The sequence below is a fragment of the Acinetobacter sp. A1 genome (genome assembly GCF_012371315.1).
In the GTDB taxonomy this organism is placed as follows: Bacteria; Pseudomonadota; Gammaproteobacteria; order Pseudomonadales; family Moraxellaceae; genus Acinetobacter.
Window position 1 is genome coordinate 1 of record NZ_JAAZQY010000020.1, and the last position, 46,343, is coordinate 46,343.

Consider the following 46,343-nt stretch of genomic DNA (forward strand, 5'->3'; position numbering starts at 1 on the left):
TGTCCGCGAGTAGTGAAAATTAAAGCACAAAAATATCCAAGAAAATGCCAGTCAATTTCTTAACTGACTGGCATTACCCCGAAGGATGGTTTTTAGATTTGGGAATAATTAATTAGAAGCGGTAACCCATTTTTAAACCGTAGCCGATTGCGTGGTTATCTTCAAATTCACCAACATTTGGGTTAGCAACTGTTAAAGCGGTTGCATCGCCTAACCAGAAGTATTTAACACCACCCGCAATGAAATAGTTTGGCGCAGGTGAATATTGAACACCTAGACCTACGTTCCAATAGCCTTCAGTTGGACCAAGAGTAGTTACAGGGTTGTCGACACCAGAGTCCCAACCTACAGAGACATTACCTGCCCATTTATCGTTCAGTTTACGGCCAACACCAACAGTAGCTGACCATTGCTCTTCGTTATATTCAACAAGGTTGCCACCTTTTAAGCTTGCTAGCGTAGGTTTTAATTGAGCAGGTACGAGTGGTAAAGCAGATGCTTCTGCTAAACCATCTAAAGTTTCGCCAAAAGCAGGTGGGCGAATACTAAAGTCAGACCAATCAACCCAACGTACGTTAGCAAAAGCAACGGTATCTGCCATAATACCTGTTTGAAAATCTAAATTAACAGACTGTGGAGTTGTTACTTTGGTATTTCCTGTTGGTGTAAGAGGCATTGCTGGAGCAAGCACCGTTGTACCAAGGCCAATTTGAGGTGTTGCTTCTGTAGTTGCTAACTCGTGCTTAACTTCAGAGCGATAGGTCAAAGAAGCTTTAAGTGCAATTTCTGGAATTTGGAAAGCTAGACCTGCTAACCAACCAATTTCGCTGTCTTTTTTCATGGTTACATCGTAACCATGTAATAGACTATATGCTGCACCACGTAATGCAGCATTACCTTTAGCTGTTTGATAAACTGGACCCGCATAAATATTCCAGTTTTCAGTTGGTTGGAAACCAAATAAGAAGCTTAGATTTTCAGTTGTTACTTCAGCACGGGTACCGTCACTTCCTGTCGGATTAAATGCTGCTGATTGAGCGGTATATTCAGCTTCTGCACCGAATGGTTGATCGTAAATTACACCGAAAGAAAATTGATCGGTGACTTGTAGTTTTAAGGCAGCGTGAGGGAAGTAATAATCACTTGCCATATCACCTGTTGCGTGTGATGGAATTTGCTGCCCCATAAGAGTGGTCATAGCTGTAGTTTTACCAGATACATCTGGGTCTAATACAGAAATACCTGCTTCAAAGTAGTTACCCGGTTGTAAGAACGCAGCGATGGATTGACCAGAACGATCCATACCTGCAGCAAAAGCACCTGTCATTGGTACAGTTGCTAAAATGATTGCTGTGCTTAGTGCTTTTAATTTCATTATATATTTCCCTTGGGCTATAAAGTCTTTTATGACAGTTTTTGTTGATGCTTTAAGCTTTCATCTAGGATGATTTCGGCTTGTATTCACCGAGACCATTTGTTACTCCATGTGACAAAAATATCACAATTAAAATAAGAGTAAATGCTCTAGGAAAAACTAATTAGTTTAAAAATTAAGCCGAATAGAGTATTTGTTCTAATGTTTATGTTTTTTTAAAGCTTTAGTCTTTGAAATTAAAGCAATAAAATCAAAAAATGACCAACAATTCCAGTATTTTTGATTGGTTAAAAAAAATACTTTTTATTGTGAAAAAACATTGTTGCAATCAGTGTATTGCAACAAAAGACGGGGTTAACGTGTGGTTTTTCCAAGCTTTGCCAATAAAATAACAGGAATAAGACCAACCAATACAATCAACAAGGCGGCCACAGCACCATCTTCATAAGTTCCTCTAGAGGCCTCTGCATACAATTGGGTAGCGAGTGTTTCCATATTTAGAGGACGGAGCAATAAAGTTGCTGGCAGCTCTTTCATGCAGTCTACAAAAATTAATAAAGCTGCAGAAATAATGGCAGGACGCAATAATGGCAAGTGCACACGCCATAAAATCGCAAAGCTGTTTTGTCCTAAATTACGTGCAGCATCATCAAAAACACCATGAATACGGTTATAGCCTGACTCAATTCCACCTACTGAAATAGCTAAAAAACGCACAGCATAAGCATAAATAAGGGTAAAACTGGTGCCGAGGAATAATAAACCTGTGTGTATCCCTAATTTAAATTCTAAAAAGTCGGCAATGGTATGATCAATTTTACCCAAAGCCAACATGAGACCAATCGCTAAAACGGTTCCTGGAATGGCATAACCTAAGCTAGAAATGCGGCTAAACCAGTTGTGTTTGCTAAAACGTGCAGCACTGACGATAAAGAAGCCAATCAAAATGGTGACGATGGTGGCAATACTGGCAAGCGTCAGTGTGTTGATGGATGCTTGGATCAGATAATCTGAGAACCCTGCATATTGAATACGTTTATAGGATTGAACCAATAAATGACTGGTTGGAATTAAAAAGCCAATACAGACAGGAATTAAACCTAAACCCAATAATACAAGTGCTTTAGTACCTTTGACCGATTGTGCAGGCATTAAACGGCTGCGTTGAGCAGAGTTCATATAGCGCTGTTTACGTCGACCTAAACGCTCCACCAAAACCAATAAGGTGATGATCATCAACATGAAAATGGCAATTTGCGCTGCGCCAGCCAAGTCCGATTGATTGGTCCAGGTTGAATAAATCGACAAAGTTAAGGTTTTAATGCCTAAAAATTCTGTTGCACCAATATCATTAATGGTTTCCATTAAAACTAGACTAGTACCCACAGCAATCGCAGGACGTGCTAATGGAATCGCAACACGTAAAAACACTTGATCGGATTTTAATCCTAATGTACGTGCGACCTCAATTAGACTGGCTGATTGCATCAGAAACATTGCACGGGTGCTTAAATACACATACGGATACAGCACAAAGCTAAGCAAGAAGATGCCGCCCCAAACGCTACGAATATTAGGAAACCAAAACTGTTGTAATTCTAAATTAAACCAATCACGCAGAATGCTTTGCACAGGACCAATAGGATGCAAAATGTCGATATAACTATACGCAATAATATAAGTTGGTACAGCTAAAGGTAGCAGTAAGGCCCAATCTAAAAATGCACGACCTCGGAATTGATATGCTGTTACAATCCATGCGCTGCCTGTACCAATCAGGATGGTGAGAATTCCCACACCCAACAATAAAATCCCAGTTTCTGCCAACGTGTGTGGAATTACATAACGCAGCAGATGCCCCCAAATTTCACTATCACCTTGTAATGCTGTCCAAATTAAAGCGACCACAGGTAAACAGGCGAGTAGTGTCAATAACCCACTGAGCGAAAATAAAAAATTAAATTTATTTTTAAGCATTGCAATAGAGGCACTAAATAAGGGGGGAGGGAACAGTTGCGCATCTTACAATGCAAATCACTGCACTGTAAGATAAAAGCAGAAAATTTTAGCGGTTAAACTGGACTTTATCGACCAATAAGTTGGCGGCTTTACGGTGACGTGCAATATCGCTTAAACGAATTGAATCAATATTGAGTTTGCCAAAACTAGCGATAATTGGGTCAATTTTTACACCAGGTTTAACAGGGTATTCAAAGCCGTTTTGTGCGTAAATGGCTTGCGCATGATCTGAAGCTAAAAATTCAAGCAGTTGTACAGCTTCTTTACGGTTTGGCGCATGTTTAGAGACCACTGCACCCGATACGTTTACATGTGTTCCACCATTTTTAAAACGCGGTAACACGACATTAATCGCATTGCCCCAACGTTGTTGTTCGGCATCACCTGTACGCATTGTGCCTACATAATAAGTGTTGGCAACGCCAATATCACAAATTTTTCCTAAAATATCACGTGCCACATCACGGTCACCACCACTGGCTGGGCGAGCTAAATTAGCTTTTACACCACGCAACCAAGTTTCAGCTTGTTTTTCACCATGATGAGCGATATAAGCCGCAATCAAAGCAGTGTTATATGGATGGCTGCCTGAGCGAATACAGATTTTATTTTTCCATGTTGGATTAGCCAAATCTTCATAAGTGATGGCTTTTAAAGATGTACGGTCTTTAGAGGCATAGACTGCACGTGCACGCATCGACAAGGCATACCAATGTCCATTGGCTGCACGTAAGTTAGCAGGAATCGCACTATTTAATGTTTTAGAGCTAACTCGCTGGGTTAAGCCACCTTCTACCAAGTCCACTAAATTACCAAAATCTACGGTTAGCATGACATCGGCAGGTGAGCGACGACCTTCTGCTTTTACACGTTCCAATAAACCATCTTTAATAAAAACAGTATTTACTTTTACACCTGTTTTTTGCGTGAATTCAGTCAATAATGTTTGAATTAAAACAGGTTCACGTGTGGTGTATAAGTTTACTTCTGCTGCTTGCGCCACACTTGCACCAAACGCAAGTAGACCTGTAACAACCAGCGATAATTTAGACATTGGTTTCATACGGTATTCCTAATCGAAAATTTAAATGTGAATAGCAGCTAAAGCAGAATCTGGTGTGGTTGATGATTGCTCATCAGATGCCAAGAAAAAACAGCTGTTTAAATCTACAGAAACATAGACTTGTTCGGTATGCTGGAAATCTTGAAGATGATTAACTTGTGCCAAAAGTGTGAGCGCATGATCTTGTAGTTTTAGACGTAGTTGCTGCGCGTGTCCCATAAAGCTTGAAGACAGCACGCTTGCTGGTAATGCACCTTCACTAGGGGTTTTGCTGACACGAACTTGATGAGGGCGGAAGCAGCATTGCACTTGTTTTTGCGTAGATAAGTCTTGTGCTAAATCCTGCTGACCACGATCAACTTGACCAAAAATGGTGGAGATTGTTTGATTATTGACTTGTGCAGGAATTTCATTCAACGCAGAAAAATAGCGCGCTGCAAATAACGTTTTAGGTTGTAGGTAGAGTTGCTTAGGCGAGCCAATTTGAATGATTTGCCCTTGATGCATTAAGATAATTTGATCAGCAATTTGCAGCGCTTCTTCAGGGTCATGCGTGACAATGACCGTAGTGGTTGCCGTTTGTTTTAAAATTTGAATGGTACTTTGACGGATTTGATCACGCAGGCGATGATCCAAATTGGAAAAAGGTTCATCCATAAGTAAAACTGGCGGTTTAGGGGCTAATGCACGTGCCAAAGCTACTCGTTGTTGTTCACCGCCTGAAAGCGTGTAGGGATAGCTGTCTTGATGATGCAGCATCGACACGTGTTCTAAGGCTTGTTTGGCAATATCAGCACGTTGCGATTTAGGGAATTTCTTTAAGCCAAACATGACGTTTTCTAGCACGCTTAAATGTGGAAAAAGGGCGTAATCCTGAAAGACTAAACCAATGTTGCGGGATTCTGCAGGTATTTGTTGTTGTGCATCCCATAAAATATGCTGTTCGAGTTGAATAGAACCACTGCTTGGATTTTCCAAACCTGCAATTAAGCGCAGCATGGTGGTTTTGCCGCATCCTGAGTGTCCCAGCAAACAGACAATCTGCCCACTCATGGCAGACCATGTTGCATTTTGCACGGCAAAACGTGAACCAAACTTTTTACTCAGCTGTTGGATGGTCAATACATTGGCAGGTTGTGCAGCAAACGCATTCATGGATATTTCACACGACAAATTTTGTGCTCAAATAATAACTAAGAATTCTTCTCAAGTAGAGTCTTTTTATCATTTAGAATGTAAATGACCTTGGGGAGAGTATAAATTGGTTGAAATATCAAGAAAAACAGCAGTGTTTCATTGGTTTATATTCTGAACGAGAATCCTACAGCAGGATTAAAAATTTGAAGGTTTTATAACTACACTTTACTGAGAGTTGAACTTACATGCGGAAAGACAAAACCGAGCTATAAAAAAAGTTACTGCCGAAGCAGTAACTTTTTAAATGGGGCGATATAAATGCAATCCAAATTAAGGTTTTTTGGAATTAAGCACCTTAAACAGAATGAACATTAAAACAATCCAGACTGGAATCATAATGACTGATTCTTTGAAGCCTTGAGTCCACATAATGTATAGCACCACAGCAATGAAGGCCAACACCAGATAGTTACTGAATGGCGACCAAAGCGCAGGGAACTTGGTTGGAACAGCCAATTTTTTCAAAGTACTGCTGAATTTTAAGTGGGTTAAACTGATCATTGCCCAGTTTAGAACCAAAGCACCAACCACAATGTACATGAGGTGGCTTAGGGCTTCTTCTGGTACAAAGTAGTTCAATAATACACAGCCAAAAATCAACACTGCAGAGAATAGGACGGCTGGGATTGGCACACCTTGTTTATTCACTTTTAGGAAAATTTTTGGTGCGTTGCCTTGTTTGGCTAAACCGAACAACATACGGCTGTTGGCATACATCCCACTGTTATACACAGAAAGTGCAGCAGTCAGAATCACAAAATTCAGTAAGTGCGCAGCCCATTCAATCCCCATCTGACTAAAAATCATCACGAATGGGCTTTTATCTAAACCACCTAAATCGAGCTGATTCCAAGGCACTAAAGACAACAGAATAGTGAGCGAACCGACATAGAAAATCAGGATACGGAACACCACTTGGTTAATGGCTTTAGGAATTGTTTTTTCTGGGTCTTGCGCTTCGGCTGCTGCCATACCAATCAATTCAATGCCGCCAAAGGCAAACATCAGGAAAGCCAACATAAAGAATAACCCTTCAAAGCCATGCGGGAAGAAGCCGCCATGTGCCCAAAGGTTGCTGAAAGAAGCAGTGGAGGTCGCATCTGCAGAAAGTAATAGGTATAAACCAAATACAATCATCGAGACTACAGCCGCGACTTTAATAATCGCCAACCAGAATTCTGACTCACCGTAGAACTTCACATTGCCCAAGTTAATAATGGTAATCACAATGAAAAAGAACAGTGTTGATGTCCATGCAGGAATATGCGGCCACCAGTAGTTAATATATTTCGCGACTGCGGTGAGTTCTGCCATGGCCACCAAAATATACAGAATCCAGTAATTCCAGCCAGCTAAAAAGCCAGGGAACTTACCTGCATATTTATAGGCAAAGTGACTGAATGATCCTGCAACGGGCTCATGAACAATCATTTCCCCCAATTGGCGCATAATTAAAAATGCAATAAGACCACCAATGGCATAACCCAAAATAATAGATGGGCCAGCAGATTGGATGACCTGCGCGGAACCTAAGAATAAACCAGTACCAATTGCGCCACCCATGGCAATCAATTGAATATGGCGGTTCTTTAAGCCACGCTGAAGTTGTGAAGACTCGTTGTTCAAAGTATTCAGCCCGACAATGAAAAAGTGACAAGATTGTAATAGATCAAATTTCATTAGCCTAGTAGCTATACATTTATGAATTAAATTTATGCAAATTATAAAAATAAGTTTAGCTGGCTTTTATTTTAAAAATTAGCGTAATCAATATATTAATTTTATTTTTGTCTTATAAATCAAGATGACTGGCTAGGGTAAATTTTACCAAATGTTGTTTTTTTATACTTAAGTCAAGACCACGATACCTTTTGAATAAAAACCGTTATCATGCAAAAGGGTCTTTTTATATTGACCATAACAATCAAAAACAAGGGAATAAAATTCATGCGTTTTGCACCACAAGTTAAAATTCCAGCGACTTATATGCGCGGCGGTACCAGTAAAGGCGTATTTTTTAAACTTGATGATTTACCTGTAGCAGCACAGCAGCCAGGTAAAATTAGAGATCAAATTTTATTGCGCGTCATTGGCAGTCCAGACCCTTATGCCAAGCAAATTGATGGAATGGGCGGTGCAACTTCAAGCACCAGCAAAACGGTAATTCTGGCTAAAAGTACGCAGCCTGATCATGATGTCGATTATCTGTTTGGACAGGTTTCAATTGATCAGCCTTTTGTGGATTGGAGTGGTAACTGTGGCAACCTGACGGCTGCGGTAGGTGCATTCGCCATTAGTAATGGTTTGGTCGATGCCAGTAAAATTCCAGAAAATGGTGTGTGCACAGTACGTATTTGGCAAAAAAATATTGAAAAAACCATTATTGCACATGTACCGATAACCAACGGTCAGGTGCAGGAAACAGGTGATTTTGAGCTGGATGGCGTGACATTCCCAGCAGCAGAAGTACAAATTGAGTTTTTAGACCCTGCCGATGATGGTGACGAGGGTGGGGCAATGTTCCCGACAGGCAATGTCGTGGATACTTTAGATGTGCCAAATATTGGAACATTTCAAGCTACATTTATTAATGCGGGTATTCCAACAATTTTCCTGAATGCAGAAGATATTGGTTATACCGGCACAGAATTGCAAGATGCGATCAATGGTGATGCACAGGCATTGGCACGTTTTGAAACCATTCGTGCTTATGGCGCCAAACAAATGGGACTAATTCAGGAAATTGCCGAAGCTGAAAAGCGTCAGCATACCCCAAAAATTGCGTTTGTTTCTGCACCAAAAAGTTATGTTTCTTCAAGCGGAAAGCAAATTCAGGTAGCAGATACCGATCTATTGGTGCGTGCATTATCGATGGGTAAATTACACCATGCCATGATGGGCACGGCAGCTGTTGCAATTGGTACTGCTGCAGCCATTCCAGGAACTTTGGTGAACTTGGCAGCAGGCGGCGGAGAGCGTGAAGCGGTACGTTTTGGACATCCATCGGGTACGCTTCGTGTTGGTGCGCAAGCCGTGCAGGAAAATGGACAGTGGCAAGTGAAAAAAGCGGTAATGAGCCGTAGTGCACGTGTCTTGATGGAAGGTTGGGTGCGCGTACCTGCTGAAACTCTCGAATAAATTGGTCATGAACCTGACATTTTAAATTTAAGCAAAACTAGCCTCTATAATAATAGGGGCTTTTTTGTAGCTGAAATACTATATCGGTACAGTTAAGGCTTAAAAAAAATTGAATTATGGGTACAATGCTGCAACAGACAAGGCAGCTTACTGCTTATCAGACATGAACCAACAATTCGAGGCGAATGTGTCATCACTTCACGATTTACAGGCGCATGCATTAACCGCAGCCCAACAACGTATTCAGCAAGACTTGCTTACCGCTTTAGAGGCCTTTGCATTGCCAGAACCGTTAAAGTCCGCTGTGCATCATGCCGTCATGTTGGGTGGTAAGCGAGTGCGTCCTGCTTTGTGTTATGCCACAGCTGCGTTAAGACCTAATCAGAACTATGCAGCAGTACGCCGTGCTGCAGTTGCAATCGAGTTGATTCATTGTTATTCACTGGCGCATGACGATTTACCGTGTATGGATAATGACTTGTTGCGTCGTGGGCAGCCCACTTGTCATGCAGCTTATGGTGAAGATACTGCGTTGCTGGCAGGTGATATTTTACAATCGATGGCATTTGAAATTTTAGGCAGCCGTTTGTTTGATCAGTCTGCTGCGGTAGATCAAGGGATTGTACTCAAGCAGATGCAAATTTTAGCTACAGCATCATCAAAAATGGTGTGTGGTCAGGTTATGGATTTACAATCTGAAGGCAAACAAGTCGATCAGGCGACTTTGGAAAGTATCCATCGTAATAAAACAGGTGCCTTGATTTCTGCTGCAGTGATGATGGCTGCTGTGACCGTGTTTGATGGACGAGATAAAGCCATTCCACACCTGCGTGAATATGCACAAGCGATTGGTCTAGCCTTTCAGGTACAAGATGATATTTTGGATATTATTTCAGAGACTGAAGTGCTCGGTAAAACCGCAGGCAAAGATGAGCAGGTGGAAAAATCCACTTATCCTGCATTGATGGGGCTAGAGCAGGCACAAACTTACGCTCAACAGTTACATGATCAGGCTTTTGCTGCGTTGGCTTTTTTTGATACTGCTGCAGCAACAGAGCTACAGAAAATTTCAGAATTTTTACTGTCACGTAAAAGCTAATTGATGCTTTAGGTTTTACTGATACCTTTAAATATAGTGATTTTTAATTGAAGTAAATTGGCGGTGTGCCAAAAAAAATAAAAGCGAGCATTTGCTCGCTTTTTTATGTTGTTGCTTTGGAGTAAGTCTATTTTAAAATATTTACCGGTTTAAAATTTCACTCCTTTTTTTGCTTTTTATTCCTGAAGTGTTGCATCCGGAGCAAGAATTGTTTTGCCTTGCTTTAAGCTATCTAAAGCCTCTCGGTTAAAATCGACCAAAAGAGAGTTGTTTTGTGGATCAATCGCATAGCGACTAATCAATTTTTGATCACCCTGTAAAGTTTCTATTCGGTATTCATCTGCAATATTCATAATGCCGTCTAAATTAATGGTGGCAGAAGCCTTGTCTTGACGAAATAACTCATAAACATCGCGTAGGTCAAAAATTGCATTTTGTGCATCGGGATGCTTTTCAAAATAATTTTGTAAATGACGAATAAATAATTGCGCAAACATAAAGTAATTCGGTTTGTGGGTATAGTCTAAGCTCATGTGTTTACTCCTTATTATTCAAATTTTTAATGCTTCATAGGAATAACACACTCTAGGCTAAAAATTAAAGAAACTCTGGGCTGAAGTTGCAAAAACTACACAAAGAATTTGATGCTGTGCACTAAGCTGAAACCTAAATTTGCCATGATCTGTTTAGAAATTAAAAAACTTTGTAACGAACAGCGCAGTTGGTGTTTTGGAAAAAATAATCATAAATGGTTTATCTATTCATTAAAGCGATTAATAGCCCTACAGAGTAGTGGAATTCTAAAATATCAAGTATTTGAATAAAAAATCATCCGAAAGACTAAGACTTATGAACTAGCAAGTGAAATCATAAATCAGGTACAATTGGCGTGATTAATTTTGTGTTTGGTGTATTTGAAGGCCAATACATACATTCTTTGTTAATAAATAGGCCTGCCAGGAGTTATCCCCGCATGAGTGCCATTACTCCATACGAATGGGCAATTATTGCCTTCGTGATCGGCGTTACATTTTTATGCGTCTTTATGCTAACCGTTCCTTTACTCCTTGGGGGTAAATCATGGGGACGTGCGAAGCAAGAGCAGTTTGAGTCGGGTGTTGTTGGTGCTGGTGGAGCACGTATCCGCTTATCTGCCAAGTTCTATTTGGTTGCAATTTTCTTCGTTGTTTTCGACTTAGAAGCACTTTATCTATATGCATGGGCAGCATCTGTTCGTGAAGTAGGTTGGGTGGGCTTTGCAACTGCTGCTGTATTTATTTTAGTTTTACTCGTTGGCTTAATTTATGAATTATCAACCGGCGCACTGAACTGGGCACCATCTGATAAGCGTAAAGCAGCAGGGATTAAACCTAAAATTGGTTCGCCAAATATGGATCTTGCAGAAATCACACGCTTTAACTCAATTGAAGAATTGGTAACGGACCCTACCGGTCAAATTCCAGCTCAATCCTCTGGTCGTGTAAAAAAATCTGCGACTACCTCATCTGACAAGGAGTAACTCGGGATGAAATATACCTTAACCCGTGCGAATCCCGATGCTGATCAATATCCACTTCAAGAGCGCCAAATCGTAACTGATCCGCTTGAAGAAGAAGTGAATAAAAATGTGTTTATGACTCGTTTAGAGGACTTGGCACATACAGCAGTAAACTGGGGACGTAAGAACTCAGTTTGGCCGTTCAACTTTGGTACATCGTGCTGCTACGTAGAGTATGCAACGACCTTAACAGGCGTGCATGACTTGTCACGTTTTGGTGCTGAGGTTATTCGTGCTTCACCGCGTCAGGCAGACTTGATGATTGTTGCAGGTACGTGTTTCGTAAAAATGGCACCTGTAATTCAGCGTTTGTATGAGCAAATGCTTGAGCCTAAATGGGTTATCTCAATGGGCGCATGCGCAAACTCAGGTGGTATGTACGACATTTATTCAGTTGTACAAGGTGTGGATAAAATCATTCCTGTGGATGTGTACATTCCAGGTTGCCCACCACGTCCTGAAGCATTAATTCAAGCATTAATGTTATTACAAGACCAAATTCAATTAGAGCGTCGTCCGTTGTCTGCGGTGATTGGTGATGATCTTAAGCCAGTGTATAAGCCAAAGATGATGCCAGAACGTGACCGTAAGAATGCACAGCGTATTGCGGTGAAAAACTTACGCTCTATGGATGAAATTAAATAATTTAAACGTACAAATATTGATGCACCCGAGGGGTGTAGTTGTCGTTTAGGTTGACTGAATTTGTATTAAATAGGAAGCCAAGCCAATGGCTGAAACTGACATTGCTATGCCAGAATCAACAGCAGTTGATTCACGCCCAGCATTTGCAATTGTAGAAGAGCTCAAAACCAAATTTGGTGAGAACTTCTACGTGCAAACGACTTTTGAAGATTTTCCAACAGTCTGGGTTGAGCGCGCACGTGTACAAGAAGTTTTAATGTTCTTGCGTACAGTGTCACGTCCATACGTGATGTTGTTCGACTTGTCTGCGGTAGATGAGCGTTTACGTACTCACCGCGACGGTCTACCTGCGTCTGACTTTACAGTGTTCTATCACTTGTTATCGCTTGAGCGTAACACGGACATTCGTATTAAAGTTGCCTTGAATGAGAGTGATCTCAATATTCCTACAGCAACCAACATTTGGCCAAATGCCAACTGGTACGAACGTGAAGCTTACGATATGTTTGGTATCAACTTCGAAGGGCATCCAATGCTCCGTCGTATTTTGTTGCCAACATACTGGGAAGGTCACCCGTTACGTAAAGAGTATTCTGCACGTGCTACGGAATATACCCCGTACATGCAAAACCAAGCTAAACAAGACTTCGAGCAGGAACACCTACGCTTTGTGCCTGAAGATTGGGGCTTAAAGCGCGGTAATAAAGACGAAGACTTCATGTTCTTGAACTTGGGTCCTAACCACCCATCTGCACACGGTGCATTCCGTGTAATTTTGCAGTTGGATGGTGAAGAAGTGAAAGACTGTGTGCCAGATATCGGCTATCACCACCGTGGTGTGGAAAAAATGGCTGAACGTCAAACTTGGCATTCATTCATTCCTTACACCGACCGTGTGGACTACTTAGGTGGTTGTGCTCAAAACATGCCGTATGTGATGGGTGTGGAGCAACTGGCAGGTATTACTGTGCCAGACCGCGCACAATGTATTCGTGTCATGATGTCGGAATTATTCCGTATCAATAACCACTTATTGTTCATTGGTACTGCAATTCAGGATGCGGGCGGTATGACCCCTGTATTCTATATGTTCGCAGACCGTCAAAAAATCTACGATGCGATTGAAGCCATTACTGGTTACCGTATGCACCCAGCATGGTTCCGTATTGGTGGTACCGCACACGACCTACCAAACAACTGGCAGCACCTGATTCGTGAAATCTTGGAGTGGATGCCAAAACGTATGAATGAATACTACACTGCGGCATTACGCAACTCTGTATTCATGGGTCGTACGCAAGGCGTTGCACAGTATGATGCGAAATCTGCTTTGGCGTGGGGTGTAACAGGTACTGGTCTACGTGCAACAGGTATCGACTTTGACGTGCGTAAATACCGTCCATACAGTGGTTATGAAAACTATGACTTTGACGTGCCAGTAGAGTACGAAGGCGATGCTTACGCACGTGTATTGGTACACTTCCGTGAAATCGAAGAGTCATTGAAAATCATCAAACAATGTCTAGATAACATGCCTTCTGGTCCATATAAAGCGGATCATCCATTGGCTGTTCCACCACCAAAAGACAAGACATTACAAGATATTGAAACCTTGATTACGCACTTCTTAAGCGTGTCTTGGGGTCCTGTAATGCCTGCTGGTGAAGCATCTGTAATGGCAGAAGTGGTGAAAGGTGCATCTAACTATTACTTGACTTCAGATAAGTCGACGATGAGTTACCGTACCCGTATTCGTACACCAACTTTCACGCATTTACAGCAAATGCCTTCTGTGATTAACGGCAGTCTGGTATCTGACTTAATCATTTATTTAGCGACCATTGACGTCGTAATGGCAGACGTGGATCGCTAAGGGGTAAACGCATTATGATGATTTTGACTGATAAAAAGCCACGTGTGAATGTTGAAGGGATTTTAACTGCGGAAGAAATCCATGAAATTGAACATCACATTGGTCATTATCCGTACCCACGTGCAGCATCTTTAGATGCCTTGAAGTGTGTACAGCGCCGTAATGGCTGGGTAGATGACGCGCAGTTAAATGCAATTGCACAACTTCTCACCATCAGCGTTGCTGATTTAGAAGGTGTTGCAACATTCTATAACCGTATTTATCGCCAGCCTGTAGGTCGTCACGTGATTTTATTGTGTGACTCAATTGCATGCTTCTTGATGGGTGCAGAAACACTGGCAGAAGCATTCCAGCGTGAATTAGGCATTCAGTTTGGTCAAACGACTGCAGATGGTCGTTTCACGTTATTGCCAATTTGCTGTTTAGGAAATTGCGACAAGGGACCAACCTTGATGATTGATGAAGATACTCACGGTTTAGTTGAGGTGACATCGGTGCAACAGTTATTGGAGAAGTATGTATGAATACCGAACCAAGACCAATTTATGGTGACGGTAACCCAGAAACGCATCCATTAACTTGGCGTTTAAGCAAGCAAGAGCACGTGCGTAATGCAGATGATTACGAAGCGCTAGAAGGTTATGCGGGCTTTAAGAAAGCGATTTCTATGCCGCCTAAAGATGTGCTTGAAGTCATTAAAGCTGCGACAGTAAAAGGTCGTGGTGGTGCAGGCTTCCCAGCAGGGATCAAATGGTCACTGATGGCGCCAAACGACAATTCAGGTCCACGTTACCTGATTTGTAATGCCGATGAGATGGAGCCGGGTACTTTCAAAGACCGTTTGTTGATGGAAAAACTTCCTCACCAACTGATTGAAGGTATGTTGATTGCAGCTTATACGCTTGAAGCTACACACGGTTATATCTTTATTCGTGGCGAATACATCGAAGCTGCACAGCACTTAAATGAAGCAATTGAGCAAATTCGTGCCAAAGGTTATTTGGGCGAAAACATTTTAGGTACAGGTTGGGGCTTTGAGTTATACGTGCACACAGGCGCAGGTCGTTATATATGTGGTGAAGAAACTGCATTGATTAACTCGCTTGAAGGTCGTCGTGCAAACCCTCGTACTAAACCACCATTCCCGCAAGTTGCAGGGGCATGGGGTCGTCCAACGATTGTCAACAACGTAGAAACCTATAACAACTTACCTGCAATCATGTTACGTGGTGCAGAGTGGTATATCGGTTTATCTGCAGGCAAATCGAAAGATCCTGGCACAAAAATTTACGGTGCGTCAGGTAAGGTGAGATTCCCAGGTCTATGGGAACTGCCATTTGGTACGACTGCACGTGAAGTGATTGAAGACTATGCGGGTGGCATGCGTGATGGCTTGAAGCTAAAAGCATGGTTACCGGGTGGTGCATCTACTGACTTCTTGGCAGCAGAACACATTGACTTGCCAATGGATGCAGAGAGCATCATGAAAGCAGGTTCACGTTTAGGTACGTGTTTGCTCATGGTAGTCGATGAAACTCAATGTATGGTTTCTGCAACCCGTAACTTAGAAGAATTCTTTGCGCGCGAATCATGTGGTTTCTGTACGCCATGTCGTGATGGCTTACCGTGGGCTGTAAAAGCACTCAAAGCAATTGAAAATGGCGAAGGGAAAGAAGAAGACATTCAACATCTTCAAGAACTCACCAAAAAATTGTGGATTGGTAAGACCTTCTGTGCTCACGCACCAGGTGCGATGGAGCCATTAATGGGCGCACTCAAATATTTCCGTAGCGAGTTTGAAGCAAAAGTGGCAAATAGCCGTCCTGCTGCTCAAGCTAGCAACGTAGAACAAGCTTAAGGAATTCGACTATGGCTACAATTCATGTCGATGGAAAATCGTACGAAGTCAATGGCTCGGAAAACTTGCTGCAAGCATGTTTGAGCCTTGGGATCGACATTCCGTACTTTTGTTGGCATCCATCCTTAGGTTCTGTCGGTTCTTGCCGTCAATGTGCCGTGACCCAATATGCGAACCCTGAAGATACTCGTGGTCGCTTGGTTATGTCATGTATGACACCTGCTGCTGACAATACCTATATCTCAATTGAAGACAAGGAAGCGACTGAGTTCCGTGCTTCAATTGTAGAGTTCTTGATGACGAACCACCCGCACGACTGCCCAGTCTGTGAAGAAGGTGGTCACTGTCATTTACAAGATATGACTGTAATGACACAGCATGACCGTCGTCGTTACCGCTTCACCAAACGTACTCACTATAACCAAGAGCTAGGTTCGTTCATTGCACATGAAATGAACCGTTGTATCGCATGTTATCGCTGTGTGCGTTACTACAAAGACTATGCAGGCGGTACAGACTTTGGCGTTTATGCCAACGCATCACGTGTGTACTTTGGTCGTCCTGAGTCGGGTACTTTAGAATCTGAATTCTCTGGTAACTTGACTGAAGTATGTCCAACAGGTGTATTTACCGACAAAACTCACTCTGCACGTTATAACCGTAAGTGGGATATGCAGTATGCGCCAAGCGTATGCCAAGGCTGTTCTTCTGGCTGTAACATCTCTCCGGGTGAGCGTTATGGCGAATTACGTCGTGTAGAAAACCGCTTTAACGGTGAAGTAAACCAATACTTCCTGTGCGACAAAGGTCGTTTCGGTACAGGTTATGTGAACCGTGAAGATCGTCCGCGTCAGCCACAGTTCCGTAACGGTGCGAGTGTAGAAACCGTTTCTGTAGATACTGCACTTGATACGATTATTGCCAAAGTTCAAGGCAAAAAAGTTTTAGGTATTGGTTCGCCACGTGCATCGCTTGAATCAAACTTTGCTTTGCGTGAGTTGGTGGGTCAAGACAACTACTCAACAGGCTTATCGCAAAAAGAGCAAAACTTGGTAGAGCTGGCAGCTTCAATTATGCAAACCGAAGGTATTTACAACCCAGGTATGCGTGAAATTGAAGATTACGATGCTGTGTTAATTTTGGGTGAAGATTTAACCCAAACTGCACCACGTATGGCCTTGTCTGTTCGTCAAGCGGCGAAAAACAAAGCCAAAGAAATGGCCGCAGAGCGTCGTACTCCAGACTGGTTGGCTGAACCTGTGCAACGTATTGCACAAGATGCAAAATCACCAATTTACATTTTGGCTGCAACGCAAACGCGTTTAGCCGATGTAGCAACCGGTGAAGTGGTTGCATCTCCAAACGACATTGCACGTTTAGGTTTTGCGATTGCAGCTGCAGTAGCAGGTGATGTAATCACTGGTTTAGATGACGATGCGAAAGCATTTGCACAAACGATTGCCGACACGTTAAAAGCTGCGAAAAAACCATTGGTAATTTCAGGTACAAGCTTACAAGACGCTGCCATTATGGAAGCGGCTGCACAAGTGGCGCAAAACTTGGGTGCGAACGCAGGTTTAAGCTTAACTGTGCCAGAAGTGAACTCAATGGGCTTGGCAATTTTAGGTGGTCAAAGCTTAGAGCAAGCATTTGCACAAGATTATGATGCTGTGATTGTGGTTGAAAACGACTTATACCGTCGTTTACCTGCAGCACAAGTTGATGCCGCTTTGGCAAAAGTACAAGATGTAATTGTGCTTGATCATGCTGAAACAGCAACTGTGCAAAAAGCCAACATCGTACTTTCTGCAGCTAGCTTTGCGGAAGGTGATGGTACTGTCGTGAGCCAAGAAGGCCGTGCACAACGTTTCTTCCAAGTGTATGACCCAAGCTATTACAAACCAGAACTAGCAATCAAAGAATCTTGGCGCTGGTTACACGCACTTGAAACAGGCTTAAAAGGTAAAGCAATTTCCTGGACTGTTTTAGATGACGTGATTGAATCTGTTGCGAAAAATATTCCAGCACTTGAAGCAATTCAGCATGTTGCACCAGATGCAGGTTTCCGTGTACATGGCTTGAAAGTTGCGCGTGAACCACGTCGTTACTCAGGTCGTACTGCAATGCGTGCGCCGTTATCTATTCACGAGCCAAAACAACCGACCGATGTCGATTCTGCATTAACTTTCTCTATGGAAGGTTATGTTGGTAACCAAACACCATCGGCACTTGTACCATTTGCATGGTCTGCAGGTTGGAACTCACCACAAGCTTGGAACAAATTCCAAGACAATGTGGGCGGTCACTTAAAAGGTGGTGATTCAGGCATTCGTTTATTCGATCGCTTAGCAAAACGTCCTGCACGTAGCTATGTGGCACCAGCACCTGTGCTAGCTAATCCTGAAAGCTTCCGTTTAATTCCAATGCATCACATTTTTGCATCGGGTGAATTTACGGTGAAAACGCCTGCAATGGAAACGCGTATTCCTGAAGCTGTATTTGCTGTAGGCACTCAAGATGCGCAGCGTTTGAATGTACAAGATGGTCAAACAATTACCGTACAAGCAGGTGAAACGTCTATCGTACTGCCAGTACAAGTGATTGAATATTTACCTACAGGTTATATTGGCTACCCAATTGGTCTTGCACCAACGGTATCTCTTGCAGAGCCTGTTTCAGTCGCGGTAGGAGTGTAATTCATGCAACAAGAATTAATCCGTCAGACGCCGCTGTGGGCTGAGAACTGGCCAATTGCCTATTCAGTCATTCAAGCGATTGTCATCTTACTGGTTGTAGTATTGATTGCTGCGCTCATGTCTTTTATTGAGCGTCGTTTACTGGGCTTATGGCAAGACCGTTATGGTCCGAACCGTGTAGGTCCAGGTGGTATGTTCCAGATTGTAGCCGACATGCTTAAAATCATGTTCAAAGAAGACTGGACACCTAAATTTGCCGACAAACTAACCTTCCGTATGGCACCAGCAGTTGCAATGGCAACTGCGGTACTGTCGTTCATGGTTATTCCTGTATCACCTTATTTAGGTGTTGCAGACATGAGCATTGGCCTGTTGTTCTTTATGGCAATGGCTGGTATTGCAGTCTATGCGGTGTTATTTGGTGGTTGGTCATCAAACAACAAATACGCATTGCTTGGTGGTCTACGTTCAGCAGCTCAAACCATTTCGTATGAAGTGTTCTTGGGTATTTCACTTATGGGTGTGGTTGCAATTGCAGGCTCATTCAACATGCGTGAAATTGTTGAAGCGCAACGTGATGTTTGGTTTGTGATTCCACAATTCTTAGGTTTCTTGATTTTCGTGGTTGCTGGTGTTGCGGTAACACACCGTCACCCATTTGACCAACCAGAAGCAGAACAAGAATTGGCAGAAGGTTATCACGTAGAATATGGCGGTATGAAATGGGGTATGTTCTTCGTTGCAGAATATGTCAACGTGGTACTGATCTCTGCGCTTATCGTGACTTTATTCTTCGGTGGATGGCTTGCGCCGTTTAACCTTGAAATTCCATTCATTCCAGCAGCTTTCTGGTTCATTATCAAAACAGCATTCTTTGTAATGATGTTTGTCTTGGCACGTGGTTCTTTAATGCGTCCACGTTATGACCAAGTGATGAACTTTGGTTGGAAAATTTGCTTGCCATTGGCGCTTGTTAACCTTTTGGTAACTGGTGCTGTGATTCTTATGAATCATTCGGCCTAAGACAGCAGGGAGAACAATATGTTTAAGTTTCTAGCTGGGTTTGGGTCAATTGTACGTTCACTGTGGATGGTTTTCTCACACGTGACACGTAAACGTGACACCATTTTGTATCCGGAAGTACCAGCCGAAGAAATTGTACCTCCACGCTTCCGTGGTCGTATTGTGTTAACACGCGATCCAGATGGCGAAGAGCGTTGTGTTGCATGTAACCTCTGTGCAGTTGCTTGCCCAGTGGGTTGTATTTCACTACAAAAAGCAGAACAGGAAGATGGCCGTTGGTATCCGGAGTTTTTCCGTATCAACTTCTCACGCTGTATTTTCTGCGGTATGTGTGAAGAAGCATGTCCAACGACTGCAATTCAATTAACGCCTGACTTCGAGTTAGGTGAATATGTGCGTCAAGACTTGGTTTATGAGAAAGAGAACTTACTCATTTCAGGTCCTGGTAAATATCCTGACTACAACTTCTACCGTGTAACGGGTATGTCTGTTACAGGTAAAGACAAAGGTCAAGCGCAACGTGAAAGCGCACCTGTTGATGTACGGAGTCTATTACCATGATGTGGCCGTTTTATTTGATGGCACTAGTGGCCATTGTCTCTACGGTTCGTGTAGTCACTAACGCGAACCCAGTACATGCTTTATTAAGCTTGATCGTGTCATTGCTTGCAGTTGCAGGCATGTTCATGATCGTGGGTGCTCCATTTGCTGGCGCATTGGAAATCATTGTTTATGCGGGTGCGATCATGGTCTTGTTCGTATTCGTAGTAATGATGCTGAACCTTGGTCAGCAAACCGTTGAACAAGAGCGTAAATGGTTGACATCATCGGCTTGGGCATATCCAGCTTTGATGAGCTTCTTAATTGGTTTGGTTTTAGTGTGGTCATTAAGCTCAGACTACACCACACCAAGCGCTTTAATGGGCACTGAAATGGTTGGTCCAAAAGCGGTTGGTCAAGCACTCTTTACTCAGTACTTATTATTGGTTGAAGTTGCCGCAATGTTATTACTTGCAGCTTTAGTTGCAGGCTTCCACATCGGTAAACGTGAACCAAGTGCAGAAGAGGAAAAAGAATAATGGGCAACATCCCTTTAGAACATGGTTTGATTGTCGCGACCATTCTTTTTGCACTCGGTTTTTACGGTGTGATGGTGCGACGCAACCTACTATTTATTTTAATGGGCCTTGAAATCATGATGAACGCTGCGGCACTGGCGTTTGTTTTGGCTGGTAGTGCATGGGTACAACCAGATGGTCAGATCATGTTTATCTTGATCTTGACACTTGCTGCGGCAGAGGCGTGTATCGGTCTTGCGATCGTCCTTCAGTTCTATCATCGCTTCCATCATTTGGATGTGGATGCTGCTAGTGAGATGCGCGGATGAGTTATTTATATCTAACAGTATTGTTTCCGCTCATTGGTTTTATCCTTTTAGCGGCAGGGCGTAACAACTTACCTGAAAAAGTTGCTGCGATTATTGGCGTTGGCTCAGTGGGGCTGTCTGCATTATTCGCTTTAATTGCAGGCATGGACTTTGTGAACAATGGTTCGGTTGCAACAACTCAACACTTATGGACTTGGTTCAATGTAGGTGGTTTTGCGCCAGCAATTAGTTTGCACCTAGATGGTTTATCTTTACTCATGCTTGGCATGATTACGGGTGTGGGTTTCTTAATTCACATCTTTGCCTCATGGTACATGCGTGGTGAAGAAGACTTTGCACGTTTCTTCTCTTACTTCAACCTGTTCGTTGCGAGCATGTTGCTGTTGGTTTTAGGCGATAACTTAGCGTTATTGTTCTTAGGTTGGGAAGGTGTAGGTCTGTGCTCTTACTTGCTGATTGGTTATTACTACCAAAACCCTGCAAATGGTTTTGCGGCAATCAAAGCATTTACCGTAACACGTGTGGGTGACGTTTTCTTACTGATTGCATTGTTCTTGCTGTATCAACAATTCGGCACCTTGAATACGCAATACATCGTAGAAAATGCAGCCAATGTAATGACTCAAAGCTCATCCATCACCATTTGGACAGCGTTAATGTTGTTCTTAGGTGCTGCGGGTAAATCTGCACAAATTCCATTGCAAACTTGGTTAGCTGACGCGATGGCAGGTCCAACACCTGTATCTGCATTGATCCACGCTGCAACAATGGTAACTGCAGGTGTTTACTTATGCTGTCGTATGTTCAGCGTATTTGAACTAGCACCAGAAGTGATGTTGTTCATTTCTATTACAGGTGCGGTGACCTTACTAGTTGCTGGTTTTGCTGCATTGGTTCAAACCGACATCAAACGTATTTTGGCTTACTCAACTATGAGTCAGCTCGGTTATATGTTTATGGCGGTAGGTGCTGAAGCGTATCAGGCTGGTCTATTCCACATGCTAACTCACGCATTCTTCAAGGCATTATTATTCTTGTCTTCTGGTGCGGTGATTTTGGCTTACCATCACGAACAAAACATTTTCAAAATGGGCGGCTTGTTCTACAAGAACAAATTCCTATTTGCATGTTTCGCAATTGGTGGCGGTGCATTGGCAGCGATTCCATTCTTGACCATTGGTTTCTTCTCAAAAGACGCTATTTTGGCAGCAGTTTGGACGCAAAGTCATATTGCAGGTATTCCGTTATATAACACCTTATATTGGGTGGGTGTAGCTGGTGCATTCTTAACTTCAATTTATACATTCCGTTTAATTTGGGTTGTATTCTTTGGTAAAGAAAACACGCCATATCACGAAATCAAAGGCGCAACTTACTGGTTCCCATTGGCAGTGCTTGCAGTACTTTCAACTGGTTTAGCGATTGTATTAAAAGCACCAGTGATGAGCATTCTTGATGCTGCAAAAATCCCAGCATTTGTGATTCCTGAAGCATTAGAAGCAGGCGCACATGGTGCAGAGTATGTTGCAATTGGTGTGGCTTTGGCTGGTTTAGCCGTAGGCGTGGTGTTATTTGCCTTCGCTTATAATGCTGTAAAAGGTTTTGCGCAAACTTCATTGGGTGCGGGCCTTGCCAACATTTGCCGTAATGCACTTGGTTTCGATGCGTTGTATGACATCGTATTTGTAAAACCATTCTTGCTGATTGCCAAACTATTAGGTCGTGATCCAGTTGATGGCATGTGGTTAGTACTGCCTGCACTGGTGAAAGGTGGTCATAGCTTCACAAGTTCACGTCAAACAGGTTCATTACGTGAGTACGCATCGAGTATGGCACTTGGTGTTGTGGTCTTACTAATGATCTTGATCGTGATTCAGGTCGTGGGGAAATAAGATGGACGCTCCAAACAATTTAATTCTACCCGCGCTGATCCTTGTTCCGTTCATTGCAGGTTTTATTTGCTGGTTGGTCGATAAACTCGACGATAAATTACCGCGTTACATTGCTTTAGTGGGTATGCTCGTAACTTTGGGCTTAACTATCGCATTGTGGCAAGGTGCCAGCTATAACTACGAATTAGGCGCTCAAGTTCCAACTTGGTCGGCTGAATTTATGTTGCCTTGGATTCAAACCCTAGGCATCAACATTCACTTAGCGGTGGATGGCTTATCTTTACTTATGGTCGGCTTAACTGCATTACTGGGTGTTTTGGCAGTAGGCTGTTCATTTGGTGAGATTCAAAAGAACGTTGGTTTCTTCCACCTTAACCTTTTATGGTCTTTGGGTGGTGTAATTGGTGTATTCCTTGCAATTGACTTGTTCCTATTCTTCTTCTTCTGGGAGATGATGCTTGTACCAATCTACTTCCTGATTGCGTTATGGGGTCATAAAGGTTCAAATGGTCGTTCACGTGTTTATGCTGCAACCAAATTCTTTATCTACACGCAAGTTGCTGGTTTAATCATGTTGGTGGGTATCTTAGGTCTAGTGATCTATGGATACATGATGTCAGGTACGATTTCGTTCAACTACAACTATTTATTGGCTGTAGCGAATACGCTTGATGCACAGTTACCAGCAGTTGCTTATGCCTTCATGATCTGCTTATTCATCGGTTTTGCGGTAAAACTTCCTGTTTTCCCATTACACGGTTGGTTACCAGATGCGCATGCACAAGCGCCTACAGCGGGTTCTGTCGACCTTGCAGGTATTTTGATTAAAACTGCAGCGTACGGTTTACTACGTTTCGTAATTCCATTCTTCCCAGCGGCATCTGCTCAATTTGCAGACATTGCCATTATTTTGGGTTTAATTGGTGTGTTCTACGGTGCGTGGTGTGCTTTCCAGCAAACTGACATGAAGCGTTTACTAGCTTATACCTCTATTTCGCACATGGGCTTCGTATTACTTGCAATTTATGCAGGTAATATCCTGACTTACCAAGGCTTAATGATCATGATGTTAGCACATGGCTTGTCATCTGCAGCATTGTTCATTATGTGTGGCCAAATTTATGAGCGCGTACACACACGTGACATGCGTTTAATGGGCGGTATCCGTGGTCAATTCCAATACCTTTCATTCTTCCTTATGTTCTTTGTGGCAGCGTTAGTTGGTATTCCTGGTTTAGGTAACTTTATTGGTGAATTCCTGATTCTCATGGGTTCATTCGAGCAGTTCCCAGCCTTCACAATTATTGCGGCAGTGAGCTTGGTCTTTGCAGGTGTATACGGTTTAATCCTGATTCACAAAGCTTTGTTTGGTGTGCCAAATGAAGAGCAAAAACAGCACTATGCAAATCCGTTAAAAGATTTAAATGCACGTGAAGTTGTGATTCTTTTAATCTGTGCACTGGGTCTAGTATGGCTTGGTCTGTATCCACAAACCTTCCTTGATATTTCAAACTCAAGTATGGCGTGGTTAGCGAATAGCTACATCCCAGTTCAAGAAGTAGTTGAAGTTACTCATGAAGTAACAACTCAACTCGAAAATGTGGAGATCCAATAAGCCATGAACTTCACAATGTCATTTTCTGAGCTTATGCCTTTAGCTCCTGTGATGATCGTGGCCTTAACTGCGATTGTCGTGATGATTCTTACTGCAATTAAGCGTAATCATAACTTAATTGCAACGGCATCAGTTGTGGGCTTGAACCTTGCTGCTGCTTATCTTTTACTCATGATGTTTGGTGGGAATTTTGCGCCTGCCAGCGTGATGGGTATGTTTATGATTGATCCGTTCACCTTGTTGTATCAACTGGTGATTCTGATTGCAGCGTTGGCGTGTTCGACTTTATCTCATGCTTATATTGAGACCTATAAAGACAACCGTGAAGAACTTTACATCTTAATGTTGTGTTCGGTTACGGGTGCCATGTTAATGGTGTCAAGCTCGCACTATGCGTCGTTCTTCATTAGCCTTGAGTTAATGTCAATTCCTGTTTATGGCTTATTGGCATACACTCACCAACGTTCTAAATCTTTAGAAGCAGGCGTGAAGTACTTAGTCTTGTCTGCAACTGCATCTGCAATGTTGCTCATGGGTATGGCGTACATTTATGCATACACTGGTTCATTGTCTTTCTATGACTCTGTACAAGCATTAATGCAAAATATCCAACAGCCATTGGTAGTTTTAGGTCTAGGCTTAATTGTCTTTGCTGTTGCATTTAAATTGTCGTTGGCACCATTCCACAAATGGACGCCAGACGTTTATGACGGTGCGCCTGCACCAATCGCAACCTTTCTTGCGACTGCAGCAAAAGTAGCAACCATTGGTTTGTTTGTACGTTACATTTTGGGTTCAGGTGCAATCCTGATCGACTCAATTGTAACCATCATGACCATTATTGCTGTGCTTTCAATTTTGGTGGGTAACTTCCTAGCTGTACGTCAAGTTAACTTGAAGCGTATTTTGGCTTACTCATCTATTGCGCACTTTGGTTATTTGTTGATTGGTTTAATCAGCATGACCTATGCAAGTTTGGGCAATGTTAGCGTATATGTGATCACTTATGTATTGACCACCATTGGTGCGTTCGGTGCAGTGGCATTAATGTCTAGCCCGTATAACAACGTAGCTGAAGCAGAAAGCTTAGCAGACTACCGTGGTTTGTTCTGGCGTCGTCCTGTATTGACTGCTGTATTAACTGTCATGATGCTTTCTCTAGCAGGTATTCCACTCACTGCAGGCTTCATTGGTAAGTTCTTGGTGGTGATGGCTGCTGTTACGACTCAGCACTGGTTCTTGGCTGCTATGATCATTGTGGGTTCAGGTATTGGTTTGTACTATTACTTACGTGTAATGGTGGTGATGTACATGACGCCACCAGACGAACCAAAAATGGATGCGGTCGATCACTGGGGTCAAAAAGTGGGTGGTATTATGGTTTTAGCTGCTGCATTGGCGGTATTGGTGATTGGTGTATATCCAGATCCAATTATCAAAATTGCGCTTGAAGCTGAAATTCTATCTCCAATTCATTTCATGCTGACTCAGCAATAATTTAAAAGAAGTTTAATCTTCAGTCAAAAAGCCTCCATAAATTGGGGGCTTTTTGGTTTAAATACCGTATAAAAACAGCATATAATAAAAAGCTATTTGCTTTTATTTCCTTTTAGGTGTTCTCCCGTGGCTATTCATGAAATTCGTCATCCACTTATTCGTCATAAATTAGGGCTGTTACGTCGTGCCGACATCAGCACCAAGAACTTCCGTGAATTGGCGCAGGAAGTCACCATGTTACTGACTTATGAAGCAACCAAAGATTTACCAATGGTTGAGCATGAAATTTCAGGTTGGAATGGGGCAGTCACTGTAGACCGTATTGCAGGTAAAAAGATCACAGTTGTGCCAATTTTACGTGCGGGTATTGGTATGTTGGATGGTTTCTTAAACCTGATTCCAAGTGCCAAAGTGTCGGTTCTAGGTTTAGAGCGTGATGAAGAAACTTTAGAAGCACGTACTTACTACAAAAAATTAGTACCCGATGTGCAAAACCGTATTGCGATGATTATTGACCCAATGCTGGCAACGGGTTCATCATTAGTGGCAGCTATTGATTTATTGAAAGCCAGTGGTTGTAAAGACATTCGTGTGATGGTGTTGGTTGCTGCGCCTGAGGGGATTCAGCGTGTTGAAGCTGCCCATCCAGATGTCATTATTTTCACTGCCTCTGTAGATCAGGGCTTAAACCAAGATGGCTATATTGTGCCGGGTTTGGGCGATGCGGGCGATAAGATTTTTGGTTCAGTACAAAAAGATTAACCTAAAATACAGCTTAGATTCTCAAATAAAAAAGAGGTATGGATAGCCATTGCTGTCCCACAATTTTTCACAAGAGGAAGCTCATTTGAGCTTCCTCTTGTTTTATGGGTATTTTATCGGGTGAAAATAAAGCTTTTAAAGTTCTTCTTTCAAACAAATTCACTTGAATTATTCTGAGTAAACGTTGAACTGTCCAACCTGTTTTTCCTAAATGTCGAGCGAAACTCACCAATAAATAGGCGATCATCGCAATCCAGATTTGTGTCTGAATTGCGTTCCTGCTGCGGCCTAGAAACGCTTTTAATTTGAGATTCTGCTTAATCGCCTTAAAGAACAGCTCAACTTTCCAACGATCTTTATAAATCGCCGCAATGGTGGAGGCGGCTAAATGAAAGTTATTGCTGAGAAAGCTAAAGTGCTTGCCACTTTGCTGATCTCTATATTCAATTCTTCTTAACACTGGGGCTTTTCTTTTTAGGGCATGTGCGCTATTCAGCTGAATGGTTTCATCTTTTAGAATACCTTTGGATTCAAGCACTGGATGTTGCTGGATCACCTGATACACAGATTTAGGCCTAAAACGTGTGACAAATCCAATGTTTTGAGCAGTCAGATTTGCATACCATTGGTAATCGACATAGCCTTTATCAAAAACTACAATGCTGCCAGCAGGAAACTGGAATTTGCGGCCTTGTACCATGTCATTTTCTTTGCCATTTTCAACTGCAACAAACTCAGGAATATCATTGCTGTGATTCAATCCTATACTGAGTTTCATGCTGGCTTTTGAGTCGTGAACTTTGGCCCATTCACATAAGGAAAGCGACAGGTCAATATGACTGGCATCCAAGGAATACAAGGGATTCTTAAAGCGAAATTTATGAGCTACTTTTGAGTGTTCATAGTATTTAAGCAACTTATAAAATAGCTGTTGATACAAGGCAGCAGGCTGCTGCTCATTGATTCGTGCCAGCGTGCTTCGGGGAATAGACTTTGCTCCGAGATGACTCAGCTTGTCCTGTTGGCACTCCAAATTGGATTGAATATCTCTCAGACTTTGCCTACAAGAGAATTGAGACATCAATATGGCAATAAACTGATCCCACCGGGAAGCCGCTCTAAATTTCTGTCCAACATGGTGTACTTTAGCAAGTTGTTCAAAATCCTGTCGCACAACAGGTTTAATTAGCTCATGAAATACGGTATTCTGATGTGACAAAACCTGAATCCTGGTCGTTAAAGTGTTTGTTTGCACTCATATTTTAACTGTTAGGACTCAGGTTTTTTTATTTAAAGCAAACTATGGGACAGCAGTGTATGGATAGCCTCTTTTTTTTATGTGCACTGTTCTAGCTTAAGCATACTAATGATTCGTTAAACAGCACATTCGAGTGATATACCTGAATCAAAAAGAGATAATAGTTTGGTTGATAAAACTACAATGCACAAGCAGATAAAATGACATCATTGATAAGGCATGGGCAGATCAACAACCCATGCCATAAGCGATTTAATTAATTGAATCATCTAAGTTTGGTGCTAACCAACGCTTGGCTTCATCTAAACTCCAACCTTTACGCTGTGCATAATCTTCAAGCTGATCTAGAGATATTTTACCTGCGTTAAAGTATTCTGAAGCAGGGTTGGCATAGTAGAAGCCACTGACAGAAGAAGGTGGCCACATTGCAAAGCTACTGGTGAGCTGTGTGCCAATCTTTTCAGTTGAACCTAACCAGTTAAACAAGGTAGCTTTTTCTGAGTGCTCAGGGCAAGCAGGGTAGCCTGGTGCAGGACGAATCCCTACATATTTCTCTTTAATTAACTCTTCATTGCTAAGTTGTTCGGTCGGTTGATAGCCCCAGAACTCTTTGCGGATACGCTCATGCAAATGTTCTGCAAACGCTTCTGCAAAACGGTCACCCAACGACTGTACCAAAATGGCAGAATAATCATCACCTTTGGCTTTAAACTCATTGGCCATTTCTTCCGCACCAAAAATGGATACGGTAAAGCCGCCCAAATAATCTTGTGCTTGGTCAGCAGAGGCTACAAAGTCTGCCAAAGACAAGTTTGGTTTACCTGTTACTTTGTCTGACTGTTGGCGAATATGGTGGAACGTATGCGTCACTTGATCACGTGCTGCATCATAAACCTGTACCGAATCTGCCGCAGAACGGTTAGCTGGGTAAAGACCAAATACCGCACGTGCATCAAAACGATTGTTGGCAATAATATCTTTGAGCATGGCTTGCGCTTGATTATACAAATCAGTCGCAGCTTCACCCACTACTTCATCTTCCAGAATTTTCGGGAATTTGCCCGCTAAGCTCCAAGAAATAAAGAATGGTGTCCAGTCAAAATATGGCAACAAGGTTTCAAGCGGGTAGTTGGTAAGCACTTGCGTACCAATGAAATTTGGCACCGCAGGTGTATAGTTGGCCCAGTCAATTTTTAAACCATTGTCGATGGCTTCAGCATAAGACAATTTTGCGGCTTTCGGTTGCTTGTTGGCGATACGTTCACGAATTTTAGCGTATTCTGCACGATGCTCTGCAACAAAGGCAGGCTTCATTTCTGGAGAGAGCAAGGTTGTTGCAACGCCTACTGCACGTGAAGCATCTGCAACGTAAATCACCGCATCATTAGAGAACTGCGGATCAATTTTAACTGCCGTATGCGCTTTAGATGTAGTTGCACCACCAATCAACAATGGAATATTAAAGCCTTTACGCTGCATTTCTTTGGCAACAAAAACCATTTCATCTAAAGATGGGGTAATCAGACCAGACAAGCCAATGATATCGACTTTTTCGTCAATGGCAGTTTGCAAGATTTTTTCTGCAGGTACCATCACGCCTAAATCGACAATATCGTAACCATTACAGCCCAAGACTACACCAACAATATTTTTACCAATGTCGTGAACGTCGCCTTTTACCGTTGCCATCAAGACTTTACCTTTGGACTGACCTTCGGTTTTTTCAGCTTCGATGTACGGGTTGAGCCATGCAACGGCTTGTTTCATCACGCGGGCAGATTTCACGACTTGAGGCAGGAACATTTTACCTGCACCAAACAAGTCACCCACCACGTTCATACCGTCCATTAATGGACCTTCAATTACATCTAAAGGACGTTTGGCTTTCAGGCGCGCTTCTTCGGTATCTTCATTGATGAAGGTGGTGATCCCTTTGACTAAGGCATATTCAAGACGTTTTTCGACAGATTCATTACGCCATTCCAAGTTTTCTTCGGCTTTTTGTGCACCTGCCTGACCACGATATTTTTCGGCCACTTCCAGTAGTTTTTCTGTGGCGTCCTGACCAGTTTCACCTTGGTTTTGGTTCAAAATAACCGCTTCAACCGCTTCTTTAAGTTCTTTTGGAATGTCATCGTAAATGGCCAACTGACCTGCGTTGACAATCCCCATGGTCATGCCTTGCTGAATGGCGTGGTACAGGAATACAGCGTGAATGGCTTCACGTACAGGTTCGTTACCACGGAAAGAGAAGGATACGTTCGACACACCGCCCGAAATCATAGCGTGTGGCAAGTTTTGTTTAATCCAGCCTGTAGCTTCAATGAAATCGACCGCGTAGTTGTTGTGTTCTTCAATACCAGTAGCAACTGCAAACACGTTCGGGTCAAAAATAATGTCTTCGGCAGGGAAGCCAACATCATTGACCAACACATCATAAGAGCGTTTACAAATTTCACGTTTACGTGCTGCTGTGTCGGCTTGTCCTACTTCGTCAAAAGCCATCACAATAACGGCTGCACCATATTGGCGACAGAGGCGGGCTTTTTCGACAAACTCATCATATCCTTCTTTTAAGGAAATGGAGTTAACAACGGCTTTACCTTGTACGCATTTTAAGCCTGCTTCAATGATTTCCCATTTAGATGAGTCAATCATGATGGGTACACGGGAAATATCAGGCTCAGATGCCACCAAATTCAGGAAGTGCACCATCGCACCTTCTGAATCGAGCATGCCTTCATCCATGTTGATATCGATGATCTGTGCACCACTTTCAACTTGTTGACGTGCAACATCCAAAGCTTCGGCAAAATTTTCTTCACGAATTAAACGTAGGAATTTTTTAGAGCCTGTGACGTTGGTACGCTCACCCACGTTCACAAATAATGAATCGTCATAAATGTTAAATGGTTCTAAACCACTTAAACGACAGGCAGGTTTAATTTCTGGAATTTTACGTGGTGGAATGTCTTTTACTGCATTGTAAATCGCACGAATGTGGTCAGGCGTTGTACCACAACAACCACCTGTAATATTGATGAGACCACTTTCTGCAAATTCTTTTAAGAAGGCTGCAGTTTGTTCAGGGGTTTCATCATAACCACCAAATGCATTTGGCAAGCCTGCGTTCGGGTGGGCTGAAACAAATACATCGGCCACGTCTGAAACAGTTTTGACGTGTGGACGCATGGCATCTGCACCTAAGGCACAGTTAAAACCAATTGAAAGTAAATCGCCATGACGTACTGAGTTCCAGAACGCTTCCGCAGTTTGACCAGTTAAGGTACGGCCTGAGGCATCGGTGATGGTACCAGAAATCATTAATGGCAACTCACGACCGAGTTGTTTGAATACTTCTTTGACCGCAAAAATGGCAGCTTTACAGTTTAAGGTATCAAACACAGTTTCAATGAGCAGAATATCTGCACCACCTTCAATTAAGGCGTGCGCAGCCTCAATATAATTTTCTTTGAGTGCATCAAACGTAATGTTACGGAATGCAGGGTCATTTACATTGGGTGAAATTGAACAAGTACGAGATGTCGGGCCGAGTACACCTGCCACAAAACGTGGTTTGTCTGGGGTTGAATATTTTTCGCAGGCCGCTTTGGCCAAACGTGCTGCTTCACGGTTAATTTCAGGAACTAAATCTTCCATGTGGTAGTCAGACATAGAAACCCGAGTGCCGTTAAAGCTGTTGGTTTCAATAATGTCTGCGCCTGCATCTAAATAGGCTTCGTGAATGCCCTGAATAATTTGCGGTTGGGTCAGTACCAATAAGTCATTGTTACCTTTAAGGTCATGTGCCCAATCTGCAAAGCGTTCACCACGATAATCGGCTTCTTCCAATTGATGGCGTTGAATCATAGTACCCATGGCACCATCGATAATTAAAATTCTTTGGGCAAGAAGCGCTTTCAGGGTGGTAAGCGTGGACATAAAAAACCCTTTATGACTGAATCCGAAATGAGCGCTATTTTAGCAGAGTTCGCTACGCTTTCGTGCACTTGAAACAGATACAGAGACAGGAAGTCTGAAAAATTGTGTATAAAGCAGCGATTTTGCAATTTTGATCGGCTTTGAATTTGAAATACTTGAATAAAAGTGTTGATGAATCGCATTCCAATTTAGATTTCGTATTGAATCGTCATGGATTTGTCATATTGCTCAGGCAAAATTGGCTCACCATGAAATTTGTCTGAATTTTTAGACAAATATGACAACCGTGTAACAATCTAAATTAGAGAGAATGTCATAAGAAAAGTAGGTTTATTTAGTCTAAGTGTTTAAATTTAAATATTTATTTTATATTTATACACAAAAAACACAGTTTAAAATGTGAAAATAAAGTATGAAAGTTGCTTTATATAGCAGCTCTTTGTCATATAATTGTCACAATTTAATTGAACAATAAGGGGATTTTAAATCCTCTTTTCTGCTTGCATGAATTCTAATCCAACTCCTGTAGATTCAGCACACAAGTCGACCACTAAATCGACCAATGTTCATGTGCCTACACCGAAATTTTTTATGCCGGTGTTTTTAACGATCATCGTTTCTACCCTTATTTATATTGGTTTCCAATTGTCTGCGGACTTATCCCATGTACCTGCGTTAAGCATGTACTCGGTGATTTTATTGGCAACCGCTTTATTCATTGCTTTAGGCTTTGAATTTGTGAATGGTTTCCATGACACAGCCAACGCTGTAGCAACAGTTATTTATACCAATGCCTTATCTGCACCTGTGGCAGTAATGTGGGCAGGTTTCTGTAACTTCCTTGGGGTTATGGTGGCCAGTGGGGCAGTTGCCTACGGTATTATTGCTTTACTTCCAGTCGAGCTGATTATGAATGTCGGTTCGGGTGCAGGTTTTGCCATGGTGTTCGCCATGTTGATTGCTGCAATTGTTTGGAACTTGGGTACGTGGTTCTTTGGTATTCCTGCGTCAAGTTCACACACTTTAATCGGTTCGATTTTAGGTGTGGGTATTATGAACTACTTGCTCAATTCAGGAGCGGGTGCCAGTGGTGTAGACATGGAACAAGTGATGAAAGTCGGTAAGGCTTTATTGTTCTCGCCATTAATTGGTTTTGCCTTTGCTGCGATTTTGTTCTTCTTGGTGAAAAAAATCTTCAAGAAACAAATGGAATTGTTCCAGCCGCCTGAAGGCAATAAACCACCACCACCACTAATTCGTGCCATTCTTATTTTTACCTGTACAGGGGTAAGTTTTGCGCATGGTTCAAACGATGGTCAAAAGGGCATGGGTTTAATCATGTTGATTTTGATCGGGATTGTACCTTTGGCTTACTCGTTGAATAAAGAGTTAGACCAAAACCACATTCAATCGTTCCAACAGCTTTCAACTCAAACGGCCGATGTGATTTATACACAGCATGCAGATATGCCAGATGAGAAAGCGCGTCAGATTATCACCAGTTATATTCAGACCAAAGAAATTACACCTGAAGTGGTACCTGCTTTGGCAAGCTTAACGGATCACTTGGGTGAGCGTGTTGGTCAGTACGGCAACTTAAAAGATGTGCCTGAAGCTGAAGTGGCAGAAATGCGTAATGACATGTATTTAAGCACCACTTCGTTCAAGCGTTTAGACAAAGCCAATGCTTTGCCTGAAATGACTGATGAACAAAAGAAAGTGGTTAAAAGCTATCGCAGTCACTTAGATTCATTCTTACAGTACATTCCAACGTGGGTTAAAGTTGCAGTTGCTTTGGCACTGGGTCTAGGTACGATGGTTGGTTGGAAACGTATTGTGGTCACTGTGGGTGAGCGTATTGGTAAGCAACACATGACTTATGGTCAGGGGATGTCTGCCGAGCTTGTTGCAATGTCTACCATTGCTGCTGCAGATGGTTTGGGTATGCCAGTTTCGACAACACACGTATTGAACAGTGCGGTTGCAGGTACAATGGTTGCCAATAAATCAGGTCTGAATTTCCAAATGGTTCGCACCATTCTTTCTGCATGGATTTTCACGCTACCTGCAACGATTTGCTTATCGGGTAGCTTGTTCTGGTTATTCCTAAAAGTGTTTAACTAATATCAAACATTTGAGTGTTAAAAAAGCGCTGTAACGATACAGCGCTTTTTTTGTGCTTACAGATCAATTAAATGAAATATCTGCAAGCAAGTTTTTAAAGTGAGGTCTCTGCTTTACTTTTTAAACTTAGCGATGACTTTGTCTAGCGGTAATTTATCTGCAGCAAAACCATATAGCGCAGCAAAAGGCAGTGCAGTGCGGGCTAAATATGCCACACGCCACAATCCACCGTGGTTAGCACCTTCCATCATCAATTGAAGAGGATGCTCAAGTTGCACAGCAGGGTTAGCCGCTGAATCCGGATTACGCAAGTCATGAATCCATAAGGCTGCCATAATGGCATTGGTGGTTTCAGGGCTAAACGCTTCTACATCAAACAAACTAGCACCGCTAAATGCAGCTTTCAGTAATGGATTTTTGGTGACTGAATGTGTGGTGGTTGAAGGTGCAATATTGATGCTGACACGCTGACCGTTATGACGGGATAAGATTGCGCGCCATTGTTGGATGCGTTTAGCTAAGGCATAGTTTGGGCCTTGTTCAACCACCAAACAGTCTGCAATGCCATAATGCTGCCCGTTGTCTGAAGCAATTAAATTGTGCAGATTTTTTTGGAAGAAATGACTGCGTGATATAGTGGAAATACTTTTGGTCAGTAATTTTTGCCCTTGAGAGCGTTGCTTAAACTTCTCTGCCGATGCGCTAACCACTTCTTCAGGCACAGCATAGACATCGGTTGGGGTGCACATAAACATCAGGCTGGTATCAGGCTTTTGTGCACTGACGTATTGCATTATAGCATCCATTGCCATGGCAACACGCACGTGTTTTTCACCATCTAAATAAGCAATCGCAGCAAGATCGAGTGTTTCAGATTTTTGCGCTAACCAATGCGCAATTTCTGGAGTTTGGGTTAGTAAGTTTGCCCCCAGTTTTTCCTGTAAAATATTCAACGGACTATCTGTTGGCAATGGCTCGGAACTAGGTGCATACAAGGTGGCATTACCTTGCTGAACCGTGGTTAAAATTTTGTTCCATACACGGCTATTGGGTAAATCGACCGCAATGATATTGGCTTTCCATTTGGCTAACCATGTCAGTGGGCCAGCTTCAGAAGCTGCACCAAATAGCACCGTATTACGGTCTGACAAATCAAACCATTCGGGATGCGCCACAGCTGCATTTAACGCAGCAGCATGACTTGGTTCAATAATCCCTGCAGCCAACCACGCTGCAATTTGATCCAACAAGGCTTGACCTTGTAATTTCTGCCCATGATAAGGCACATACCATTCAGGCTCAGCCTGACTAGTCCCTTGTAATTTAAAGGTATGCAAATTTTCAGTAGGCAGTTGCATGGCATCTTTCAGCACATGTTTTTGGCCATGACGATAAAACTCAAAACTTTGATGTGCTTTTCTTAAACCATCTTCTGCAATTTGAATAGGGTTGTGCTGGCTACGAATACCATGCTCGACCAAAGCTTTAAAATATTGCGGGTAGTGTTTACGCCAGTTTTTTTCAGCCAAAGCTTTGTTTGAACTTTCATGATCTACCGTGGCTAATGCTTCGGCAATAATTTGCTTACCAGTGCCTGATGTACTGGGTTTGTGATTTTCAGGATGAATTGGGAACTGTAGGCCATCGTAAGAAGTGGACATGCAAAAACTCGCAAACTAAATTGAAATTAATATACAGATGTATACATTATCTATGCCAAATTGCGAGTTTGGGTGGCATAAACTACCAAAATTGTATGAATTCTAAAGTAAAATTTGCATAAAAAACCTTCGTGGAAACGAAGGTTTTTAGCGAAGAACTTTTGGAAAAGTAGTAGTTTTTGAAGAAATGGCAGATTGCTTCAGCAAATTAACAGCGTCCTTTTTTAGCCTGACCAGGTGGGCAGAAGTCACCATTTGTATGTGGATGGCGGTGCGGAGAATAGCCTTTCGGATAAACGCTCCGATCTGGATCGACCACAATACTCCCTTCAGGGGTATGTACCGCACAGGCGCCTAAACTTAAACTGAGTAATATACTGCTCAGAAGTGCAATTTTTTTCATGCCACACTCCTTTTTTGTTTTATGTGTATTCAGTATAGGCTGAGGCTGGGTTACAGCGTGTTATTGCTTATCAGTATTATTGTGCAAAGAATGATCGGTTTATTTTGCGTAAAAAGCGACTCAATGCATATACATAGAGCCGCTGTATGCTGCGATGTGAGGTGACTAGAAAGGCAATTGAGCCAATTTATTCAAGAAATGTGGCAAGATGCGAGGCTCAATTAAAATAGTGACAACCACACCATAAGCTGCGCCCCATAAATGCGCACTGTGGTTAATATTAGAATTGCCTCGTTTACCTGACCAAATGCTATATGCCACGTACAGCACTGCAAAAATAATAGCCGGAACTGGAATGAAGAACACAAAAATCAACTTCCATGGCTCAAATAAAATATAGGCAAATAGCACTGCAGATACCGCACCCGAAGCGCCTAAACTGGCCCAGCGATGGTCATTTTTGTGTTTTAAATAGCTTGGAATAATTGCAGCAATTAAGCCGCCTAAATAGAACAGCACAAAGCCTAGATCATACAAATATTGACGATAAAAGCTTTCAATAATGCTCCCGAAGAAAAACAGCGTGATCATATTGAACAGTAAATGCGTACCATCGGCATGCACAAAGCCATGCGTGATAAAACGGTCATATTGCCCACGTTGCATGGCAGGTGGCCAAAAGATCAGTCGGTTCATCAATTCTTGTTTGGAAAATGCCAGCAACGAGACAATGACCGTAATGATGATCAGGGTTACGGTATGATTAATGGGTAAATCGAGCATAAACGCCTATTCTTTTAATTGAATTCTGCTGTAATAATGCATCAAAACCAAGTTTGAGTCGAACTTTGTGAATAAATCCGACAATTTTGGTTGATTTTTTTTTATTACCCCGCATCTTCAGTTAAAATAGCCACTTCAGCTTGAGGAAATTATTGTTATGTCGACTGAGAACAGCAGCACAGCAGTTGTAGATGAAATTCCAAACTTATTGATTACGCCAACTGCTCAAGAGTATTTGAAGGATTTATTGGCAAAGCAAAACACACCGGGTATTGGTGTACGTGTTTTTGTGGAAAATCCTGGTACACCGCGTGCTGAATGTTGCATGGCTTATAGTGCACCTGATGAAGTTGTACCAACAGATTACAAACAGGAATACCCAGACTTTCCTGCATTTATTGACACACCGTCTATTCCATATTTATTGGATGCTGTGATTGATTACAACAAAGACCGTTTTGGCGGTCAGTTGACGTTTCGTGCACCGAATTCAAAAGTGCCACGTGTTGGCCCAGATGCTTCGGTAGAAGAACGTATTACTTATGTTTTACAGTCTGAAATTAATCCGGGCTTAGCAGGGCATGGCGGTAATTGTGCTTTGGTAGAAGTTGTGGAAGATGAAGAACATGGTTTAACAGCAGTGTTGAAATTTGGTGGCGGTTGCCAAGGCTGTTCAGCAATTGATGTGACTTTAAAGCAAGGTGTTGAAACTACTTTGAAGCAGCATGTACCAGAATTAATGCGAGTTGTGGATCAAACCGACCATAGCCAGTCTGACGGTGCTTACTTTAAATAAGTTGCTGATTTGAAAATAAAATAACCTCCTAAAACAGGAGGTTATTTTTTTATCTGAAATTAGAATTTAATTTGGTTGATCGGTTGGAAGGTTTAAAATTTGTTGTGCTTTTTCAGAATAATAAAACTTTTCTAAATAGTGACGTGCACGTTGTCTTAAATATTGCTCTGCAATCATTTTTTGAATAATTGGATACAGTAGGTTTTGCAATTGCTGCTGCACCAAAGCTTCATCAATATTCAAATCACGTAATAACAAGTCAAAAGGGCGAGCCTGATTGCGGACATACCATGCATAAACGCCGTCATGTACTTGTTGTTTTAAGTAATCACTTTGACGCAAATGATCCCAGATTTCATGCCCAAGATTCACGGTTTGGGGGAGGTCTTGAATCTCGATATAATTTTTTAAGGTCGAAAGTGGTAAATCTTTAATTTTATGCCATAAATTTGCCTGAAAATGATACAGCTTTTCATCATCAAAATGCTGATTAAGCACTGACTCACTCATTTGTGTCAGTTTTTGCACATTTTTTTGCAAATAATGCTGAATAGCATGATCCAAATTGGTATCGGTCACACTTTCTAAAACAGATTTACCCATTTTCATAAAGCGCGAAACACCAGGAACATTTTTGGCAATTACAGAGTTATCCAAATAGTCCTGAATTGAGTGCTGAATGAGTTGGGTAATCATGGCGGCAAAGGCAGGATTATTTACCACGGTTTTAATTAGGCGTTGGCGATGCCCACTTTTACTGGCAACGTATTGGGCAATTTTATCTATGGTCAAAACTGGGATGACATCGGAAATTTTGCTGTTGTCATTCGCAGGGTGTACCAAGGCAAAGCGGATATGCTCTGCAATTTGTTCAATTAAAAATGAGCTAGCTGGGGTATTTAAAATTTGTTGTTGAATAAGTGCGTAAATTGCTTCCGAGCGCCATAAGTCCTGTAATGTTTGTTTGCGGAACCATTGGTAAAATTGCACAAATTCCATTTGCACAGTTTCGGCTTGAGCAAATTCCTGATCCAAAAAATCTAGGTGAGCATCAATCAGTTGCTCAATCATCGAATGTTTTTGCATGATGGTTGATATAATAATTAATTTAAAGGAATCAGTTTATCAGCAAGTGGGTTTTTTAGGTTCTGTGTTTTAGACAGAAACGGCAAATAATATTGTGCTACTTGTTTTTCTGCTTCCAGTAAAGGCATGTGTCCGACATTATTCAAAATAACAGGTGTTTCCGCACGTTTTAATAATGATTGTAATTCTTTGGCCACTTCAACATTAATGATGCGATCTTGCTTGCCCCACAAAATTAGGGTGGGTGCTTCGATTGATGCCGTTAAACGGGCAAAAGAGTCTGGGGTATAAATACGGTTGAGTTTGACAATTTGCTCAATTGCTTTGCGGGTTTGCGCTGAGCGAGAAATCAACACTTCTTCTTGCGCATGTTGAATTTGTGATGACATTGCAGGCGGGTTTTGCATGACCTGTCTGGCAACATCGGCTAAATCCCCATGCTTGCTCACAATTAAATCATTTAAAGATAACGGATTTTTGGTATAAGGCGTATTGGCATGTTTATAAATGCCTGCACTGTTGAGTAAAAATAGGCTTTGCGTGTCAAAAGGGTATTGTGCTGCGTAGACTGTTGCAATGGAGCCACCTAAAGAATGACCTGCAACGTGTAAGTTTTCTTCACAATCAATCGCTTCAATAAACTGACGTAATTGCGAGGTGACGTTGGGTACAGAATTGTCAAAATGTGATGGGGTTTTGGTGTCACCGCTATTGGGTAAATCTGGAATAATCACATGATAATCTGGGGTTAAAAATTGTGCCACACGGTTCCAATTGTCACGTGTGCCAGCTAAACCATGAATCAGTAAAATGGTCGGTTTGCTGCGTGAACCGCCCTCGTTATAGCTCCAGACCACATCGCCCACACGAATATTTTTAGCGGTGAGCCCAGCTTGTTTACGCTGTTGCTGAAAGTGTTGCTGTAGCAATTGTAATTCGGTGCTGTTGGCACTGATTGAATTGTTGGTATTTACAGGAATGTTTTTATTTTGATTGGCACTTTGAGCGAAGCAGGACGCGCTTAGACCCAAAGTGAGCAAAGCCACTTGTAGATAGCGTGATCGTAAAAACTGCAACATGAAAAGTCTTCCCCTGACGAACCCAAACAGGCTCCAATGATTAAGGCATTAGATCTTAGGTCTAATTGCGAAAGATTATTGCTTTTATTGTAGATATTTCACCTAGAAAGTCACCCCTTACTTTTTTGATGGTATGGAAACAAATGGTATAAAATGTGATACATCTCAAGAAAAATGGAAAAAATTTATAACAAAAATCATGAAATAAAAAAGCATAAGCTAATTTTTTGGCAAGTGACATTCACCCAGTCTGGCTTTAGAATATTGCAACTTCAAAGATCGGTGGTAAATCAAGAATGCTAACAGCTCAAGAAGCTTTAGAACGTCTTAAACAAGGAAACCAACGTTTTGTTTCTGGTGACACCAAACATCCTAAACAATTGTCGCACCAACAGCGTGCAGAAATGGCAGAAGACCAAAATCCATTCGCGATTGTTTTAGGTTGTTCAGACTCACGTGTACCAGCAGAAATGGTATTTGACCAAGGACTGGGTGATCTTTTTGTAATTCGTGTTGCGGGCAACGTGGTTGCGCCATCACAAGTGGGTAGCGTTGAGTTCGCAGCAGAGCGCTATGACTGTGCGGTTGTCGTGGTTTTAGGACACAGCCATTGTGGTGCGATTCAAGCCACAATTGATACTTTAATGTGCCCAGATTGTCCACCATCGGCAAATTTAATGTCGATTGTAAACCGTGTTCGTCCTTCAGTTGAAACCTTAATGCAGACTGAACTGAAAAATGACTTGGCGAAATTATCTAAGCATGCTGTACGTTCAAATGTGTTCGCATCGGTGAATCAATTGCGTCATGGTTCAGCAGTTTTAGAAAATTTGATTGAACAAGGTCAGCTCAAAGTAGTGGGTGCAGAATATTCACTCGAAACAGGTGAAGTGGTATTTTTTGATTTTTAATTAAAACATCACAGTAAACAGATTTTCTCAAAGGCGCTTACAAAGCGCCTTTGATATATGGATAAGCATTTTTGAGTAATATTGGCTGGGCTTTGGCATTAGGATGAATTAAGTCTTTTTGCATCAACAGTTTATTTCCTGCAACACCCTCTAAGAAAAACGGCAGCAGTTTGATTTTATACTGCTGACTGACCACTTTATAGTTGTTTTCAAAAGCCTTGCCATAGGCTGTGCCATAGTTTGGTGGCATCTTCATGCCAAAAATCACCACTTTTGCCTTAGCTTTTTGGCTGTGCTGAATCAGACTGGCTAAATTTTTTTGAATCATTTGTGGTGGCTGTCCACGCAAGCCATCATTACCGCCTAACTCAATCACCACAACGTCTGGACGATGGGTCTGCAGCAATTTAGGCAGGCGAGCCAAAGCGCCACTGGTGGTTTCGCCACTGACACTTGCATTGACCACTTTATGCTGTTTCGGATACTGTTGGTCTAAACGTTTTTGCAATAAGTGAACCCAACCTTGTTGTGGTTGTATGCCGTAACCTGCACTTAAACTGTCGCCCACAATCATAATGGTTTTTGCAGACAGCGTGAGCGGACTTAAGCATAGCCCAAGTAGTAGCACACGAGAAAGAACACGACTGTTTAGATTGCGATTTTGCATAATGGGAAACGTATGACTCAAAATACCGAAGAATCTAATATCATGCCACAAACCATCATTTCTGCCCAAAATTTGACACAAAAGATACAACTTGCACAAAAACAATTGATCATTTTTGAGAATTTAAACCTCGATATTCAGGCAGGCGAACAAGTGGCCATTACAGGTCGTTCGGGTTCAGGGAAATCGACCTTATTGGGTATTTTGGCAACATTAGATCAGGCCAGCAGTGGAAAATTGGTGGTGTGTGGCGAGTCAATTGCTGAGTTAAATGAAGAACAACGAGCACTTGTGCGTTTAAAGCATATTGGCTTTGTATTCCAGTCATTTCAGTTATTACCGCATTTGACAGCATTGGAAAATGTGATGTTGCCGCTACGTTTGCAGGAAAAATTTAAATATGCAGAAGCCGAACAAAAAGCCCTCAACTTGCTGAAACGTGTGGGTTTAGAGCGTCAGGCGCAGCAAACGCCGAAAGTGCTTTCGGGAGGCGAGCAACAGCGTGTTGCCATTGCACGTGCTTTAATTCGTGAACCCAAAATCATTTTTGCTGATGAACCAACTGGCAACCTTGATGGTGAAACTGCAACAGAAATTGAACAGCTGTTATTTGAGTTGAACCGTGAATTGGGCACCACTTTGGTTTTAGTGACGCATGACCCTAAACTTGCTGCACAATGTCAACGTCACTATGCCTTGATAGATGGTCAATTAATTGACCAGTCGGGAGGATGAAATGAATGCACTGTTTCATCCTTTACTCAAGCAAAGCTTTAAAAGCAGCGGTGTGTATTTACTGATTATTGCACTGACTTTAGCTATTAGCGCGACGACTGCTTTAAAATTTAGTAATGAACAAATTCAAAATGCGGTGGCTTTACAGGCTGCTGAAATGTTGGCGGGTGATTTAGTCCTGAGTGACAATGAACCGATTGCACAAGACTGGAAAGATCAGGCTACTGCGCAACGCTTACAACAATCGCATGTAACTGTTTTTAGTTCGATGGCACATACCCAAGACCAATTTGTGATGGTGAATGTTAAAGCCATTGATTCGAGCTTTCCGTTACGTGGTGAGTTAAGGGTGAGTCCTGCATCGGGCAAAATTCAGTCGGGTGAAATTTGGCTAAGTCAGCGCGCTATGGATTTACTACAGGTCAAATTGGGGGAAACTGTAAATATTGCCGATGCTAGTTTTATCATCACTGCAAAAATTGAACATGACTCCAATCAGGAATTGGGCTTTTCAGGTTTTTCACCTACAGTAATTATTTCACAGGCAGATGTGGCACGTACTAATGCAATACAAGTGGGTAGTCGTATTGATTACCGTTTGTTATTGGCAGGTGCAGCCCAAGATACCCAGCAGTTTGAACAGTATTTTAAAGCACATTCAGAACAAGCAGATCAGAACGAGCAGATTGAAAATACTGCTCAAAATATGGAAGAACCGAGTAGCTTAAGATTGCGTAATGCCAGCGAAGGCAATACCCGTTTAATGCGTCCAATTGCCAATTTAGATACCTTTTTGCAATTGGCCAATATCCTCACTATTTTACTGTGTGGCATTGCAATTGGTTTGACCAGTCAGCGCTATGTGCAACAAAATCAGGATCATATTGCCTTGTTACGTTGTATTGGTGCGAGTAAAAAGCAAATTTTAACGGCATATCTGGCTTTGCTTGGTTTGGTCTTACTTATTGCTATAGGTATTGGTAGCGGCTTAGGCATTGCTTTGGGTTATGCTTTGCTGCAATTGATGCTGCAACTGATTCCACATTTACAGATTCAATTTTCTGCTGTGGCGATGTTGCTAGGACCATTGCCGATTGCCATGCTAACCAGTGCCGTCGTGCTGTTTGGTTTTGTTTTACCAAATTTGCTGCAATTACTGAATACTGCACCAATACGGGTGATTCGTCAGCAAGACAAAAATATGCGTGCATGGTGGTGGATGCTGCTTACAGGCACACTCAGCCTGATTGTATTCTGTGTGGTGCTGACCGAGAGTTTATTGCTGAGCGCATGGGTGATTGGGGCAATTATTGGTTTGTGCATCCTGTTATATGCAGTGGTATGGGGACTATTAAAACTGCTGCGCAGTAGTAAGGGCAGAGTAGCGGCTTATATTCGTGCACCTGCGACAACAGCATTTCAAATTACCGCATTGGCATTAGGACTCAGCTTGATTACGGTGCTTGCAGTGTTGCGTACCGATTTGCTCGATCGCTGGCAACAACAGTTACCTGAAGGTACTCCAAATCAGTTTGTTTACGGTTTACCGCCTTTTGATATGCCTGAGCTAAAACAACAATTAGAGCAGCATCAATGGCACAGTACACCACTGTATCCGAATGTACGTGGGCGTTTGGTCGCCAAAAATGATCAACCTTTTGCCGAAGCATTAATTCAACAGAGCAATACCTTAAGACGTGAACTGAACTTGACCCAATCAGACAGCTATCCTGCCGACAATATTATTGTGAATGGGCAGGCAGATTTCAGTGCTGTCGGACAGGTGTCGGTCGAGGCCAATACTGCCGCAGAACTTGGCATTCAAATTGGTGATCAGCTCAGTTTTAACTTGCCTGAAGGTATCCTACAAGCCAAAGTCATTAATCTGCGCACGGTGGAATGGGAAAGTTTTAGCCCTAACTTTTTCTTTATTTTTTCACCACATAGCATGGATGAAAATGCAGGTAGTTATTTGGGCAGCTTTTACGTACCCGAGGCCGATAAGCCTAAACTGATTCAATTGATTCAGCAGTTTGCCAATACAGTATTTATTGATGTCAGTTTAATTTTGGATGAAATCAAACGCATTGTGAATGTGTTGGTACAGATCATCACGATTTTAGCAATTTTGGTGAGTGTGTCTGGGCTGTTGGTTTTGGTGGCTTGTTTAAATTTACTGATGGATGAGCGCAAACGCGAAGTTGCTTTGCTACGTTCTTTTGGTAGTTCTAAACAAAAACTGAAACGTATGCTGAGTCTGGAAATTGGCTTTATGGGCTTTATTGCGGGAATTGTAGCGTGTTTATTTGCCGAAGTGATTAGTGCTGTTGCCAGTTACCGTATGGATTTAATGCTACAACCGCACTGGGAAATTTGGCTGATTTTGCCTATATTTATGACTGTGCTTTGTGCTGTGATTGGACGCTATCGTTTAAGTTATTTGTGCGATATTCCACCACTGCAAAGTTTGAGGGAGATGAATCAGTCCTGATTCATCTCTTATTTGCCATTTCAGATTGCAATGTTGCTTATGTTGAACCTAAGCTGCGCTGCATCATGCTAAGCAACTCTTGCCAAAGTGGTTGAAGCGGGTCAATCAATTGTTGGCAATACCAATAAAAGACAGCACAAGCCACGAAGGCAATCAACATGCCAAATACTGTAAAGAATGTATTCTGTTGAGTACGTTGCCCCATGTGCCAAAGTAATGCCATTGCTGCGCCCATGAGCATGCCACCAATATGGGCAGCATTATTAATGCCGCTAATCATAAAGCCCATGCCTAAGTTCAGTGCCATCACGATGACCAAAGTTTTACGATCTAGCAAAAACTTTTGCCGTGGTAATTTTGGCAGTAAAGCGAATATAGTGAGTGCTGCTCCAAGCCCCATGACTGCACCAGAAGCACCTGCACCTACGCTAGGTAAAAGTTTAGGATTGGCAACACCTTGTTCAAGCAGGGTGTAACTGTCTTGAATACTGACATAGCCACTGAGCAGACTACCCATCAGCCCTGCGCAGAGATATAAAACTACGAAATAGGCACGCCCAAATAACTGTTCGCTGACGCTGCCAAAAATATACAACGCCCACATGTTTAACATTAAATGTACTAAACCAAAATGAAAAAACATACTGCTGAACAGGCGAATGGGTTCCGCCAAAAAGGTTAAAGGTGCATAATCAGCACCCCAGCGTATTGCATCTTGCGGGCTTGGATTGCTAATGTTCATACCGTTGAACACTTGCCATGCAAACAAAGCCACATTGACTGCAATCAGCAGTGCGGTAAACCACCACAAATGAATTTCAGGTTTATGCCGTACAGCAATTGGGGGATGTTGGGACATAGGCTTAAATAGGCTGTCAATAATTCTAAGCTTAACACGAAAAAATCACGCTTCAGGAGCAATGCACTGACATGAAAGCTTTTTTGATACGAACTTTGTTAATTCTTGTCAGCGTGGTGCTTTTGGTTCAATTATGGATTTTTACCAGCTTGGCATGGTGGCGTACACAGCCAGTGCAATCGACCATGATGATGCGCTTGGATTATTGGGCTGAACCAAGTAAACCGATCAAACACGAATGGCGTGACTATGACCAGCTCAGTGATAATTTAAAACGTGCTGTGGTGACTGCAGAAGATGGTAAGTTTATGCAGCATCATGGCTTTGACTGGGAAGGTATTCAGACTGCATTAGAGCGCAACAAAGACGAAGGTAAAGTTGTTGCGGGTGGATCGACTATTTCGCAGCAGTTGTCTAAAAATTTATTTTTATACAACAAGCGCTCTTTTTTGCGTAAAGGGCAAGAAGTGGTAGCCACTTGGATGATGGAACGTATGTGGTCAAAGCAGCGAATTTTGGAAGTTTATTTAAATTCGGTAGAATTTGGCGATAATATTTATGGTGCTGAAGCTGCGGCACAGCATTATTTTGGAAAAAGTGCCAAAAGTTTAAGTCGTGATCAGGCAATTTTCTTGGCGGCTATTTTAACCAATCCTAAATATTTTCAGGAACACCGAAATGCAGGTGCGCTAAAAGCCCGCAAACGTATGGTACAACGCTATATGCGCTATGCGGAAATTCCTTAAACAGCTCACCATTCAAATATAAATTGTGTGTCTTGTCCTGAAATAGATTGACAGTATTCCACTTCAAACCGAGTTAAGCAATTAGCTCGGTTTTTGTTTGCTCAT

At 42.2% G+C, this 46,343-nt stretch carries 37 protein-coding genes; 22 read left to right on the forward strand and 15 right to left on the reverse strand.

From position 1 onward, the window contains the following. Positions 1-112: 112 nt before the first annotated feature. From HHA41_RS08515 to HHA41_RS08535, 5 genes are all read right to left on the reverse strand, one after another. The gene (locus tag HHA41_RS08515) at positions 113-1,375 is read right to left on the reverse strand and encodes an outer membrane protein transport protein (RefSeq protein ID WP_168461355.1); all 1,263 of its coding nucleotides are present in this window, start codon (positions 1,373-1,375) and stop codon (positions 113-115) included. Between the two features lie 354 nt (positions 1,376-1,729). Further along, on the reverse strand, positions 1,730-3,352 hold the full coding sequence (locus tag HHA41_RS08520) for an iron ABC transporter permease (RefSeq protein WP_168461357.1): 1,623 nt from the start codon (positions 3,350-3,352) through the stop codon (positions 1,730-1,732). Positions 3,353-3,440: 88 nt separating this feature from the next. After that, the gene (locus HHA41_RS08525) at positions 3,441-4,457 is read right to left on the reverse strand and encodes an extracellular solute-binding protein (RefSeq protein ID WP_168461358.1); all 1,017 of its coding nucleotides are present in this window, start codon (positions 4,455-4,457) and stop codon (positions 3,441-3,443) included. Between the two features lie 21 nt (positions 4,458-4,478). Continuing rightward, positions 4,479-5,612, reverse strand: a complete 1,134-nt coding sequence (locus HHA41_RS08530; RefSeq protein ID WP_168461360.1) for an ABC transporter ATP-binding protein — start codon at positions 5,610-5,612, stop codon at positions 4,479-4,481. A 312-nt stretch (positions 5,613-5,924) separates the two neighbouring features. Next, positions 5,925-7,280: an amino acid permease gene (locus HHA41_RS08535; protein WP_171525287.1), complete on the reverse strand. Its 1,356-nt coding sequence runs from the start codon at positions 7,278-7,280 to the stop codon at positions 5,925-5,927. A 321-nt stretch (positions 7,281-7,601) separates the two neighbouring features. Between HHA41_RS08535 and prpF the strand changes: the two genes are divergently transcribed. Further along, on the forward strand, positions 7,602-8,792 hold the full coding sequence (gene prpF, locus HHA41_RS08540; RefSeq protein WP_168461363.1) for a 2-methylaconitate cis-trans isomerase PrpF: 1,191 nt from the start codon (positions 7,602-7,604) through the stop codon (positions 8,790-8,792). Between the two features lie 187 nt (positions 8,793-8,979). After that, entirely contained in the window at positions 8,980-9,891 is a 912-nt protein-coding gene (locus tag HHA41_RS08545) for a farnesyl diphosphate synthase (protein ID WP_168461379.1), read from the forward strand. A gap of 176 nt (positions 9,892-10,067) precedes the next feature. Here the strand turns inward: HHA41_RS08545 and HHA41_RS08550 are convergent, their stop codons facing one another. Then, the gene (locus HHA41_RS08550; RefSeq protein WP_154320444.1) at positions 10,068-10,424 is read right to left on the reverse strand and encodes a hypothetical protein; all 357 of its coding nucleotides are present in this window, start codon (positions 10,422-10,424) and stop codon (positions 10,068-10,070) included. 440 nt (positions 10,425-10,864) lie between these two features. Here HHA41_RS08550 and ndhC point away from each other — a divergent pair, with 440 nt between their 5' ends. The 14 genes from ndhC (at position 10,865) to upp (ending at position 26,697) form a co-directional block, all read left to right on the forward strand. Continuing rightward, the gene (ndhC, locus tag HHA41_RS08555) at positions 10,865-11,410 is read left to right on the forward strand and encodes an NADH-quinone oxidoreductase subunit A (protein ID WP_004975445.1); all 546 of its coding nucleotides are present in this window, start codon (positions 10,865-10,867) and stop codon (positions 11,408-11,410) included. 6 nt (positions 11,411-11,416) lie between these two features. Beyond that, complete coding sequence (locus HHA41_RS08560) at positions 11,417-12,094, forward strand: NADH-quinone oxidoreductase subunit B (protein WP_004975447.1); 678 nt, start codon at positions 11,417-11,419, stop codon at positions 12,092-12,094. Positions 12,095-12,179: 85 nt separating this feature from the next. Further along, the gene (gene nuoC, locus HHA41_RS08565) at positions 12,180-13,967 is read left to right on the forward strand and encodes an NADH-quinone oxidoreductase subunit C/D (RefSeq protein ID WP_070155070.1); all 1,788 of its coding nucleotides are present in this window, start codon (positions 12,180-12,182) and stop codon (positions 13,965-13,967) included. A 14-nt stretch (positions 13,968-13,981) separates the two neighbouring features. Then, on the forward strand, positions 13,982-14,491 hold the full coding sequence (nuoE, locus tag HHA41_RS08570) for an NADH-quinone oxidoreductase subunit NuoE (protein ID WP_004975451.1): 510 nt from the start codon (positions 13,982-13,984) through the stop codon (positions 14,489-14,491). Next, positions 14,488-15,825 (forward strand): NADH-quinone oxidoreductase subunit NuoF, encoded by a 1,338-nt coding sequence (nuoF, locus tag HHA41_RS08575; protein ID WP_168461365.1) that lies wholly within the window; start codon positions 14,488-14,490, stop codon positions 15,823-15,825. The genes nuoE and nuoF overlap by 4 nt, the downstream gene beginning before the upstream one ends. Positions 15,826-15,836: 11 nt before the next feature. Continuing rightward, positions 15,837-18,521 carry an NADH-quinone oxidoreductase subunit NuoG gene (gene nuoG / locus HHA41_RS08580; protein ID WP_168461366.1) on the forward strand — a complete coding sequence of 895 codons (2,685 nt, stop codon included), beginning with the start codon at positions 15,837-15,839 and terminating at the stop codon, positions 18,519-18,521. Between the two features lie 3 nt (positions 18,522-18,524). Continuing rightward, on the forward strand, positions 18,525-19,544 hold the full coding sequence (gene nuoH / locus HHA41_RS08585; RefSeq protein WP_004975457.1) for an NADH-quinone oxidoreductase subunit NuoH: 1,020 nt from the start codon (positions 18,525-18,527) through the stop codon (positions 19,542-19,544). An 18-nt stretch (positions 19,545-19,562) separates the two neighbouring features. Further along, positions 19,563-20,105 (forward strand): NADH-quinone oxidoreductase subunit NuoI, encoded by a 543-nt coding sequence (nuoI, locus tag HHA41_RS08590; RefSeq protein WP_168461368.1) that lies wholly within the window; start codon positions 19,563-19,565, stop codon positions 20,103-20,105. Beyond that, on the forward strand, positions 20,105-20,623 hold the full coding sequence (gene nuoJ, locus HHA41_RS08595) for an NADH-quinone oxidoreductase subunit J (protein ID WP_171257437.1): 519 nt from the start codon (positions 20,105-20,107) through the stop codon (positions 20,621-20,623). The genes nuoI and nuoJ overlap by 1 nt, the downstream gene beginning before the upstream one ends. Beyond that, complete coding sequence (gene nuoK / locus HHA41_RS08600; protein ID WP_004975463.1) at positions 20,623-20,931, forward strand: NADH-quinone oxidoreductase subunit NuoK; 309 nt, start codon at positions 20,623-20,625, stop codon at positions 20,929-20,931. Before nuoJ ends, nuoK begins: the two co-directional genes overlap by 1 nt. Continuing rightward, positions 20,928-22,823: an NADH-quinone oxidoreductase subunit L gene (nuoL, locus tag HHA41_RS08605; RefSeq protein WP_168461369.1), complete on the forward strand. Its 1,896-nt coding sequence runs from the start codon at positions 20,928-20,930 to the stop codon at positions 22,821-22,823. Before nuoK ends, nuoL begins: the two co-directional genes overlap by 4 nt. 1 nt (position 22,824) lies before the next feature. Then, positions 22,825-24,438 (forward strand): NADH-quinone oxidoreductase subunit M, encoded by a 1,614-nt coding sequence (nuoM, locus tag HHA41_RS08610; protein ID WP_167846183.1) that lies wholly within the window; start codon positions 22,825-22,827, stop codon positions 24,436-24,438. Positions 24,439-24,441: 3 nt separating this feature from the next. Continuing rightward, on the forward strand, positions 24,442-25,935 hold the full coding sequence (gene nuoN / locus HHA41_RS08615; RefSeq protein ID WP_168418693.1) for an NADH-quinone oxidoreductase subunit NuoN: 1,494 nt from the start codon (positions 24,442-24,444) through the stop codon (positions 25,933-25,935). Positions 25,936-26,061: 126 nt separating this feature from the next. Continuing rightward, on the forward strand, positions 26,062-26,697 hold the full coding sequence (upp, locus tag HHA41_RS08620; RefSeq protein ID WP_168418694.1) for a uracil phosphoribosyltransferase: 636 nt from the start codon (positions 26,062-26,064) through the stop codon (positions 26,695-26,697). Positions 26,698-26,764: 67 nt separating this feature from the next. Here upp and HHA41_RS08625 read toward each other — a convergent pair whose 3' ends face one another. Together HHA41_RS08625 and metH are read right to left on the reverse strand one after the other, a co-directional pair. Continuing rightward, on the reverse strand, positions 26,765-27,916 hold the full coding sequence (locus tag HHA41_RS08625) for an IS4-like element ISAbe18 family transposase (protein ID WP_168461371.1): 1,152 nt from the start codon (positions 27,914-27,916) through the stop codon (positions 26,765-26,767). Positions 27,917-28,207: 291 nt separating this feature from the next. Next, on the reverse strand, positions 28,208-31,897 hold the full coding sequence (gene metH, locus HHA41_RS08630; protein ID WP_168418695.1) for a methionine synthase: 3,690 nt from the start codon (positions 31,895-31,897) through the stop codon (positions 28,208-28,210). 504 nt (positions 31,898-32,401) lie between these two features. On the opposite strand from metH, the gene HHA41_RS08635 reads away from it, so the two are divergent. Then, positions 32,402-34,021 carry an inorganic phosphate transporter gene (locus tag HHA41_RS08635; RefSeq protein WP_168418696.1) on the forward strand — a complete coding sequence of 540 codons (1,620 nt, stop codon included), beginning with the start codon at positions 32,402-32,404 and terminating at the stop codon, positions 34,019-34,021. A gap of 113 nt (positions 34,022-34,134) precedes the next feature. On the opposite strand, the gene HHA41_RS08640 is transcribed toward HHA41_RS08635, so the two are convergent. The 3 genes from HHA41_RS08640 to HHA41_RS08650 all read right to left on the reverse strand — a co-directional run bounded on the left by HHA41_RS08640 (position 34,135) and on the right by HHA41_RS08650 (position 36,868). Then, positions 34,135-35,682 (reverse strand): hypothetical protein, encoded by a 1,548-nt coding sequence (locus HHA41_RS08640; RefSeq protein ID WP_168461372.1) that lies wholly within the window; start codon positions 35,680-35,682, stop codon positions 34,135-34,137. 208 nt (positions 35,683-35,890) lie between these two features. Beyond that, a complete protein-coding gene (locus HHA41_RS08645) occupies positions 35,891-36,085 on the reverse strand; it encodes a hypothetical protein (RefSeq protein WP_168461374.1) in 195 nt (64 codons plus the stop codon). 165 nt (positions 36,086-36,250) lie between these two features. Next, on the reverse strand, positions 36,251-36,868 hold the full coding sequence (locus tag HHA41_RS08650) for a rhomboid family intramembrane serine protease (protein ID WP_136144417.1): 618 nt from the start codon (positions 36,866-36,868) through the stop codon (positions 36,251-36,253). Between the two features lie 157 nt (positions 36,869-37,025). On the opposite strand from HHA41_RS08650, the gene nfuA reads away from it, so the two are divergent. Further along, entirely contained in the window at positions 37,026-37,664 is a 639-nt protein-coding gene (gene nfuA, locus HHA41_RS08655) for a Fe-S biogenesis protein NfuA (protein WP_168418699.1), read from the forward strand. Positions 37,665-37,730: 66 nt separating this feature from the next. Here nfuA and HHA41_RS08660 read toward each other — a convergent pair whose 3' ends face one another. Together HHA41_RS08660 and HHA41_RS08665 are read right to left on the reverse strand one after the other, a co-directional pair. Next, complete coding sequence (locus HHA41_RS08660; protein ID WP_168418700.1) at positions 37,731-38,750, reverse strand: hypothetical protein; 1,020 nt, start codon at positions 38,748-38,750, stop codon at positions 37,731-37,733. Positions 38,751-38,767: 17 nt separating this feature from the next. Next, the gene (locus HHA41_RS08665; RefSeq protein ID WP_168461375.1) at positions 38,768-39,829 is read right to left on the reverse strand and encodes an alpha/beta hydrolase; all 1,062 of its coding nucleotides are present in this window, start codon (positions 39,827-39,829) and stop codon (positions 38,768-38,770) included. A 296-nt stretch (positions 39,830-40,125) separates the two neighbouring features. On the opposite strand from HHA41_RS08665, the gene HHA41_RS08670 reads away from it, so the two are divergent. Continuing rightward, positions 40,126-40,740 (forward strand): carbonic anhydrase, encoded by a 615-nt coding sequence (locus tag HHA41_RS08670; protein WP_168418702.1) that lies wholly within the window; start codon positions 40,126-40,128, stop codon positions 40,738-40,740. A gap of 37 nt (positions 40,741-40,777) precedes the next feature. On the opposite strand, the gene HHA41_RS08675 is transcribed toward HHA41_RS08670, so the two are convergent. Next, positions 40,778-41,407 (reverse strand): arylesterase, encoded by a 630-nt coding sequence (locus HHA41_RS08675; protein WP_168418703.1) that lies wholly within the window; start codon positions 41,405-41,407, stop codon positions 40,778-40,780. A gap of 12 nt (positions 41,408-41,419) precedes the next feature. Between HHA41_RS08675 and HHA41_RS08680 the strand changes: the two genes are divergently transcribed. Together HHA41_RS08680 and HHA41_RS08685 are read left to right on the forward strand one after the other, a co-directional pair. Then, on the forward strand, positions 41,420-42,142 hold the full coding sequence (locus tag HHA41_RS08680; protein WP_168461376.1) for an ABC transporter ATP-binding protein: 723 nt from the start codon (positions 41,420-41,422) through the stop codon (positions 42,140-42,142). A gap of 1 nt (position 42,143) precedes the next feature. Next, the gene (locus HHA41_RS08685) at positions 42,144-44,633 is read left to right on the forward strand and encodes an FtsX-like permease family protein (RefSeq protein ID WP_168461378.1); all 2,490 of its coding nucleotides are present in this window, start codon (positions 42,144-42,146) and stop codon (positions 44,631-44,633) included. Between the two features lie 37 nt (positions 44,634-44,670). Here HHA41_RS08685 and HHA41_RS08690 read toward each other — a convergent pair whose 3' ends face one another. Continuing rightward, on the reverse strand, positions 44,671-45,492 hold the full coding sequence (locus tag HHA41_RS08690; RefSeq protein WP_168418706.1) for a rhomboid family intramembrane serine protease: 822 nt from the start codon (positions 45,490-45,492) through the stop codon (positions 44,671-44,673). Between the two features lie 71 nt (positions 45,493-45,563). Between HHA41_RS08690 and mtgA the strand changes: the two genes are divergently transcribed. Beyond that, complete coding sequence (mtgA, locus tag HHA41_RS08695; RefSeq protein ID WP_168418707.1) at positions 45,564-46,238, forward strand: monofunctional biosynthetic peptidoglycan transglycosylase; 675 nt, start codon at positions 45,564-45,566, stop codon at positions 46,236-46,238. Positions 46,239-46,343: the final 105 nt, after the last annotated feature.

Coding starts and splice junctions, on each gene's coding strand:
- nuoM (WP_167846183.1), top strand. CDS start 22,825: ATGGACGCTCCAAACAATTTAATTCTACCCGCGCTGATCCTTGTTCCG.
- HHA41_RS08665 (WP_168461375.1), bottom strand. CDS start 39,829: ATGTTGCAGTTTTTACGATCACGCTATCTACAAGTGGCTTTGCTCACT.
- nuoJ (WP_171257437.1), top strand. CDS start 20,105: ATGTGGCCGTTTTATTTGATGGCACTAGTGGCCATTGTCTCTACGGTT.
- ndhC (WP_004975445.1), top strand. CDS start 10,865: ATGAGTGCCATTACTCCATACGAATGGGCAATTATTGCCTTCGTGATC.
- mtgA (WP_168418707.1), top strand. CDS start 45,564: ATGAAAGCTTTTTTGATACGAACTTTGTTAATTCTTGTCAGCGTGGTG.
- nuoF (WP_168461365.1), top strand. CDS start 14,488: ATGAATACCGAACCAAGACCAATTTATGGTGACGGTAACCCAGAAACG.
- nuoL (WP_168461369.1), top strand. CDS start 20,928: ATGAGTTATTTATATCTAACAGTATTGTTTCCGCTCATTGGTTTTATC.
- HHA41_RS08550 (WP_154320444.1), bottom strand. CDS start 10,424: ATGAGCTTAGACTATACCCACAAACCGAATTACTTTATGTTTGCGCAA.
- HHA41_RS08675 (WP_168418703.1), bottom strand. CDS start 41,407: ATGCAAAATCGCAATCTAAACAGTCGTGTTCTTTCTCGTGTGCTACTA.
- prpF (WP_168461363.1), top strand. CDS start 7,602: ATGCGTTTTGCACCACAAGTTAAAATTCCAGCGACTTATATGCGCGGC.
- HHA41_RS08520 (WP_168461357.1), bottom strand. CDS start 3,352: ATGCTTAAAAATAAATTTAATTTTTTATTTTCGCTCAGTGGGTTATTG.
- nuoG (WP_168461366.1), top strand. CDS start 15,837: ATGGCTACAATTCATGTCGATGGAAAATCGTACGAAGTCAATGGCTCG.
- metH (WP_168418695.1), bottom strand. CDS start 31,897: ATGTCCACGCTTACCACCCTGAAAGCGCTTCTTGCCCAAAGAATTTTA.
- HHA41_RS08670 (WP_168418702.1), top strand. CDS start 40,126: ATGCTAACAGCTCAAGAAGCTTTAGAACGTCTTAAACAAGGAAACCAA.
- HHA41_RS08525 (WP_168461358.1), bottom strand. CDS start 4,457: ATGAAACCAATGTCTAAATTATCGCTGGTTGTTACAGGTCTACTTGCG.
- nfuA (WP_168418699.1), top strand. CDS start 37,026: ATGTCGACTGAGAACAGCAGCACAGCAGTTGTAGATGAAATTCCAAAC.
- HHA41_RS08530 (WP_168461360.1), bottom strand. CDS start 5,612: ATGAATGCGTTTGCTGCACAACCTGCCAATGTATTGACCATCCAACAG.
- HHA41_RS08515 (WP_168461355.1), bottom strand. CDS start 1,375: ATGAAATTAAAAGCACTAAGCACAGCAATCATTTTAGCAACTGTACCA.
- HHA41_RS08560 (WP_004975447.1), top strand. CDS start 11,417: ATGAAATATACCTTAACCCGTGCGAATCCCGATGCTGATCAATATCCA.
- HHA41_RS08685 (WP_168461378.1), top strand. CDS start 42,144: ATGAATGCACTGTTTCATCCTTTACTCAAGCAAAGCTTTAAAAGCAGC.
- HHA41_RS08635 (WP_168418696.1), top strand. CDS start 32,402: ATGAATTCTAATCCAACTCCTGTAGATTCAGCACACAAGTCGACCACT.
- nuoC (WP_070155070.1), top strand. CDS start 12,180: ATGGCTGAAACTGACATTGCTATGCCAGAATCAACAGCAGTTGATTCA.
- HHA41_RS08645 (WP_168461374.1), bottom strand. CDS start 36,085: ATGAAAAAAATTGCACTTCTGAGCAGTATATTACTCAGTTTAAGTTTA.
- nuoE (WP_004975451.1), top strand. CDS start 13,982: ATGATGATTTTGACTGATAAAAAGCCACGTGTGAATGTTGAAGGGATT.
- nuoH (WP_004975457.1), top strand. CDS start 18,525: ATGCAACAAGAATTAATCCGTCAGACGCCGCTGTGGGCTGAGAACTGG.
- nuoI (WP_168461368.1), top strand. CDS start 19,563: ATGTTTAAGTTTCTAGCTGGGTTTGGGTCAATTGTACGTTCACTGTGG.
- HHA41_RS08680 (WP_168461376.1), top strand. CDS start 41,420: ATGACTCAAAATACCGAAGAATCTAATATCATGCCACAAACCATCATT.
- HHA41_RS08640 (WP_168461372.1), bottom strand. CDS start 35,682: ATGTCCACTTCTTACGATGGCCTACAGTTCCCAATTCATCCTGAAAAT.
- HHA41_RS08660 (WP_168418700.1), bottom strand. CDS start 38,750: ATGCAAAAACATTCGATGATTGAGCAACTGATTGATGCTCACCTAGAT.
- HHA41_RS08690 (WP_168418706.1), bottom strand. CDS start 45,492: ATGTCCCAACATCCCCCAATTGCTGTACGGCATAAACCTGAAATTCAT.
- nuoN (WP_168418693.1), top strand. CDS start 24,442: ATGAACTTCACAATGTCATTTTCTGAGCTTATGCCTTTAGCTCCTGTG.
- HHA41_RS08650 (WP_136144417.1), bottom strand. CDS start 36,868: ATGCTCGATTTACCCATTAATCATACCGTAACCCTGATCATCATTACG.
- nuoK (WP_004975463.1), top strand. CDS start 20,623: ATGGGCAACATCCCTTTAGAACATGGTTTGATTGTCGCGACCATTCTT.